This window comes from Pedococcus sp. NPDC057267 (genome assembly GCF_042668795.1).
GTDB lineage: Bacteria > Actinomycetota > Actinomycetes > Actinomycetales > Dermatophilaceae > Pedococcus.
The window spans coordinates 1-42,290 of sequence record NZ_JBHUYG010000028.1 but is presented as its reverse complement, the minus strand read 5'-3'; the positions used below and the strand labels follow the sequence as shown (position 1 = coordinate 42,290).

General features: G+C 73.2%; 34 protein-coding genes and 1 riboswitch. Of the genes, 23 read left to right on the top strand and 11 right to left on the bottom strand.

Annotation, left to right across the window (positions count from 1 at the left end; translation table 11 throughout):
- Nucleotides 1-71: 71 nt before the first annotated feature.
- Both ACFUC1_RS08455 and ACFUC1_RS08450 read right to left on the bottom strand, forming a co-directional pair.
- Entirely contained in the window at nt 72-1,625 is a 1,554-nt protein-coding gene (locus tag ACFUC1_RS08455; protein WP_379118594.1) for an MFS transporter, read from the bottom strand.
- Between the two features lie 40 nt (nt 1,626-1,665).
- A complete protein-coding gene (locus ACFUC1_RS08450; protein WP_379118592.1) occupies nt 1,666-2,292 on the bottom strand; it encodes a TetR/AcrR family transcriptional regulator in 627 nt (208 codons plus the stop codon).
- 275 nt (nt 2,293-2,567) lie between these two features.
- Here ACFUC1_RS08450 and ACFUC1_RS08445 point away from each other — a divergent pair, with 275 nt between their 5' ends.
- Complete coding sequence (locus ACFUC1_RS08445) at nt 2,568-3,497, top strand: PAC2 family protein (protein ID WP_379118590.1); 930 nt, start codon at nt 2,568-2,570, stop codon at nt 3,495-3,497.
- Between the two features lie 60 nt (nt 3,498-3,557).
- On the opposite strand, the gene ACFUC1_RS08440 is transcribed toward ACFUC1_RS08445, so the two are convergent.
- Nucleotides 3,558-4,355 (bottom strand): DUF1206 domain-containing protein, encoded by a 798-nt coding sequence (locus tag ACFUC1_RS08440; RefSeq protein ID WP_379118588.1) that lies wholly within the window; start codon nt 4,353-4,355, stop codon nt 3,558-3,560.
- A gap of 95 nt (nt 4,356-4,450) precedes the next feature.
- Nucleotides 4,451-6,151 carry a DNA polymerase gene (locus ACFUC1_RS08435; RefSeq protein WP_379118585.1) on the bottom strand — a complete coding sequence of 567 codons (1,701 nt, stop codon included), beginning with the start codon at nt 6,149-6,151 and terminating at the stop codon, nt 4,451-4,453.
- Between the two features lie 232 nt (nt 6,152-6,383).
- Here ACFUC1_RS08435 and ACFUC1_RS08430 point away from each other — a divergent pair, with 232 nt between their 5' ends.
- Nucleotides 6,384-7,904, top strand: a complete 1,521-nt coding sequence (locus ACFUC1_RS08430; RefSeq protein WP_379118583.1) for a S8 family serine peptidase — start codon at nt 6,384-6,386, stop codon at nt 7,902-7,904.
- A 134-nt stretch (nt 7,905-8,038) separates the two neighbouring features.
- Here the strand turns inward: ACFUC1_RS08430 and ACFUC1_RS08425 are convergent, their stop codons facing one another.
- Together ACFUC1_RS08425 and ACFUC1_RS08420 are read right to left on the bottom strand one after the other, a co-directional pair.
- Nucleotides 8,039-8,512 (bottom strand): SufE family protein, encoded by a 474-nt coding sequence (locus ACFUC1_RS08425; protein WP_379118581.1) that lies wholly within the window; start codon nt 8,510-8,512, stop codon nt 8,039-8,041.
- Nucleotides 8,509-9,417 (bottom strand): sulfurtransferase, encoded by a 909-nt coding sequence (locus tag ACFUC1_RS08420; protein WP_379118579.1) that lies wholly within the window; start codon nt 9,415-9,417, stop codon nt 8,509-8,511. Before ACFUC1_RS08420 ends, ACFUC1_RS08425 begins: the two co-directional genes overlap by 4 nt.
- A 113-nt stretch (nt 9,418-9,530) precedes the next feature.
- Here ACFUC1_RS08420 and ACFUC1_RS08415 point away from each other — a divergent pair, with 113 nt between their 5' ends.
- The 8 genes from ACFUC1_RS08415 (at nt 9,531) to ACFUC1_RS08380 (ending at nt 18,218) form a co-directional block, all read left to right on the top strand.
- Nucleotides 9,531-10,247 (top strand): EcsC family protein, encoded by a 717-nt coding sequence (locus ACFUC1_RS08415; RefSeq protein WP_379118576.1) that lies wholly within the window; start codon nt 9,531-9,533, stop codon nt 10,245-10,247.
- A 116-nt stretch (nt 10,248-10,363) separates the two neighbouring features.
- On the top strand, nt 10,364-10,774 hold the full coding sequence (locus ACFUC1_RS08410) for a YkvA family protein (RefSeq protein WP_379118574.1): 411 nt from the start codon (nt 10,364-10,366) through the stop codon (nt 10,772-10,774).
- Between the two features lie 134 nt (nt 10,775-10,908).
- Nucleotides 10,909-11,997, top strand: a complete 1,089-nt coding sequence (locus ACFUC1_RS08405; protein ID WP_379118572.1) for a DUF4192 domain-containing protein — start codon at nt 10,909-10,911, stop codon at nt 11,995-11,997.
- A gap of 80 nt (nt 11,998-12,077) precedes the next feature.
- Nucleotides 12,078-12,187: riboswitch (SAM riboswitch) on the top strand.
- A 15-nt stretch (nt 12,188-12,202) separates the two neighbouring features.
- Nucleotides 12,203-13,339 (top strand): homoserine O-acetyltransferase, encoded by a 1,137-nt coding sequence (locus ACFUC1_RS08400; protein ID WP_379118569.1) that lies wholly within the window; start codon nt 12,203-12,205, stop codon nt 13,337-13,339.
- Between the two features lie 66 nt (nt 13,340-13,405).
- A complete protein-coding gene (locus tag ACFUC1_RS08395; RefSeq protein ID WP_379118567.1) occupies nt 13,406-13,807 on the top strand; it encodes a universal stress protein in 402 nt (133 codons plus the stop codon).
- Between the two features lie 313 nt (nt 13,808-14,120).
- Nucleotides 14,121-15,809 (top strand): RNA polymerase sigma factor, encoded by a 1,689-nt coding sequence (locus ACFUC1_RS08390; RefSeq protein ID WP_379118565.1) that lies wholly within the window; start codon nt 14,121-14,123, stop codon nt 15,807-15,809.
- 280 nt (nt 15,810-16,089) lie between these two features.
- Nucleotides 16,090-16,269: a hypothetical protein gene (locus ACFUC1_RS08385; RefSeq protein WP_379118564.1), complete on the top strand. Its 180-nt coding sequence runs from the start codon at nt 16,090-16,092 to the stop codon at nt 16,267-16,269.
- A 332-nt stretch (nt 16,270-16,601) separates the two neighbouring features.
- Nucleotides 16,602-18,218: a glycosyltransferase 87 family protein gene (locus tag ACFUC1_RS08380; RefSeq protein WP_379118561.1), complete on the top strand. Its 1,617-nt coding sequence runs from the start codon at nt 16,602-16,604 to the stop codon at nt 18,216-18,218.
- Between the two features lie 153 nt (nt 18,219-18,371).
- Here the strand turns inward: ACFUC1_RS08380 and ACFUC1_RS08375 are convergent, their stop codons facing one another.
- The 5 genes from ACFUC1_RS08375 to ACFUC1_RS08355 all read right to left on the bottom strand — a co-directional run bounded on the left by ACFUC1_RS08375 (nt 18,372) and on the right by ACFUC1_RS08355 (nt 25,461).
- Nucleotides 18,372-20,198 (bottom strand): DUF5671 domain-containing protein, encoded by a 1,827-nt coding sequence (locus ACFUC1_RS08375; RefSeq protein WP_379118558.1) that lies wholly within the window; start codon nt 20,196-20,198, stop codon nt 18,372-18,374.
- On the bottom strand, nt 20,195-20,641 hold the full coding sequence (locus ACFUC1_RS08370) for a hypothetical protein (protein ID WP_379118555.1): 447 nt from the start codon (nt 20,639-20,641) through the stop codon (nt 20,195-20,197). The genes ACFUC1_RS08375 and ACFUC1_RS08370 overlap by 4 nt, the downstream gene beginning before the upstream one ends.
- Nucleotides 20,642-20,835: 194 nt before the next feature.
- Nucleotides 20,836-23,220 carry a transglutaminaseTgpA domain-containing protein gene (locus ACFUC1_RS08365; RefSeq protein ID WP_379118553.1) on the bottom strand — a complete coding sequence of 795 codons (2,385 nt, stop codon included), beginning with the start codon at nt 23,218-23,220 and terminating at the stop codon, nt 20,836-20,838.
- Nucleotides 23,217-24,476, bottom strand: coding sequence for a DUF58 domain-containing protein (locus tag ACFUC1_RS08360; RefSeq protein ID WP_379118551.1), 1,260 nt, complete (start codon nt 24,474-24,476; stop codon nt 23,217-23,219). Before ACFUC1_RS08360 ends, ACFUC1_RS08365 begins: the two co-directional genes overlap by 4 nt.
- 7 nt (nt 24,477-24,483) lie before the next feature.
- Nucleotides 24,484-25,461 carry an AAA family ATPase gene (locus ACFUC1_RS08355; RefSeq protein WP_379118596.1) on the bottom strand — a complete coding sequence of 326 codons (978 nt, stop codon included), beginning with the start codon at nt 25,459-25,461 and terminating at the stop codon, nt 24,484-24,486.
- Nucleotides 25,462-25,906: 445 nt separating this feature from the next.
- Here ACFUC1_RS08355 and mraZ point away from each other — a divergent pair, with 445 nt between their 5' ends.
- The 13 genes from mraZ (at nt 25,907) to ftsZ (ending at nt 42,253) form a co-directional block, all read left to right on the top strand.
- Nucleotides 25,907-26,338 carry a division/cell wall cluster transcriptional repressor MraZ gene (gene mraZ / locus ACFUC1_RS08350; RefSeq protein WP_379118549.1) on the top strand — a complete coding sequence of 144 codons (432 nt, stop codon included), beginning with the start codon at nt 25,907-25,909 and terminating at the stop codon, nt 26,336-26,338.
- Between the two features lie 221 nt (nt 26,339-26,559).
- Complete coding sequence (gene rsmH / locus ACFUC1_RS08345) at nt 26,560-27,552, top strand: 16S rRNA (cytosine(1402)-N(4))-methyltransferase RsmH (protein WP_379118547.1); 993 nt, start codon at nt 26,560-26,562, stop codon at nt 27,550-27,552.
- Nucleotides 27,549-28,214 (top strand): hypothetical protein, encoded by a 666-nt coding sequence (locus ACFUC1_RS08340; RefSeq protein WP_379118545.1) that lies wholly within the window; start codon nt 27,549-27,551, stop codon nt 28,212-28,214. The genes rsmH and ACFUC1_RS08340 overlap by 4 nt, the downstream gene beginning before the upstream one ends.
- 388 nt (nt 28,215-28,602) lie before the next feature.
- The gene (locus ACFUC1_RS08335) at nt 28,603-30,390 is read left to right on the top strand and encodes a peptidoglycan D,D-transpeptidase FtsI family protein (protein WP_379118543.1); all 1,788 of its coding nucleotides are present in this window, start codon (nt 28,603-28,605) and stop codon (nt 30,388-30,390) included.
- A gap of 17 nt (nt 30,391-30,407) precedes the next feature.
- Complete coding sequence (locus tag ACFUC1_RS08330; RefSeq protein WP_379118541.1) at nt 30,408-32,063, top strand: Mur ligase family protein; 1,656 nt, start codon at nt 30,408-30,410, stop codon at nt 32,061-32,063.
- The gene (gene murF / locus ACFUC1_RS08325) at nt 32,060-33,511 is read left to right on the top strand and encodes a UDP-N-acetylmuramoyl-tripeptide--D-alanyl-D-alanine ligase (RefSeq protein WP_379118539.1); all 1,452 of its coding nucleotides are present in this window, start codon (nt 32,060-32,062) and stop codon (nt 33,509-33,511) included. Before ACFUC1_RS08330 ends, murF begins: the two co-directional genes overlap by 4 nt.
- Entirely contained in the window at nt 33,508-34,590 is a 1,083-nt protein-coding gene (gene mraY / locus ACFUC1_RS08320; protein ID WP_379118537.1) for a phospho-N-acetylmuramoyl-pentapeptide-transferase, read from the top strand. The genes murF and mraY overlap by 4 nt, the downstream gene beginning before the upstream one ends.
- On the top strand, nt 34,587-36,086 hold the full coding sequence (gene murD, locus ACFUC1_RS08315) for a UDP-N-acetylmuramoyl-L-alanine--D-glutamate ligase (RefSeq protein WP_379118536.1): 1,500 nt from the start codon (nt 34,587-34,589) through the stop codon (nt 36,084-36,086). The genes mraY and murD overlap by 4 nt, the downstream gene beginning before the upstream one ends.
- 3 nt (nt 36,087-36,089) lie before the next feature.
- Nucleotides 36,090-37,355, top strand: coding sequence for a putative lipid II flippase FtsW (ftsW, locus tag ACFUC1_RS08310; RefSeq protein ID WP_379118534.1), 1,266 nt, complete (start codon nt 36,090-36,092; stop codon nt 37,353-37,355).
- Complete coding sequence (gene murG, locus ACFUC1_RS08305) at nt 37,355-38,482, top strand: undecaprenyldiphospho-muramoylpentapeptide beta-N-acetylglucosaminyltransferase (RefSeq protein WP_379118532.1); 1,128 nt, start codon at nt 37,355-37,357, stop codon at nt 38,480-38,482. The genes ftsW and murG overlap by 1 nt, the downstream gene beginning before the upstream one ends.
- Nucleotides 38,479-39,918 carry a UDP-N-acetylmuramate--L-alanine ligase gene (gene murC, locus ACFUC1_RS08300; protein WP_379118530.1) on the top strand — a complete coding sequence of 480 codons (1,440 nt, stop codon included), beginning with the start codon at nt 38,479-38,481 and terminating at the stop codon, nt 39,916-39,918. The genes murG and murC overlap by 4 nt, the downstream gene beginning before the upstream one ends.
- Nucleotides 39,915-40,658, top strand: a complete 744-nt coding sequence (locus tag ACFUC1_RS08295; RefSeq protein ID WP_379118528.1) for a cell division protein FtsQ/DivIB — start codon at nt 39,915-39,917, stop codon at nt 40,656-40,658. The genes murC and ACFUC1_RS08295 overlap by 4 nt, the downstream gene beginning before the upstream one ends.
- 311 nt (nt 40,659-40,969) lie before the next feature.
- Nucleotides 40,970-42,253, top strand: coding sequence for a cell division protein FtsZ (gene ftsZ / locus ACFUC1_RS08290; RefSeq protein ID WP_379118525.1), 1,284 nt, complete (start codon nt 40,970-40,972; stop codon nt 42,251-42,253).
- The last annotated feature ends 37 nt before the right edge of the window (nt 42,254-42,290 follow it).

The following is a 42,290-nucleotide window of genomic DNA, read 5'->3' as shown; positions in this document are numbered from 1 at the left end:
AACCCGAGCGCTGCGGCCCCCAATGTCGGATCGGTGGGCCCGCCGACGGAGGTCGCCGACGGGGAGGTCGGTCAGGCGAGGTGCACGTTCTCGTGGCCCTCGGACGACAGCACCTCGTGCTTGACGTTGAGGAACAGGAACGTCACCAGCGCACCGACGAGGATCATGCCGGCGCCCACGAGGTAGGCGTGGCCGGAGCCGTAGGTCTGCGCCTGCAGCGCCACGTGGTGCTGCGCGGCCTGGAGCTGCTCCGGGCTCAGCGCGCCGGACTGCGCCCTGGCCTGCAGGGCGGCACCGAGCTCGGCGCCGCGGTCCTTCGCGGCGTTGGCGAAGACGGTGCTGAGGGTCGCCAGGCCGAGCGAGCCGCCGACCTGCTGCATCGTGTTGAGGACGGCCGACGCCACGCCGGAGTCCTCCTTGGCCACGCCGGCGGTGGCGGTGAGCGTCATCGGCACGAAGGTGAGGCCCATGCCGACCGAGAGGGTGACGATCCACGGCAGGAGGCCGCCGGCATACGAGCTGTCGACGCCGAGCCGCGAGAAGCCGAACATGCCCACCGACGCCAGCAGCGCACCGAAGCCGGAGATCCAGCGCGGGTCCACGCGGGTCATCAGGGTCGAGGCGACCTGCGCCGCGACGACGATGCCGGCCGAGAAGGGCAGGAACGCGAAGCCGGACTTCAGCGGCGAGTAGCCCAGCACCTGCTGGATGTACAGGCCGAGGAAGTAGAACATCGCGAACATCGCGGCACCGACGACGAGCATGACGACGAAGGACGTGCCGCGGGTGCGGTCGGCGAGGATCCGGATCGGCATCAGGGCGTGGCTCGAGCGGGCCTCGACGGCGACGAACGCGACGAGCAGGACGACGCCGAGCGCGAGCGTGGTGATGGTCGTCGCGGACGACCACGAGTCGGATGCCGCGTGCGTGAGGCCGTAGACGAGCGAGACGAGGCCGCCGGTGCCGAGGATGGCGCCAGGGACGTCGACCCGGCCCTCGGCGCGGACCGACTCGGGCAGGAAGCGCGGCGCCAGCAGGGCGACCGCCAGGCCGATCGGGACGTTGATGAACATCGTCCAGCGCCAGTCGATCTCGGTCAGCGCGCCGCCGAGGATGAGGCCGACGGCCGCACCGGCGCCGGACATCGCGGCGTACACACCCATGGCGCGGTTGCGGGCAGGCCCGGCCGGGAAGGTCGTGGTGATGAGCGCCAGGGCGGTGGGGGAGGCCAGCGCGGCACCGACACCCTGGAGGGCGCGGGCGCCGAGCAGCATCCCCTCGGTCTGCGCCAGGCCGCCGAGCAGCGAGGCGCCGGCGAAGAGCAGCACGCCGGTCATGAAGACCGTGCGGCGCCCGAAGAGGTCACCGAGGCGCCCGCCGAGGAGCAGGAGCCCGCCGAAGGCGAGGGTGTATGCCGTGACGACCCACGACAGGTTGTCCTGGGTGAACCCCAGGTCGGTCATGATGTGCGGCATCGCGATGTTCACGATGGTGCCGTCGAGCACGACCATGAGCTGGGCGGCGCTGATGACGGTGAGGGCGATGCCGAGGTGCCGGGTGCGGCCGACCTCGGCCTCCCCGGGCCCGGAGGCCGAGACGGGCTCGACGACAGCAGGAGATGACATGGGTTGTCCTTGGTGTGGGGTGGAGCGGTGGATGGGGAGATCAGGTGCGCGGCAGCGTCGCTGCGCAGGCGGGGAGGACGACGCTGTCCACCAGGAACGTGAGGCGCTCGCGGCTCGGGTGTGAGCCGGTCAGCATCGCCTCGTGGATGCTGATCGCCGGCAGCAGCCGGGCGAGGAGGTCGAGGTCGGCCTCCGGGCCCACCTCGCCCCGTTGTTGCGCCGCCTCGAAGATGCGGCGGGTGCCGGCCAGCTTGGGCCCGATGAGCCGGGTGAGGACCGCCTCGCCGAGCTCGGGGTCGCGGTGCATGGCCGTGACCAGCTGGCTGAACACCTGGATCGGCCGGTCCTCGCCGAGCCCGCCCTTGGCGCACGCCTGGGCGACGAGGTCGCCGCGGAGCGAGCCGGTGTCGGGGAAGCGGTCGGCCTCGACGCCCATCATGAGCTGGAGGGCGTCGACGACGAGGTCGACCTTGCTGGGCCACCGGCGGTAGAGCGTGGCCTTGGAGGCCTTGGCCGCCGCCGCGACGAGGTCGAAGCTGAACCGGTCGTAACCGTGCTCGACCAGGGTCTCGAGGGCCGCCTCGAGGATCTCGCGCTCGCGCTCCCCCTCGACGCGGGGTCGCGGCCGCGACTCCTCGACGGTGGCGGTGCTGCGGGCGGGGGTCATCAGGCGTCCTCGGATCGGTCGGGCATGGATGGAACGAAACTGTTTCGTTTCATCGAAACGGTAGATGGCGCCGATCCATTCCCGCAACCGGTATTCGTCGTCCCGGGTCTGGCACGTCCGTAGCGACGCGGCCGGGGGTGGCCGGCGAGCCGCCCGGGTAGCAGGCGACGCGCCCGGGGTGGCAGGCGACGCGGCCGGGAGTGCCGCGGAATCCCTCGCCGGGTTGCGGCGTTGGCACTGTCGAACGTCCGCAGACCTCACCGTTGGAGATCGCCGTGCAGAACCCGTCCGAGCTCTACCACTTCGAGACCGACACCGACCCGCAGGACCTGCGGGCGTCCGTCCTGGTGCTCGCGCTGGGCGGCTTCATGGATGCCGGCCACACCCAGAAGCTGCTGACCGAGCACCTGCTGTCGACCGGCGAGTCGACCGTGGTGGCGTCCTTCGACGCCGACCAGCTGCTCGACTACCGCAGCCGCCGCCCCACGATGGTGTTCGACACCAACCGCTGGGTCAGCTACGAGGACCCCTGCCTCGCGCTGCACCGGCTCACCGACCGCGACGGCACCCCGTACCTGCTCCTCACCGGTCCCGAGCCGGACTTCCAGTGGGAGCGCATGGCCGAGGCCATCCGCCAGCTCGTCGTCGCCCTCGGCGTCGACCTCGTGGTGACGGCGCACGGCATCCCCATGGCGGTGCCGCACACGCGGCCGATCGGCATGACGTCGCACGCCACCGACCCGCGGCTGATCCCGTTGCAGGAGAACCCGTTCGGTCGCGTCCAGGTCCCGGGCAGCCTGGCGTCGCTCGTCGAGCTGCGGCTGGGGGAGTCGGGCCACGACGCGATCGGCTTCGCCGTCCACGTGCCGCACTACCTCGCCCAGGCCGAGTTCGCCGACGGGGCGGTGACCGCCCTCAACGCGATCCTCGCCGCGACCGGCCTCAACCTGCCCATCGACGACCTGGTCGCGCAGGCGGGCCTCAACCGGGCCGAGATCGCGCGCGAGGTCGAGGGTTCCGAGGAGGTGGCCCAGGTCATCGCGGCTCTCGAGCGTCAGTACGACACGTTCCTCGAGGGGCGCCAGAAGCCGAGCCTCCTGGCCACCGACGTCAGCGACCTGCCCTCGGCCGACGAGATCGGGGCCGAGTTCGAGCAGTTCCTGCGGGAGATCGACGACCCCGGCAGCGACGGCCCCCGGGCCTGACCCCGCGTCCACGACGAGGCCCCCGGCACCGTGCCGGGGGCCTCGTCGTGTCGGGGTGGGTCAGACCTTGGCGTGCTTGGCGCGCGCGAAGCTGTACAGCCCGAACGCGGCGAACCCCAGTGCCATGACGACGAGCAGCAGCGTGCCGAACGGCTGTCCGCGCAGGGACTTCAGCGCGCCGTCCAACCCGCTGGCCTCCGTCGCGTCGTGGTGCACGCCCGCGGCGCAGAAGAGGAGGCCGACGATCGCCAGTGCCACGCCCTTGGCGATGTAGCCCACCCGTCCCGCGCGGCTGGCCCACGTGCCGGGGTGGTCCTCGAGGTCCCTGAGGAACTTCTTCGCCCAGCCCTTGTACACGTGGTAGGCGCCGACCCCGATGACCACCAGGCCGACGACGACGACGAGGGTGCGGCCCCCGGGCTTGGACATGAGCGAGGACGTGAAGTCGACGCTCTGCTTGCGGCTGTTGCTCGCACCGCCCCGGGCGAACGTGAGGGTCGACCACGCCAGGGCCAGGTAGACGACCGCCTTGGCCACGGCCTTGGCGCGCCCGCCCCAGGCGTCCCTGTCGTCGCCGGGGTGCCCCACGACCGCGTCGGCCACCTGCCAGACGCCGAGGCCGAGGAAGCCCACGACGCCGAGCCACAGGAGCACCTCACCGAGCGTGTTGTGCGCCAGCGAGCCCAGGGCGCCGCTCTGGTCGGCGTGGGCGTTCTTGCCGAACGCGATCTGCAGCGTGATCCAGCCGATGAGCAGGTGCAGCACCCCGCTCGTGGCGTACCCCACCCGCGCGGCCCCTTCGAGCGCCGGGTGGTCGGACGCCTCGCGGGCGACCTGTTTGACGTCGTGTCCGTCCATGCCCACACCCAACCACCAACGGGGCGCACCGGCAGCGCGCAAGCGGCATTTGCCCCGACTCCTGCGGGCTCCGGGCCCCGGGCCGTGGCCCGAGCTCAGCCCTTGGCCTCGGACCAGCGGCGCACGACCGAGGTGTCGGCGACGAACCGGACCGCGCTCGGTTGTGCCCACCGTCGGGCGCTGTCGGTGAGCGCCCTCTCCACCCGGGCCACCGCCTCCGCCGCGTGCTCCTCGGGGACGTGCACGAGGAGCTCGTCGTGCAGGCACAGGACGATCCGGGCACCGAGGTCGCGCGTGGTCGCGCGGACCGTGGCCGCCCACGCCTTGAACAGCTCGGCCGCCGAGCCCTGGATGACCGCGTTGCGGGCGAACCGGCCCCGCGCCGCGTCCCAGCCCGCGGCGTCCTGCGGCGGTGCGCCGACGAGCACCTCGTCCAGGCGGAGCAGGCGCCCCCCGAACGTGCGCAGGGGCCGGCGCCGCACGCCCGCGGCATACGCCTCGTCGAGGAAGGACATGGCGACGGGGTAGGCGCGCTCGAGACCCTTGAGTGCCTCGCCGGCCGCGCCGCTGCGCTGCCCGTACATCGCGGCCAGGACGGCGACCTTGGCAACGGAGCGCTCGACGCCCAGCCGGCTCGCCACGGGCGCGTACAGGTCGTCGGCGCGGGTCGCGTCGGCGAAGGCCCGGTCGCCGGACACCACGGCCAGCACGCGCGGCTCGATCTGCCCCAGGTCGGCGCGCACGAGCACGTGGCCCGGGTGGGCGGCGACCGCGGGACGCAGCTCGGTGGGCAGGTTGTGCAGCCCGTTCTGGGCGGTCATCCGTCCGGCCGCGCCGTCGCAGGCCGTCCAGGTGCCCCTCAACCGGTCGTCGGGGCCGACGTGCGCGTCGAGCCAGCCGTAGCCGTAGGTCGTCGCGATGCGCTCCGCCTTGCGCCACTCGAGCAGGGCCTCGACGACCGCGTGCGTGCCGCGGTAGGGCTCCAGCACCCCCTTGCGCGTGTTGGGCACGTCCACGCCGACCGCGGCGAGCAGCTCCTTGACCTGCGCCGGGTTGCGCAGGTCGGTGGACTCCCGGCCGGGCACGTGGCGCAGGACCGCGGCATCCCTGCGTGCCCGGGTGCGGCGCGCCTCGTCCTCGTCCGCCGGGCGTGGTCCCGCTGCCGCCGCGATGAGCGACTCCGCGGTGGCGCGGTCGAGGGGGAGTCCGTCGCGGGCCAGCTCGACGCACAGGAGGGCGGCGGCCGACTCGGAGTGGGCGGCCCCCACGGCCCGGTCGCCGACCTCGGCCAGCCGCTCCTGCTGCAGACGGGCGCACTCCAGCGCGGCCAGCGCCCACGCCACGAGCGCCTCGTCGTCAGGTGCCCACTGGGCGGTCCCCGCCTCGGCCGCGAGGTGCCCGTCGGGACGTACCACCGAGCCCGGGGCAGGCCCGTCGTCCGCTGCGTCGAAGTCGAAGAGGTCGCCGCGCCGGGCCTCCGGCACGCCGGCGGGGTCGAGGCCGTGCGCCACCGCCCACGCCTGCTGCGGCGTCGCCTCCCAGCCGCCGCGCAGCAGGCGGTGCGCCTCCGCGACGTCCCAGCACCGTGACACCGGTATGCCGTGAGCCACCAGGAGGTGGGCGTCGGTCGCGGCGGCCCACCAGACGAACCGGACGGGCCGTTCCGCAGCGCCGCGCTCGAGCTCGGCAGCCACGGCAACGGCCTCCTCGGCCGGCGCCACCACCCGGACGCCGCCACCGACGACGGCCGCCCGTCCTCCCGGGGAGGTGACGAAGGCGACGGGCTGCACGGGCATGACGGCGTCATCCTGTCACCCCCCACCAACGGCAGGGTCCCGGCACCGTCGTCGCCGGGCACCCGTCGGGCCGCGGCCACCCACGAGGGGCCACTCCACCGGCGGCAACCGGAAGTCGTCGTCCGCGAAGCCCCACAACGGCCACGAAATCGGACAGGGTGGACGGACCGGTCGGTCCACTCGGCCGACGGTCAGGTGACCCCCGCACGGGAACCCCAACCAGGAGGAACACATGTCCCACATCCGCAGACGTGGCCTGGCGCTCGCCGCATCGAGTGCCCTGCTCGCCGGTTCACTGCTCACCGCAGGGGCGGCGAGCGCGTCGACCGAGTCGGCCACGGCCGACTCCACGCCGGTCCCCACGGCGTTCGTCGACGGCTACCTCATGAGCTACGTGCTCAACACCAGGGTGGCCAACCCGGGCCAGACCCGGCTCGTCGAACAGGCCGTCCGCGACGCCGGCGGCGTCGTCGTCCAGTCATGGCCGCAGATCGGCGTCGTCGTCGCGCACTCCGACCGCGCGGCGTTCCGTACCGACGTCAGGCGGCTCGGCGGCAACGCGCTGGAGTCGGTCGGCGCGAGCCGCACCGCCGAGGTGAGCGAGGGCACCCCGACCGACCTGTCCGCCTCGTGGGGCCGTGGTGCGTCGGCATATAAGCAGGCCCACGCCAAGCCGGCGAACGGTGACCTCTCCGACGCCATGACGACCCCCGCAGCGCCCGTCGCCGACCCGCGCGAGGCCGAGCAGTGGGACATGGTGCAGATCAAGGCCGACCAGGCCCACACAATCACCGACGGCGACCGCAACGTCCTCGTCGGCGTGCTCGACAGCGGCATCGACCCCGACCACCCCGACCTGGCGCCGAACATCGACGTCGCCGACTCGGTGAGCTGCGTCGGCGCCGGACGCCCGAGCCAGGCCCCCGGCTCGTGGTACCCGACGACCTCCGACCACGGCACCCACGTGGCCGGCACCATCGGCGCCGCCCGCAACGGCACCGGCATCGTGGGCGTCGCCCCGAACGTGCGGATGGCCGCGGTGAAGGTCGTCAACGACGACGGGTTCATCTACCCCGAGTACGCGATCTGCGGCTTCGTCTGGGCGGGCATGCACAAGATGGACGTCACCAACAACAGCTACTACGTCGACCCGATGGAGTTCTGGTGCGGTGACCAGCCCGACCAGGCGGCCGTCCTCGAGGCCGTCGGCCGCGCCGTCCGCTGGTCGACCGAGCAGGGCGTCGTCCACGCGGCAGCTGCCGGCAACTCGGCCAAGGACCTCGCCAACAAGACCGAGGACACGGCCAGCCCGAACGACACCACGCCGATGACCCGCGTGATCAACAACGGCTGCAAGGACATCCCGACCGAGCTGCCCGGTGTCGTCACCGTCTCGGCGACCAACCGGGCCGAGCAGCTGGCGTCGTTCAGCAACCGCGGGCTCGGCGTCATCGACGTCGCCGCGCCGGGACGGACGATCCTGTCCACGGTCGTGAAGGACAACGGCTACGGCACCAAGAGCGGCACCTCGATGGCCTCACCGCACGTCGCCGGTGTGCTCGCGCTCATGAAGTCGGCGCACCCGACGTGGACGCCGGAGCAGATGGTCGCCAAGCTGCGCGCCCAGGCCGACGACCGGCCGTGCTCCGCCCCCGAGACCAGTGTCACGCCGACCCCGGCGTGCGTCGGGGGCACTGCGGACAACAGCTACTACGGGGAGGGCATCGTCGACGCCCTCGACGCGGTGCAGTGACCCGCTGAGCCACGGACGGCGCTCATCCCGGGCCTGACGACCGGGGCCGCGGCCCCCACCGGGGACCGCGGCCTCGTGTCGTCCGGGCTCGACAGCCGCCACGTCACCCCTGGGACTTCACGGCTGCTGGGACTTCAGGGCTGCTGGGACTTCAGGGCTGCCTGGCGCTTGATCCGGCTGAGCATCCCGACCATGCCGCGCAGCCGCAGCGGCGAGACGGCCTCACCGAGGTGGAACCGGTACGGCGCGTCCTCGGGCACGGCGAGCACCTCCTGCACGCTCAGCCCGTCGAGGCCCTCGTGCAGGATGCCGGCGAAGCCGCGGGTCGTCGGCGCCTCGGGCGGCGCGGAGAAGAAGAGGTGCACCGGCTGCTCCGCCGCGGGCCGCGGGTCGTCGTCCCCGTCGCCCACCTCGACGACGAGGAACAGCGGCGACTGGCACTCGTGCACCTGCTCCATCTCACCCAGCCGCCCGGCATACCGCTCGGGCAGGTCGGGCAGGCCCTCGCTGAACTCCAGCAGGAGCTCGAGGCGTTGCGGCGCAGCGAGGTCCGCGAAGTCGTCGGCGATCTCCTGCAGCGCCGCGGGGAGAGCAGCGGTGTCGGTCACTTGGGGGCGCCCTGCTCGACGGGGACGCGGACGCTGTTGCCCCACTCGGTCCACGAGCCGTCGTAGTTGCGCACGTCGTCGAACCCGAGCAGGTGGGTCAGGACGAACCAGGTGTGCGACGAGCGCTCGCCGATGCGGCAGTAGGCGACCGTCGGCTCGTGCGGGTCCAGGCCCTGCTCCTGCAGGTAGATCGCCTCGAGCTCCTCGCGCGACCTGAACGTGCCGTCCTCGTTGGCGGCCCGCGCCCACGGCACCGACTTCGCCCCGGGGATGTGGCCCCCGCGCATGGCGCCCTCCTGCGGGTAGTCGGGCATGTGCAGCAGCTCGCCGGAGTACTCGCCGGGGGAGCGGACGTCGACCAGCGGCTTGCCCAGGTGGGCCAGGACGTCGTCCTTGAAGGCGCGGATGGGTGCGTCGTCGCGCTCCACCACCGGGTATGCCGCGTCGCCCGTGCGCGGTGCGACCTCCGGGACCTCCCGGGTCAGCTCGCGGCCCTCGGCCACCCACTTCGCGCGACCGCCGTCGAGCAGGCGGACGTCCTCGTGGCCGAACAGGCTCATGACCCACAGGGCGTAGGCGGCCCACCAGTTGTTCTTGTCGCCGTAGATGACGACGGTGGTGTCGCGGCCGATGCCCCGCTCGGACATGACGCGCGCGAACTGCTCCGCATCGACGTAGTCGCGGACCACGGGGTCGTTGAGGTCCTGGTGCCAGTCCAGCTTGAGGGCGCCGGGGATGTGGCCGGTGTCGTAGAGCAGGACGTCCTCGTCGGACTCGAGCAGCGCCACGGCGCCCGGCGCCCCGGTGCCGACCCGGCCCGCCGCGACCTGCTCGGCGAGCCACTCGGTGCTGACGAGGCGCTCGGGGTGGGCGTACTGCTCGTGGGAGGGGGAGGTCGCGGTCATGCTCCAAGGCTAGACCGGGGGCGGTCGGGCGGACCGGTGAGGTCGCCGCTGCCGTGGCAGGATGAACCGGAGACGGACGACACCGGTGGAACTCGACCCGAAGGGGTGCTGACGTGGCTTTTCTCGGACGTGGCAGGGACGACGAGGAGGCGCGACCGCAGTCGGCGCTGGAGCTCGCGGCCCACCCGGAGGCCGACCCGGGACGGCTCGCCTCCACCGTCACCGGCCTGGTCGAGAACCTCCTGGACACCGGGATCGACGGCAAGGGCCGGTTCGACTCGGCGCAGAAGGTGGCCGACGTGAAGCGGGCGGAGCAGGCGACGGCCGAGGGAGCAGTGGACGCCGTCGTCCGCCAGCACCTCAAGCTCGGGGCCGCGGGCGGCTTCGTGACCGGCCTCGGCGGGTTCATCACGATGCCGGTGGCGCTGCCGGTGAACGTGCTCGAGTTCTACCTCGTGGCCACCCGCATGGTGGCGGCCGTGGCGTCCCTGCGCGGGTACGACATCAAGCAGCCGCAGATCCGCTCCGCCGTCCTGCTCACCCTCGTGGGCGCGGATGCCGACGACCTGCTCAGGAAGGCCGGCGTGCTCAGCACCGGGCGGCTGTCCAACCTGGCGGCGCAGCGCCTGCCCGGCCCGGCCCTCATGGTCGTCAACAAGGCGGTCGGCTTCCGGCTGCTGACGATGGCGGGCAAGAAGTCCCTCACGAAGCTCGGCAAGGGTGTGCCGATGGTCGGTGGAGTCCTGGGCGCCGGCCTCGACACCTACCTGCTGAACCGGATCGCCGCCCAGGCAAGGCACGAGTTCCCGCCGCGCAACACCTCGCACTGAGGCGGCGGGAGGGCCCGCGCAGTGCCGCGCGGGGAACCGCGGACCGGAATCCTGCGTCCGAGCCAGTCGTTGCACCCGAGACCGGGCCGCCCGGGCCCGGGACCAAGGAGGAGCCCATGGCCACCACCGCACGAGCGACCCGGCTGAACGCCGTCCGGTCGATCTTCAGCGCCATCCGCATCGCCAGCCGTCCCGGGTCGGCGGGCATGGGAGAGCGGCTGGCCAGCCTGCCGCGCCTGGTGCGCGCGACCTTCCGCGGCGAGTACACGGGCAGCTCCCGTGGCCGGCTGCTCGCCATGCTCGGCGCGGTCCTGTACGTCGTGTCGCCGGTGGACCTCGTCCCCGAGGCGTTCCTGTCGGTGCTGGGTCTCGCCGACGACGCGGTCGTGCTGTCCTGGGTCGCCGCGGCCGTCGTGACCGAGACCGAGTCCTTCCTCGCCTGGGAGCGGATGCAGCCGGGGCGCGCCCGGGCCGCCGGCCCCTCGGCGGCCGCCCGCGAGACCGTGGACGGGCACGTGGTGCGCTGACGGCACCGTGGTGCGCCGACGCGCACGTGGTGCGCCGACGCCCTCGCGTCCACAGCCCCGGCCCCGGCCGCCCTCCGTCCACAGGAGGACGACCGGGGCTGTCCGCGTCCCGGGGAAACGGTGAGGGTCGGGGCATGGAACCGATCCGGCTCACGAGCCCTTCCGACGTCCTGGCCCTGCTGCCCTACCAGCTCGGCTACCACCCGCACGACGCCGTCGTCGTGGTGACCGTGCACGGCCGCACCGTGGGGCTGGTCGAGCGCATCGACATCCCGCCCCCTCAGCACATGGTCGAGGCGGCCGACGCGATGGTCGGACCCCTGCTGTCGGACCTCCCCGACGCTGCCGTCCTCGTGGGCTACGAGTCCACCCCCGGCGCGAGCCTGCCGCTGCTCGACCAGCTCCGCAGCGGTTGCCGCCTCGCCGGGATCGAGGTGCTCGACCGGGTCGTCGTGCGCGACGGGAGGTGGTACTCGCCCGACTGCCGGGACGGGTGCTGCCCCGGGGATGGGCGGCCGGTGGAGGAGCCCGCGGCCCACCCCGGTGTGGCCGAGCTGGTCGCCATGGGGGTGTCGCCGCTTCCGTCCCGCGCGGCGCTCGCCGGCGTCGTCACCGCCGACCCGGTCATCGCCCCCGTGGTGGCTCGCGCGCTCTCGCGGAGGCGCGCGGCCGGCCTGCGGCCGGCAACGGGTCCACACGGCTCGGTGGACGACCGGCGGGCGTGGCTGGTGCAGTGGGGTGAGGCGGTCGACGTGGCCGAGGAGGCCCCCGAGGTGCAGGACACGTCGCCGGCGACCGTGGCCGAGCTCGTGCTGAGCCTGCAGGACGTCGAGCTGCGTGACGGGCTGATCGCACGGTGGTGTCCCGACACGCTCCCGCTGGAGGCCCTGGGCGCACCGCTGGCCCACCAGCTGCGCACCCTGCTGCCCGACCCGGCCTGGGCCGTGGGGGAGGAGGCGCCGGCGGCCGGGCGCCGCGTGCTCGCCCGACTGCAGTGGCTGGCACGAGCGGTGCCGGACGAGGACGCGGCCCCCGTCCTCACCGTCCTGGCCAGCCTCGCGTGGTGGCTCGGTGACGGCGCCGTCGCTCGCGAGGCGCTCGACCGGGCGCTCGACGCCCGTCCCGACTACCGGTTGGCCCGGCTGCTCGAGCGGATGGTCGACCTGGGTGTCCGGTCGCGCTCCGACCGGCCACCGGGGAGGGGGCTGGCGACCCCCGCCTGAGTGGTTCGGGGCCGCCATCGGTGTCCCACGTCCCGGACGGCATGTGCCGAGGCGGCCCTGCTTCGTATCATGGGGTCCAAGGTCATGAGTTCCAGCGCGAAGCCCCGGCTCGCTGGACGGCAACCCTCCTCGCGGTGGGGTGCCCCGGGTGATGACCGGGCCCACCTCACCGGCTGGGCAAGCGCGAGCACCGCAGGAGCCCTCCATGACCACCACGTCCCGACGTCCGAGCACCTCCGCGGCCTGGCGGGTGGGTGACCACCCGGGCCGCCGCCGGTTCGTGCGCCTCGGTGCGGTCGAGCTCGAGCGCGGCGGCGTCCTGCCCGACGTGACCCTCGCCTACGAGACCTGGGGCGAGCTCAACGCCGCCAGTGACAACGCCGTGCTGGTCGAGCACGCCCTGACCGGGGACAGCCACGTCGTCGGCCCGGCCGGGCCCGGCCACCCGACGGCCGGGTGGTGGGACGGGCTCATCGGTCCCGGTCGCCCCATCGACACCGACCGCTGGTTCGTCGTCGCGGCCAACGTGCTGGGCGGCTGCCAGGGCAGCACCGGCCCGGCCAGCGAGGCCCCGGACGGCCGGCCGTGGGGGAGCCGCTTCCCGTTCGTCACCGTGCGCGACCAGGTGCGCACCGAGGCCCTCCTCGCCGACGAGCTCGGTGTCGACGCCTGGCGGCTCGTGCTCGGCGGCTCCATGGGCGGCATGCGGGTGCTCGAGTGGGCGGTGACCTACCCGCAGCGCGTCCGGTCGGCCGTGGTCCTGGCCAGCACGGCGCACGCGACGGCCGAGCAGATCGCGTGGTGCCAGCCCCAGCTGCTCGCCATCCGCTCCGACCCGGCCTTCCGCGGCGGTGACTACTACGACCAGGACACCGGGCCCGACACCGGCCTGGGGATCGCCCGTCGGATCGCGCACGTGACCTACCGCAGCGAGATCGAGCTGCACGACCGGTTCGGCCGGGCACCGCAGGGTGGGGAGGACCCCCTCGGGGGGCGCGGCCGCTACGCGGTCGAGTCCTACCTGGACCACCACGCGGGCAAGCTGGCCGGCCGGTTCGACGCGAACTCCTACCTGGTGCTCACGGAGGCGATGAGCTCGCACGACGTGGGCCGTGGGCGCGGAGGGGTCGCCGCGGCCCTGTCGGCGGTCACCGCCGACCTCACCGTCGTCGCGGTCGACAGCGACCGCCTGTACCCGCCGCGGTTGTCGCGCGAGATCGCCGAGGCCGTGCCCGGCGCACGGCTGGTGACGGTGCACTCCGACTACGGACACGACGGTTTCCTCATCGAGGTGGACCAGGTCGGCGCCATCCTGTCGGGCGTGCTCGCAGTCCCTGCCTGACCGGTCGATATCCGGTACGGTCGGCACGGCGGCCGAGGCCGCTCGTCGACGAACGAGGAGGTTCCTGTGGCCATCGTGGTGGGTTACGTCCCGACCAAGGAAGGGCGCGCGGCCCTGCGCCGCGCAGCGGACGAGTCGCTGCTGCGCAAGTCCAAGCTCATCGTCATCAACTCCCAGCGGGGTGGCCGCGACTACGACTCCGACGAGGCCCAGCGGTTCGAGAACGAGCTGTCGCGCATCCAGGGCGAGCTCGACCGCGAGGGCCTCGAGCACGAGGTGCGCCAGCTGGTGCGCGGCAACGAGCCCGCCGAGGACCTCATCGCCGTCGCCGAGGAGGAGCAGGCGGACTTCATCGTCATCGGCCTGCGCCGGCGCACGCCGGTGGGCAAGCTGATCCTCGGCTCCAACGCCCAGCGGATCCTGCTCGACGCGTCCTGCCCCGTGCTGGCGGTGAAGGCCGAGGGCTGACCCCTCGGCTGCGGCACGCCCGCGACTGCGCGGGCACAACCTTGGCACGGTGCCAGAGCCGGAGATTCGCACGCGAGCTGGCGTCCCGGTGCGGACGACCGCTCCCTCGAACGCCTCGCGACGGGGAGAATTTGCGCACGGATGCAGGTTTGCGGGGCATCTCGTTTTACAATGTCACCATCGAGGTCGGCCAGAGCCCAGCTCCCGGCAGCCCCGGCAATACTTCCGCCCCCGCAGTTGTTGTCACAGGCATCCCCCCGGTGTGCCCGTGATGGCGCGCGCCGTGCCGCGAGTCCGCGACGAAAGGTAGTCCGTGTCGCCTGTGTCCAAGAAGGCTGCGAGCCCCGCACCCGCTCTTCCCCCGGAGTTCTCCCTGCCGTCGCTGCAGAAGCTGCTCCAGCAGGGACGCACCCACGGGTCGGTCGACTCCGCGCAGCTGCGTGAGGCGCTCGAGGGGGCCGAGATCGAGCCCAAGCGGATGAAGGTCGTGCTGCGCTCGCTCGACGAGCAGGGCATCCACGTCACGCTCGACGCGGCGACTGCCTCGCGTGCCGTCGCGGCGACGAACACCCGGACCCGCACCACGGCGTCGGCCAAGAAGACCGCCGCGAAGAAGACCGCCGCCAAGGACGCCCCCGCCAAGAAGGCTGCCGCCAAGACCACTGCCACCACGAAGTCGGCCGCCAAGGCTGCGCCGGCCTCCGGTGGCACGGCAGCCGCGGGCACCGCCGCCAAGGCGCCGCCCCGGACGGCGAAGGCCACCACCACGAAGAAGGCAGCCGCTGCCGCAGCCGGAACGGCTGCTGCCCCGGCCAAGGGCCCGGCCACCAAGGCCACGGCCAAGAAGGCCGCCGCCTCCAAGGCCGCCGCGGGCGAGGCCCCCGACGGTCCCGACGCCGAGGACCTGCCCGAGGAGGAGCTCGAGGACGACGAGCCCGAGCCCACCGACGTGGTCGAGTCCGAGCTCGAGGAGGTCGACGTCGAGGAGACGGAGGCCGAGGAGGAGAAGGCCGAGGAGGACGAGAAGACCGGCTTCGTCCTGCGCGACGACGACGAGGAGGACGCCCCCGTCCAGCAGGTCGTCACCGCCGGCGCCACCGCCGACCCGGTCAAGGACTACCTCAAGCAGATCGGCAAGGTCGCCCTCCTCAACGCCGAGCAGGAGGTCGAGCTCGCCAAGCGGATCGAGGCCGGCCTGTTCGCCGAGGAGCGCCTGAACTCCGGCGACAAGCTGGACATGAAGCTCAAGCGCGAGCTGTGGTGGATCGCCCAGGACGGCAAGAAGGCCAAGAACCACCTGCTCGAGGCCAACCTGCGCCTCGTGGTCTCCCTCGCCAAGCGCTACACCGGCCGCGGCATGCTCTTCCTCGACCTGATCCAGGAGGGCAACCTTGGCCTGATCCGTGCGGTCGAGAAGTTCGACTACACCAAGGGCTACAAGTTCTCCACGTACGCGACGTGGTGGATCCGCCAGGCCATCACCCGTGCCATGGCCGACCAGGCCCGCACCATCCGCATCCCGGTGCACATGGTCGAGGTCATCAACAAGCTGGCCCGCGTGCAGCGCCAGATGCTCCAGGACCTCGGGCGCGAGCCCACCCCGGAGGAGCTCGCCAAGGAGCTCGACATGACCCCCGAGAAGGTCGTCGAGGTCCAGAAGTACGGTCGCGAGCCCATCTCGCTGCACACCCCGCTCGGCGAGGACGGCGACTCCGAGTTCGGTGACCTCATCGAGGACTCCGAGGCGGTCGTGCCGGCGGACGCCGTGAGCTTCACGCTCCTGCAGGAGCAGCTGCACTCGGTGCTCGACACCCTCTCCGAGCGCGAGGCAGGCGTCGTCTCGATGCGGTTCGGCCTCACCGACGGCCAGCCCAAGACCCTCGACGAGATCGGCAAGGTCTACGGCGTGACCCGCGAGCGGATCCGACAGATCGAGTCCAAGACGATGTCCAAGCTGCGCCACCCGAGCCGCAGCCAGGTCCTGCGCGACTACCTGGACTGACCGGTCGGGCCGAGATCCCGCGTTTCGAACAGGTCAGGTGCCCTCCGGGGCACCTGACCTGTCTCGTTCCGAGGCTGCACCTCGTCACGGTGCGGCCCGCGGGTTCTCGACGCGGGACCGACGGTCGCAGCACTCCCGCACAAGCATCGCGGTGGACCCGTACCCCGTGGAGACTGCGCGGTTCGTGTGAGGCTGCCTACGTTTGATGTGGGATGACCCATTCATGCAGGGAGGTCCAAGGTGGGCTGATGAGCGCATCGATGCCTGAGAGGACACGACCATGCAGCCAGCCAGCCCCCACGCCCGCGTCCGCACCGTCAGGATGGCGCTCCACGCCGCCGCTGCCACCGCCGTCCTCGTCCCCGCCGGCGAGGCCGGCGCCCGGGGCGGCGGCTGGCGCCTGACCTCGCTCGGTCCTGATGACCTGATCGGCGGCTGCAGGCACGCCCGGTGCACCTGACGTCCATGGACGACCGTGAGTACGAGCGTGACACCGCCGGCGGCCCATCGATCTCACCCAGCGCGCCGACGGGTCCATGCCATCGCCCGCGCTTCCTCGTCACGTGATCGACGTCTCTGTTCTCGTCGGTCCCAGCTGAGCCCGGAGCGCTGGCACTCGCTGCACCAGGACGTGCCGGCACCGGTGGGCAGGCTGGCCGCGGGCCACGCCTTCACGGGTGGGGATCGACTCCACCTGACTGGCACCTGGGTGCTCTGCGCGGCAGGTGCGCCTTGTCCGTCCAAGCACGACGCGAGGAGATGCAGGGCTGAGCGAAGAGGAGTTGTCTGTCGATGTACCAACGTGCCCAACTCAAGCAGCGGATCAACAGGATCGGCAACGACGCGAAGACAACCGCCCATCGCCTGCGCCGGTTCGGGGAGGATCTCCCACAGTCCGTCAGCACCGCTTCGCGGCCGGGGCGGTCCCTGATCCTCGCCGTCTTCTCGCTCGCGATCCTGGTCCGGCTGGCCCCGCTCCTCTGGACCTCCGCCCTGACCGGCGAGAGCGACATGTATGACGACGGCGTCTACTTCGCGGCGGCGCAGCATCTCGTGGCCGGCCAGCTCCCATACCGGGACTTCGTCATGGTCCACCCGCCCGGGATAGCGGTGGCGATGGCTCCGTTCGCCGCCCTGGGCCACGTCATCGGTGACGGCAATGCCTTCGCGGCTGCCCGGCTCCTCCTCATGGCTGTCGGAGCCGTGAACGCGGTTCTTGTGACCTGGATCGCCGGGCGGCAAGGAGTCGTTGCGGGTGCGGTCGGCGGACTGCTGTATGCCGTCTGGTGGCCGGCGGCCAGTGCCGAGACCACGGTGTTCCTCGAGCCGATCCTGAACCTGCTGCTTCTCCTGGCGGTCGGGCTTCTGACGGGAAGGGCTCCCTCGCCAAGACGGACCGCCGCTGCCGGGTTGCTGATGGGTGCCTCGGTGAGCGTCAAGCTGTGGCCAGCGCCTGTGCTGGTGGTACTCGTCGTCTGGCTGTTCCGGACCCGCGGGCTCCGGGAGGCGCGCCGGTTTGCAGTCGGCTGTGCTGTCTCCCTCGTGGCGGTGCTCGGCCCCTTCTTCATGTTCGCGCCTCGCCAGATGTGGAGCATGGTCGTCCTGGACCAGGTGTCCAGGACCAACGTCCCGTCCGCCGAACAGTCGATCGCCGATCGGTTGCTCCCGTTCGCCGGCGCGTCGTCCCACTTGGACACCGTGGTGCCGGCAGGAGTGGTCTACCTCGTCAGCGCGGCCGCTCTCGTGGGCATCGTCCTGCTCGTGCGGGCCGTGCCGGGGGGTCTGCTGTGGTTCTGCATCCTGTGTACCCAGCTGGTCGAGCTGCTCCTGTCCTCCAACTACTACGGCACGCACTATCCGGCCTTCGCGGCCGCAAGCCTCGCGGTCCTCTGCGGACTCGCCGCGGGCCGTGGGCTGCAGCTGCTCCGCCATGGTGTGCGGCTGCGCCTGACGGGCGCCCTGACCATGACGGTCCTCCTCGTCTTCCTCGCCTCAAGCACTGCCATCGGCGTGCGCAGAGGCCAGGAGGGCGCCGTGGACAACTCCGCACTCCGCTCGTTCGCCCACGGGCACCGATGCGTGTTCACGTCATCGACCGTCGCCATCATCGCGGACCAGGAGAGTCGGAACATCGACCACCGCTGCGGCTACCAGGTCGACTTGTTCGGACTCTTCCTCGAGGAGAATCGCTCGGGCGGAACAGGGGGGAAGACGGTCTCGAAGCTGAGCGTCCCTGCATGGCAGCAGCACGTCCAGGAGGAGATCGTTCGGAGTGACGCGGTGATCCTGAACCTGAAGTACGAGGACTGGGAGACATGGACTCCCGCGACCCGCAGCGCGTTCCTGAGCCGGTTCAAGAACGCCGGTCGCATCGGCTTGCTGCAGCTGTGGGAGGTGGACAGGTCATGAGGGTCCACCGGCTCCACGTGGTTCCGCCTGCGGATCCCGCTGGGGTGCTTCCAGCGCGCTCCCACCTCGGCTGAGCTGTCGGTCGACGAGCGAAGGCCCCCCGGGGAGCACTCCTGGGGGGCCTTCGTGGTCGTCGGGAGGGGACAAGGTCGCTCACTCAGGGTGGACCGGGATGGCGCGCAGCCGTCCGGCGTCGCAGAGGACCACCAGCTCCTCCGCCGTCGTCTCGCCGAGTGCCGCCAGCACCGCCTCCGCGGACACGGGCTCGCGGGACGGCGCGAGCGCTCCGGGCTGTTTGGGTGCTGGGGGCGCCGCTGACGCCGCGGGAGCCGCGGGAGCCGCGGGAGTTGGGGGAGTTGCGGGAGTTGCGGGAGTTGCGGGCGCCGCGGCGGCATACCCGTCGTCCGTGCGGCTCCACGCCTGGACCCGACCGCCGGTGCTGCGCGCGAGGGTCCGGGCCAGGTCGGGGTCGTGGGGACCGAGGACCAGGACGTAGCGCGGGCCGCGCCGGTGGGTCGGTGCGGCGGCGCGGTCGGCCCGGTACACGGTCCAGTGGTATGCCGCCACGGCGGCCGCGGCGAGCAGGATACCGAGCGCGAACCGCGCGCTGCGCAGCGTGGCCGCACCCAGGGTGTCCCTGAACGCGGCGTCGAAGAACTGGTAGACCGCGACGATGAGGGTCACGACGGCCGCGATGCTGCTGGCGCCCAGCAGGACGAACAGGTAGGCGCGCCGCGTGGGCGACTCGAGCTCGGTCCGCGGCTCGGCGTGGACGGCGCGCTGCGCCAGGCGCCAGTAGAACGCCCACACAGGAGCCCCGACGGCCAGCAGGGTCACGGCGGCGAGCACGGTGTTGACGGGGCTCGCGCCGGTCAGGACCGTGCTGCTCGTGGCGCCCTCGAGCGCGGCGACGACCAGCGTCGCGACGCCGGCGGCCGCGGCGACGAGGGCAGCGCCGGCCAGGAGGTACTCGTAGACGCGGCGAGCCTCCGTCCGCGCGAGGTGCTCAGCCTGCTCGAGCACGGCGCGGTGGTACCACCACACGAGGGCGCCCGCCACGACGAGCCCGGCCGCCTCCGGGGAGCCGGCGAAGTGGCCCGCGGCAGACGACGCGGTGGGCCGCCCGGCGAGCCACACGAGGGCGTCGTAGAGCACGGTGCTCGCGGCCACCAGCCCCACGACGAACCCGGCGCCCACGCCCGCCAGCAGCGTGTACGCGACCCACCAGCCGGTCCTCGGCTCGCGGTGGGCGGTGCGCACCCAGTACTGCACCCAGACCACCGCACCCACGGCCAGCGTCACGCCGGCGTGCAGGGCGGGGTGGCCGCCGGTCGTGAGCAGGTCCGTCGGCATCGAGAACAGGGCGCGGACCCCGACCGCCACGAGGGTGCCGAGCCCGGCGGCGGCCGTCCACAGCCCCATGCCCGAACCGGCGAGGTGGTGCAGGACCCGGTGGCCCTGCGGCACGGACCGTCCCTCGACCCACCAGAGGCCGCCCCAGGTGGCGCCCCACACGACGGTCGAGGCGAGGGCCCCGCTGTCGTACGCCCGCACCCCCACTGCCCAGTCGAGGACCACCTGCACGGCCGACACGGTGACGGCGAGGGCGGTGAGCGACGCGACCGTGACGAAGGCCGCCCACGCCGTCGAGCGACCCTCCTCGGCCTGTTGCTGGAGCTGCCGGCGCGTGGAGATCGCCAGCGCCAGCAGCAGGGGCAGGCCCACGAGGGTGAAGGTGAGGTTGCGCGCCAGGTCGGTCTCGTCGGCCCGCGCGAGCGTGCCGCCCTCGAGGGCCCGGCCCAGCAGGCCGGAGACGCCGATCGCCGTGACGACCAGCAGGCCGAGGAGCAGGAGGTACTGGAAGAAGTGCCGCACCACGTGGACGTCCACGGGTCCGGCTGCGGTCCGGCCCGCGAACCGCCGGGAGGCCAGGACGACCCCGACGACGAGGAGCACCAGCAGGAGCAGGGCAGAGATCATTTCGAGCCTCCTGTGCAGTCGTAGAGCGGCCACGGGGTGCCCTCGAGCAGCCAGCGGCCGCTCGTGCGGGTCAGGTGGTAGACGTGCTCCTCGGACTTGCCCACGGCGAACGGGCCGCCGGAGCCCGAGCGGTCCACGACCACCTGCACCTGTGCGGTGTCCGTCCCGGTGGTGGTGTGGACGAGGTCGACCCGCGTGCTGTCCGCGACCGCGACAGAGGCGAGGTCCTGCTGGTCGCAGCTGCCGGAGGGGGACAGGTACCCGGCGGCCTGTTCGGTGTCACCCCGCAGGACCGCGACGAGGTACGCCTGGACCGTGGCCTCGGGGGAGCCGGCCGCGTAGTGGGTGGTCCCGCGGGTGGACGACAGCACGGCTGCGGCGGCCGCGAGGACGACGAGTGCGCCCACCACGACCGCCAGGACGCGGGTGGGGCTCCTGCTCATGCCCTCATGCTCGAGGGCCGGGACGGGCCCCGGCAGGGGCTTGGGTCCCGGGTTCCGTGGCCCTCCGGCCCCGCTGCGCCGCGGTCCCGGGACCCACCGGCGTCACCGCGTCCGGGGGTCTGGGTCCCAGCCGCGTCACCGGGTGCCTGGACGTGCACCGGGCACGTGACGTCGGCAGGGCACCCGCGGACCGCTCAGTCGCGGCGTGCGGCGCGCCAGTCCTGGAACCGGTCCCACGGACGGCGCACGAAGCCGGCCAGCGCGTCGCCGCGCTCGCGCCACTCCACGACACCCTCCGTGGGCCACCACACCGCCCGCAGGCGGTCGCGCCGGCGACGGACCCCCGAGACCGCCTTGACCACCGCGGCGCTCTCGTCCCGGATGTCGGTGAGGGCGGTCGAGCCGGGGCGGGCGTACCGAGCCCGTTCCACCCCGTCGACGACCCGGCGCAGGGCAGTGGACTGCTCGCCCTCGAGGTACGCCTCACGCTGGTAGAACGCCCCCACCTGCCGGGGCGTGCTGCCGCGCGGCGGGATGACGCCGAGGTCGCCGATGCGCTCGACCATCGAGCGCCACTCCACCTCGACCCGGGCGGCCTCGTCCGCGGCGTGCCGCAGCTGTCGGCGCCGTCGGGCGCGGGCCGCGAGCGGCACCGCGAGCGACCCCAGCACCCCGGCCAGGACACCCAGCAGGACCCACAGCGCGATCGTCGCGCCGCGGCCGCCGAACCAGCCGGCGATCCCGGACGTGGTGGAGGTGGTGCGGGTCGGGTCGTTCGCGCCCGGGTCGTTGCGCCCGTCGGGCCGGGTGCTCGTCACGGTGGGCACGCTCGTGGCCGTGCTGGCCCCGGTCGGCGCTGCGGTGTCCGGCGTCGTGGACTGCAGCGAGTAGGGCGGCGCGACGGTGCTCTGCGTGCCGGACGGGGTCGGCTCGAAGCGCAGCCAGCCGATGCCCTCGAAGAACAGCTCGGGCCAGGCGTGGGCCTCGGCGCCGGTGACGACGTAGCTGCCACGGCTGGCGGCGCCCGGCAGGTAGCCGATGGCCATCCGGGCGGGGATGCCCGCCTCGCGCGCCATCATCACCATGGCGGTCGCGAACTGCACGCAGTAGCCGACCTTGGCGCGCAGGAACAGCGTGATCGCGTCCGGGCGCTCGAGCTGGCCGAACTGGTTCCGCACGGTGTCCGGGACCTGCAGGGAGTAGCGGAAGCCGCCGTCGGTGCGCAGGTACTTCTGGATCGCCCGGGCCGCCTCGATCCGGGTCGCACCCTTCGGCACCACCTCGCGGACGGCCGCCTCGATCGCCGGCTTGGCCGCCGGGTCGACCTGCAGGTCGGGCGGGACGAGGCCACCGTCCAGCCGCTGCACGGGTTGGGCGAGCGACTCCGGCGTGGGGTTGAGGGCGAGGTAGGTGAAGCTGTAGGACCGGGCGGCCCGCTCCACCGACACCACCGAGGTGTTCGCGTCCAGGCCCCAGGGGATGCGGCCGAGGTCGCCGGAGACGACCGGTGTCGGGGCCGCGATCTGCGGTGCCTCGATGCGCGAGTCGTCGACCGTCACGCGGTAGGTCTCGCGCGGGACGCTGGGGCCCAGGTCCTGCGGCAGGTCGACCTGGGAGCGGCGGGCGTACTGCACGTCCGGGGTGTCGGGCCGCCAGGTGTCGTCCCGGTAGGTCTCGAGCACCCCGATGCGCAGCGGGCTGAGCAGGCGCGCGTTCGTCGTGTAGGTGAACACCGGTGCCTTGGACGGGTTCTGCAGGCTCCGGGTGAGGTCCAGCGTGGAGCGCAGGCCGACCTGGCCGTCGCTGAACCCGGTCGCCTGCTGCGAGCGGCCGAGCCCGTCGATGAGGTAGCGGGTCGGGAGGTGCGGGATGGCCACGGGCAGCAGCACGGCCACGGCGAGCCCCGCCACGGCCAGCGAGCGGCCCGCGGCGGCGTAGCCGAACGACCCGTCGCGGTCGTCGTCGTGCCGGCGGCCCGACGCGCTCAGCGGCACGGTCGTGCTCCACCGCCGCAGCGAGGCGATGCCCTGGCGGCCGAGCAGCACGAGCCAGACGCCACCGGCGGCGACGAAGTACATGGGGTTGAGGGCGTCCCCGGAGTTCGAGGCCGAGATGAGGAAGGTGGTGAGCAGGGGCAGCCCCGCCAGCGCGGGGGAGCGGCGCATCACCGCGAGGTGGTCGACCAGGATCGCGGCGGCGCCGATGGCCAGCCCGATGGCGAGGGTGATGCCGCGGTTCGTGGGCGCGGGTGCCGCGTAGTTCTGGATGGTCTCGCGGGCGTCGACCAGCAACCGGTTGAACGTGAGCACCATGTCGGGCGTGGGCAGGCCGTGCCACAGGTGTCCGCGCCCGTAGATCCACCCGGCGGCCACGACCACGCCGACGAGCTGGGTGAGGACGACGGCGACCCACGAGCTCGTGAGGCTGCGCGCCAGGATGCCGGCGACGACGACCACGACGACCATCCCCAGGGTGGGGCGGATCCAGGTGCTCGGGGTGAACAGCGTCGTCAGCGGCCAGGCGACCACGGCCGAGGCGAGCCCGGCGAGGACGGAGTCGGCGACGCGCCCGCGGTTCACGCGACCACCCTCGAGCCGGCGCCGGACAGGGCCGTCCAGACGGTGGCCAGGTCGTCGCCGGAGCCCACCACCGCGACGCCCCACCCGGCGCCCTGCAGGATCGGCACGCACGGCAGCTCTGCCGTGCCGTGCGCGTGCCGGCGACGGGTCGCGCCGAACCCGTCGGGGTCCAGCACGACGGCCAGGGCGGTGCCGCCGGGCTGGCGCAGCGAGGCGACCTGGCGGGCGAGCTCCTCGTCCAGGTCGGTCACGACGGCGAGCACGAGGCCACCGGACGCCGTCACGGGGTGCGCGGCCTGGAGCACGTCGGCGAACAGGTCGTCGCGTCCCGTCTGGGCGACGGCGAGGACGTCGAGCAGCGGGTCGACCTCCAGGGCGGTCGCGGCCCGACCGTCCTCGGCCGTCTCGTCGCAGACGAGGTGCACGGCATACGCCTGGGCGAGGAGGTGGACGGCGACGGAGGCGCACGCGGTCACGGCCCACTCGAACGAGCTCGAGGTGCCGCTCCCGTGGTGGCCACGGGCCCGCGAGTCGAGCACGACGACGGCCCGGCGGCGGGCCGGCCGGTCCTCCTGCCGCACCATGAGGTCACCGGTCTTGGCGGTCGCGGGCCAGTGGATGCGGCGCAGGTCGTCGCCGTCGCGGTAGGCGCGGATCGACACGTCGTCCTCGCCGTGCAGGGCGACCATGTGCGGGATCGCGCCCTCGGCGCCGACGCCGCTCCCGGCGGGACGCCCGCCGCCGAGCGGCAGGATCCGGGGCAGGACGAGCACGTCGCTCGACCCCGAGATCGCGGCGACGCGGGTGCTCAGCCCGAACGGGTCGCGCAGACGCACGCCGAGCGGGCCGAGCCGGTGCCGGCCGCGCACGTGCGAGCGCACCGTGTAGTGGACCTCCTGCCGGTCGCCGCGCCGCATCCGCGGGACGACGAACCGCGGTCGGTCACCCAGGGCGTAGTCGAGCTGCTCCTCGGCCATGAGCAGGGGGCTGGTCGCGGCACCGGCGTTCTCGATGGCGAGGGTCACCAGGGCCTTCTCGTCGACCTGCACCCGACCGGGCACGGCCGTGCGCTCGAGCGAGAACCGCAGGTCGTGCCGGCGCATCAGCATGCCGCTGAGCAGGGGGAGGGCGACGAGCAGGACGCCGATGCGGGTGAGGTCGGTGAAGCCGAGCCCGACGCCGCACAGCACGAGGGTGGCACCCGCTGCGACGAACGCCCGCCCTCGCGTGGTGAGGAGGTCGCGAAGCCTGCGCACGGGCGCCTCAGCGGCCGGCCGCGGGGACGGGGACGCGCCGCATGAGGTCCTGCAGGACCTCGCCGGTGCTGCGCCGGGCGAGCTGGGTCTCGCCGGTGGGGATGAGGCGGTGGGCCAGGACGGGCAGCACGACGGCCTGCACGTCGTCGGGCAGCACGTGGTCGCGACCCTCGAGCGCGGCGTGCGCGCGTGCCGCGCGCAGCATGTGCAGGGTCGCCCGCGGCGAGGCGCCGAGGCGCAGCGCGGTGCTCGAGCGGGTGGCCGCGGACAGGTCGACGACGTACTGCTTGATCGCGTCGCTGGTGAAGACCGAGCGGACTGCCTTGACCATCGCCGACACCGTGGCCGCGTCGGTGACGGGGGTGAGGGTCTCCAGCGGGGAGACCTGGCCGTGGGTGTCGAGCATCGCCACCTCGGCGCGGGCCGAGGGGTAGCCGAGGGAGATGCGCGCCATGAAGCGGTCGCGCTGGGCCTCGGGGAGGGGGTAGGTGCCCTCCATCTCGATCGGGTTCTGGGTGGCCATGACGATGAACGGCCGAGGCAGGTCGTAGGTCTGGCCGTCGACGGTGACCTGGCCCTCCTCCATCGACTCCAGCAGGGCCGACTGGGTCTTGGGCGAGGCCCGGTTGATCTCGTCGCCGACCACGACGTTGGCGAAGATCGCACCGGGGCGGAACTCGAAGTCGCGCACGTCCTGGTTGAAGACGCTGACGCCGGTGATGTCGCTGGGCAGCAGGTCCGGGGTGAACTGGACCCGCCGGACCGAGCAGTCGATGGACCGGGCGAGGGTCTTGGCGAGCATCGTCTTGCCGACGCCGGGGACGTCCTCGAGCAGCAGGTGCCCCTCGGCCAGCAGCACCGTGATGGCGGTGTGGACGACGTCGGGCTTGCCCTCGATGACCGAGTTCATGGCGCGGGCCAGGCGCGAGGCCACCTCGCTGACCTGGCTGAGGGAGGCGGGCGAGCCTGCGGGCAGGGACAGGATCTCGGTCCTCGGGGCCGCGCTGCTGCCTCGGTCCACGCTGGTCTGCTCCTCGCCGCTCGCTGGCACGGGGGCCCCCTTCGCTCGTCCCGGCGGTCGCCACGGTGCGCCTGCCGGGTGGTGGCTCGATCTTCCCCCACAACCCTCCACCAAGGACAGCACGTATGCCGTCCTGTGACCTCCACCGCGCGGCTCGCGGCCGCCGCTGCGCACGGGGCGCAGGGAGCGCGTCGCGGCGGGCGCACCCGGACGGACCGCAGGTGCCCTTGACCGGAAGCGGCTGGCGACAATCTCCCCACTTCACTCCACCGCCCGTGACCTGCGGAAATGGCCGAACGGATGAGGCAAACCCGGGGAAGAAGCAGACGTGGGGGAGCAGTGTGGAGTAAAGTGGGGGACGTGAGAGGGCCGTGGGGTCCTCCTCGGGTCGAGATGGGGTGGTGGCGCCGTGTTCCTCGGTACCCACACGCCCCGCCTCGACGACAAGGGCCGGCTCTTCCTGCCCGCCAAGTTCCGCGACCGGATGGCCGACGGGCTGGTGGTGACCCGGGGGCAGGAGCGCTGCCTCTACGTCTTCCCGATGGAGGAGTTCCTGCGGGTCACGCAGCAGATGCAGGCCGCCCCCACCACCAGCAAGGCGGTCCGCGACTTCACCCGTGTCTTCCTGTCCGGTGCGAGCGACGAGGTCCCGGACAAGCAGGGGCGGGTGACCATCCCGGCCACCCTGCGCGCGTATGCCGGGCTCACCCGCGAGTGCACCGTCATCGGCGCCGGCAGCCGCGTGGAGGTCTGGGACACCGACGCCTGGAACGCCTACCTGCAGAGCACCGAGCAGGGCTTCGCCGACCAGTCCGAGGAGGTGATCCCCGGACTGCTCTGACCGACCGGGCCACGCGCCCTGGAGCCAGGTCTCCAGCCGCTCCGCCTCCCGGGACGACTTCCCCCGTCCCGGGCCGCACCCCCTGGAGCGGATGGGGACCTGACCTCAGGGACCTGCCACCACCGACCCGGCACCACCCGTCACACGGCACGGCACCACCGGACCCACCCAGCACCACCCCGCACGGCACCACCACGAAGCACCACCAGCAGGAGAAGCGCATGAACGCACGAGGAGCGGCCGCCGACCGGCACGTTCCCGTGCTCCGCGACCGCATCGTCGAGCTGCTCGCCCCCGCACTGCAGGAGCCCGGCGCCGTCTACGTCGACGGCACGCTCGGGATGGGCGGGCACGCCGAGGCCATCCTCGAGCGGTGCCCGCAGGCCCGCCTCGTCGGCGTCGACCGCGACACCGAGGCCCTCGAGCTGGCGGCCGAGCGGCTCGCGCCGTACGCGGACCGCACCAGCTTCGTGCACGCCGTCTACGACGAGGTCGACACCGCGCTGCGCGACCTCGGCATCCACCGGGCCGAGGCGATGCTCTTCGACCTCGGCGTCTCCTCGCTGCAGCTCGACGAGGCCGACCGCGGCTTCGCCTACGCGCAGGACGCGCCCCTGGACATGCGGATGGACCAGACCACGGGGATCACCGCGGCCGACGTCCTCAACACCTACGACGCCGTGGACCTCGAGCGGGTCCTGCGCGAGTACGGCGAGGAGCGGTTCGCGCGCAAGATCGCCGCCGCCGTGGTGCGCGAGCGCGAGGCCGAGCCGTTCGACCGCTCCGGCCGGCTCGTCGAGCTGCTCAAGAAGGTCGTGCCGGCCGCGTCGCAGAAGAGCGGCGGCCACCCCGGCAAGCGGACCTTCCAGGCCCTGCGCATCGAGGTCAACGCTGAGCTGTCCGTCTGGGCCGGCGCGCTGCCGCGCGCGATCGACGCGCTCGCTGTCGGCGGCCGGATCGCCGTCCTGTCCTACCACTCGCTCGAGGACCGCATCACCAAGCGCGTCCTCGCCGAGGGCGCGCGCAGCAGCGCCCCCGCCGGCCTGCCGGTCGAGCTCCCCGAGCACGCGGCATACCTGCGGCTGCTCACCCGCGGCGCCGAGGAGGCGTCCCCCGAGGAGCAGGCCGCCAACCCCCGATCCGCCTCCGTCCGCCTGCGCGCGGCCGAGCGCACCCGACCCACCCCGGCACCGACGAAGGGAACCCACCGATGAGCCAGCAGACTGCGACGGCGAGAGTCGCATCTCGGGCACCTGCGCGGCGGACGGCGACCCCGCAGCCGCTGCGCCTGGTCCCGGCCGCGGTGGGCCACCCCGGCAACGGCCTCTTCGCGGCCCTGTGCATGCTGCTGCTCGTCGGCGGCCTCGTCGCGCTGCTCATGCTCAACACCGCGATGGCCGAGGGCTCGTTCACGCTGCACCGCCTCCAGCAGACCTCCGGTGAGCTCACCGACACCCAGCAGGCGCTGACCCAGGCCATCGACGCCGAGCGCAACCCGGCCAACCTCGCGACGCGCGCGGGCAAGCTCGGGATGGTGCCCTCGGACGCGGCGGCCTTCCTCCGGCTGTCCGACGGCGCGGTGCTCGGCGTGGCGAAGGCCGCAGGCAAGGACGGCGGATTTACCGTGGTGACCGCACCGCAGACCTCGACGACCACGCCGGGCTCGTCGCAGGCCGCGGCGCAGAAGACACCCAGGACGACGGTGAGTGCCAAGGGGGACGTGACCACGACCACGACGGTGGTGACCAAGGGCGACGGCTCGGTCGTCACGACCGTCACCAGCGTCAACGCCAGGACGCGGACGACGACGAGCTCCACGACCACGACACCGCCGAGGAAGAAGCCGTCCCCCGCGGCGGCAACGCCCTCCCACTGACCGGGCCGGAACGCCGCACGACCGCTGCCGGGCTCAACACCCCAGCCCCCGGGCCACCCCGCCCGCCGCACCCGAACCGCCGCAGCACCGCACCACCGAACCACCGAACCGCCCACCCGAGGACACGAGGTAGCCAGTGACGCAGTCCCGAGGCACGCGCCCCGGTACCCCGCGCCAGCGACCCGTGACGTCGCCGACGGCGCGCCCGGAGCCGCAGCACCCGAAGGCGTCCGCCGCCCGTCCCCGGGGGACGCAGGCCCGCGGCCAGCAGCCGGCCCGGCCGCCCCACCCTGGCCGCCCCGGCCCGGGTCGGGGGAGCGGCGGTCCTCCTCCCCGGCGGCCCGGCGCCAAGCCGGTCCGGCTGGGGGGCGGCAACCCCCGCCGCCGCATGCGCACCATGACCGTGGCCGTGCTCTTCGTCTTCAGCATCTTCGGCGCCCAGCTGTTGCGGCTGCAGGGATTCGACGCCGCAGGGGTCTCCCAGACCGCCGCGTCCGAGCGGATGGGGACGATCGTCTACCCCGCGATGCGCGGCTCGATCCTCGACCGCAACGGCACCGTCCTGGCCTCGAGCATCGAGCGGCGCACCGTGACCGTCGACCAGACGGCGGTGCCGCAGTACACCAAGACGGTCGGTCGCGTGCGGACCAAGGTCGGCGTGGAGGGAGCGGCGCAGGACCTCTCGCCGCTGCTGGGCATCCCGGTCCCCGAGCTGACCAGGATGCTCACCGGTGACGCGCGGTACCGCGTCCTGCAGAAGAACGTCACGCCGCTCAACTGGCGCAAGATCTCCGAGCTCGGCGTCAACGGCATCTACTCCGAGCCCACCAGCGAGCGGAACTACCCGACCTCGACCGCCGCGGCCTCGCTCGTCGGCTTCGTCCGTGCCGACGGCACCGCCGGCGGCGGGCTCGAGGTGCTCATGGACAAGGAGCTCAGGGGCAAGGCCGGGAAGACGATCTTCGAGCAGAGCCAGGACGGCCGCCCGATCCCCAACGGCCGCCAGGAGACCATCCCGGCCGTGCCCGGCAAGGACGTGCGGCTGACCATCGACTCCGACCTGCAGTGGTACGCGCAGAACGCGGTGGCGCAGAAGGTCCTGCAGACCCAGGCGCTGTCGGGCACGGTCGTGGTCGAGAACGCCAAGACCGGTGAGCTGCTGGCGGTCGCGTCCTACCCGACGTTCGACCCCAACCAGCCGGGCCAGGCCAGCGACAACTGGACCAACAAGGCGTGGAGCGACGTCTACGAGCCCGGGTCAACCGGCAAGGTGATCACCGCCTCCGCTGCGATCCAGGAGGGCGTGGTCAAGCCCTCGACCGTCGTCGAGGTGCCGAACCGCCTGCACCGGGCCGACACGCAGTTCAAGGACGCCGAGGACCACCCCACCGAGTACCTCACCTTCGCGGGCGTGCTGGCCCAGTCGAGCAACATCGGCACGATCCTCGCGGGGGAGCAGGTCAGCCCGGCGACGACGTACTCCTACTTCCGCAAGTTCGGCCTCGGGGCGACGTCGGGCATGCACTTCCCCGGCGAGAGCCCCGGCCTGCTGACGAACTACAAGGACTGGAGCGGCTCGCAGCGCTACACCATGCTGTTCGGGCAGGGCCTGGCGGTCAACGCGCTCCAGGCCGCAGGGGTGTTCCAGACCATCGCCAACAACGGCGTCCGGATCCCACCGCACATCGTCGCCGGTGTGGGCGACGGGCACGGCGGCTTCACCCCCGCGGCGAGCCCGACGCCCGTCACCGTCGTCTCCCCGCAGACGGCCAAGCAGGTGCGCGACATGCTCGAGGGCGTCGTCGGCAAGGACGGCACCGCGCCGGAGGCCAAGGTCGACGGCTACCGGGTCGCGGGCAAGACCGGCACCGCCGACCGGTACGACTCGCGCACCGGCGGCTACGCGGGCAAGACGGCGAGCTTCATCGGTTTCGCCCCGGCCGACGACCCGCAGATCGTCGTGGCGGTCACGCTCCAGCGCCCCATCAAGGGCTACTTCGGCGGGGCCGTCGCCGGACCGGTCTTCCACGACGTCATGACGTACGCGCTGCAGGAGCTGAAGATCCCCCCGACCGGCACCCAGTCGCCGGTCGCCGTCATCCGTCCCGCGCAGATCCCGTCGCCGAGCGACCCCACCGTCATCCGCGACCACGGCTCCTCGGGCTCCGGCCCCTGACGGTAGGCTCGCTCTCCGTGTCTTTCCCCCGCCCGGCGTCCCCGCACGCGACACCGCTGTCGACGCTGGCGACCCTCGTCGGCGGCACCCTCGTGGGCGCCGACACGCCCGTCACGGGGGTGACCCTCGACTCGCGTGACGTGTGCGAGGGCGACCTCTACGCAGCCCTCCCGGGGGCGACGGCCCACGGTGCGTCGTATGCCGCGGGCGCGGCCGCGCAGGGCGCCGTCGCCGTCCTGACGGACCGCGCGGGCGGGGAGGTCCTCGACGACACCGGCGTGGCGCTGCCCCGGGTGGTCGTGGAGCAACCGCGCTCGGTCGTCGGCGCCGCCGCCTCGCGGGTCTTCGGCACCACCGACCTGGCCCTGAGGATGTACGGCATCACGGGGACCAACGGCAAGACCACCACGGCATACCTGCTCAGCTCGGCGCTGCACGCCCTCGGCAGGCGCACCGGGCTCATCGGCACCGTCGAGACGCGGATCGGCGACGAGCGCATCCGCTCGGTGCGCACCACCCCCGAGGCGCCGGTCCTGCACGCCCTCCTGGCGGTCATGGCCGAGCGCGAGCTCGACGACTGCGTCATGGAGGTCTCGAGCCACGCGCTGGTCCAGCACCGCGTCGACGGGGTCGTCTACGACCTCGCCCTCTTCACGAACCTGTCGCAGGACCACCTCGACTTCCACCCGACGATGCGCGACTACTTCCTCGCCAAGGCCTCGCTCTTCACGCCGGAGCGGTCGCGCCGCGGGCTGGTCTGCGTCGACGACGAGTGGGGCCGGGAGCTCGCCGCGACCGCAGGGGTGCCCGTGACGACCCTGACCTCGCTGCCCGGCGTCGACGCCGACTGGCGGCTCACCGTCCAGCCCGGGGACGCCGCGCGGTTCGAGCTGGGTGACGGCAGCACCACCCTGCGGCTGCGCTCCGCGCTGCCGGGCGACTTCAACCGGGTCAACACCGCGATGGCCGCCCTGGCCCTGGTCCTCGGTGGCACGCCCGGCGCGCAGGTCGAGGCCGCCATGGGGCAGGACCCGCACGTGCCGGGCCGCATGGAGCCGGTCAGGCCGACCGGCGCCGGTGCGACCGGCTCCGGCGCGGCCGGCGCGGGGGCGCCCGGAGCCCAGCCGCCCGGAGCGCAGCCGCCCGGAGCGCAGCCGCCCGGAGCGCAGCCGCCCGCCGCGGCCACGACGGGTGCCGACCTGCCGCTCGTGGTGGTCGACTACGCACACACCCCCGACGCGGTCGCGGCCGCCCTGTCGGCGCTGCGCGCGTCGACCCGGGGCGCGCTGGTGGTCGTCCTCGGCGCCGGCGGGGACCGCGACCGGGGCAAGCGCCAGGCGATGGGCCGGGCCGCCGCGGAGGGCGCGGACATCGTCCTGGTCACCGACGACAACCCCCGCTCGGAGGACCCGGCCGAGATCCGCCGCGCGGTGCTCGAGGGCGCCCGCGCAGCAGGGACCACGGCCGAGCTGCACGACGTGGCCGGCCGGGCCGAGGCCATCCGGCGGGCTGTGCGCGCGGGCCGCGACGCGGGGCCGGGCAGCGTGGTGGCGGTGGTCGGCAAGGGACACGAGACGGGACAGGAGGTCGCTGGGACGGTGCACCCCTTCGACGACAGGGACGTGGCGCGTGCCGCGCTCGACGAGCTGGCCGGTGCAGGGGGGCCCGCGTGATCCCCATGACGCTCGCCGAGGTGGCCGAGGTCACCGGGGGCCGGCTCCACGGCATCGACGACGCCGCGGCGGCTGCCCTCGTGGTCGACGGACCCGTCGTCACCGACTCGCGGGAGGCGGGCCCGGGAGGGCTCTACGTCGCCCGGGTGGGGGAGCACGCCGACGGCCACGCCTTCGTCGCCCCGGCCAGGGAGCAGGGTGCCGTCGCGGCCATGACCACCCGCCCGGTCGAGGACCTGCCCTGCGTCGTCGTGGACGACATCCAGGACGGGCTCGCGACGCTGGCACGGGCCGTCGTCGACCGGCACCCGGACCTGACCGTCATCGGCATCACCGGCTCGTCCGGCAAGACCTCCACCAAGGACCTGCTGGCCCACGTCCTGTCGCAGGCCGCGCCGACCGTCGCGCCGGTGGGCTCGCTGAACTCCGAGGTCGGCGTGCCCCTCACCGTCTTCCGAGTCACGCCCGACACGCGCTACCTCGTCGCGGAGATGGGCGCGCGCGGCACCGGCCACATCCGCTACCTCACGACGATCGCGCCACCCCGCATCGGCCTCGAGCTCAACGTCGGGTCCGCCCACGTGGGGGAGTTCGGCTCCCGCGAGGCGATCGCGGTCGCCAAGGCGGAGCTGGTCGAGGCCCTGCCCGCCGACGGGGTCGCCGTCCTCAACGCCGACGACACCGCGGTGCGCGGCATGGCGGCGAAGACGCAGGCCCGGGTGGTGCTCGTGGGCACCGCCCCGGACGCCGAGGTGCGTGCCGACGACGTCTCCCTCGACCCGCTCGGTCGCCCGTCCTTCCGGCTCACGACCCCGGACGGGTCGGCCGACGTCACGCTGCGGCTGCACGGCGAGCACCACGTCGCCAACGCGCTCTCGGTGGTCGCCGCGGCCCGCGCCTGCGGCCTCGACGTCGAGGCGACGGTGAGGGCCCTGGCCACCGCCACGCCCGCCTCGCGGTGGCGCATGGAGGTCACCGAGCGTCCCGACGGCGTCACCGTCGTCAACGACGCCTACAACGCCAATCCGGAGTCCATGCGCGCCGCGCTCAAGGCCCTCGTGGCGATGGGCCGCGCCGACGACGGCACCCCCCGGCGCACCTGGGCCGTCCTGGGCTCGATGCTCGAGCTGGGCGAGGAGTCGACCGCCGAGCACGACGCCATCGGCCGGCTCGCGGTGCGCCTCAACATCAGCCGTCTCGTCGTCGTCGGCGAGACCGCCCGGCCCATGGCCACCGGTGCCCAGCACGAGGGCTCGTGGGGCCAGGAGGCCGTGTGGGTCCCCGACGCCGACGCCGCCTACGATCTGCTTGCCGAGACACTCGCCCCGGGAGACGTCGTGTTGTTCAAGTCCAGCCGCGACGCCGGGCTACGGTGGCTCGGGGACAAGGTGGCCGGCGACGCCGGACCCACGGGTGGAGCCGGCGGCACCGAGGAGGACGCGACGTGAAGGCGGTGCTGGCGGCGGCCGTCATCTCCCTCGTGGGTGCCCTCCTCGGAACCCCCATGTTCATCAAGTTCCTGGTCCGCCAGGGCTACGGGCAGTTCATCCGCGACGACGGCCCGACCTCGCACCACACCAAGCGCGGCACGCCCACCATGGGTGGCGCCGTCATCATCGGCTCGAGCCTCGCGGCATACGGCCTCGCGCACCTCATCACCTTCACGCCGCTCACCTGGAGTGCCGTCCTCGTGCTCTTCCTCATGGCTGGGCTGGGGCTGGTCGGCTTCCTCGACGACTACATCAAGATCTCCAAGCAGCGCAGCCTCGGGCTGCGCTCGGGGGAGAAGCTCGCGGGCCAGACCCTCGTCGCCGTCGTCTTCGCCGTGCTGGCGCTGCAGTTCCCCAACAGCCACTGGCGCACCCCTGCCTCGACGCAGATCTCGTTCGTGCGCGACACGCCCGTCGACCTGGCCTTCGCCGGGCCCCTCATCGGCCTGATCCTGTTCGTCATCTGGGCCAACCTCATGATCGCCGGCACGTCCAACGGCGTGAACCTCACCGACGGCCTCGACGGCCTCGCGACCGGTGCCTCGGTGATGGTGTTCGCCGCCTACGTCCTCATCGGCATCTGGCAGGGCAACCAGAACTGCCAGCTCACCCCGGGCCTGAAGTGCTACGAGGTGCGGGACTCGCGTGACCTGGCGGTGGTGGCGGCCGCCTGCATGGGGGCCTGCTTCGGCTTCCTGTGGTGGAACGCCTCACCGGCCAAGATCTTCATGGGCGACACCGGTTCGCTGGCCCTCGGCGGTGCACTGGCCGGCCTGGCCATCACCACCCGCACCGAGCTGCTCATCATCATCCTCGGCGGCCTGTTCGTCGCGATCACGCTGTCGGTGATCATCCAGGTCGGCTCGTTCAAGCTCACCGGCAAACGGGTCTTCCGGATGGCGCCGCTGCAGCACCACTTCGAGCTGCTGGGCTGGAACGAGGTCACCATCGTCATCCGGTTCTGGATCGTCGCGGGGCTCTTCGTGGCGCTCGGACTCGGGCTGTTCTACGCCGAGTGGGTCGTGGGGGCGCAGTGAGCGGCGCACCGGTCGGGGGGCGCCTCGACGGCCTCACCGACGCCTCCGCCGACTGGAGCGGCCTGCGCGTCCTCGTCGCCGGGCTCGGCGTGAGCGGCTTCGCCGCGGCCGACGCCCTGCACGAGCGCGGCGCGGTCGTCATCGCCGTCGACGGCGGGGACCCCGCGGTGAACGCGGCGCTGGGGGAGCGGGCGCGGATCCTCGACATCCTCGGCGTCGACGTGCGCCTGGGTCCCGAGCACGTGGCCGGTATGCCGCAGGCCTGGGACGCCGACCTCGTCGTCACCTCCCCGGGGTGGCGGCCGGACCAGCCCCTGCTCGCCGCGGCGGCCGCCCGCGGCATCCCCGTCTGGGGCGAGGTCGAGCTCGCCTGGCGCATGCGGCAGGCCGTCGGCCCCGCCCCGTGGCTCACCGTCACGGGTACCAACGGCAAGACGACGACGGTCGAGATGCTGGCCTCGATGCTGCGCGCTGCCGGCCTGCGGGCCACCGCCGCCGGCAACGTGGGCACCCCCATCCTCGAGGCGGTCCTGCACCCCGAGCCGTACGACGTCATCGCCGTCGAGCTGTCGAGCTTCCAGCTGCACTGGTCGGACTCGCTGGCGCCGCACGCCTCCGCCTGCCTCAACCTCGCGCCCGACCACCTCGACTGGCACGGCTCGATGGACGCCTACCGGCAGGCCAAGGGCAAGGTCTACGCCAACACCAAGGTCGCCTGCGTCTACAACGTCCAGGACCCCGTGACCGAGCAGCTCGTCATGGACGCCGAGGTGCAGGAGGGCTGCCGGGCGATCGGCTTCACCCTCGGCACGCCCGGGCTGTCGATGGTGGGCCTGGTCGACGACGTCCTCGCCGACCGCGCCTTCGTCGAGGAGCGCCGCACGTCCGCGGCCGAGCTCGCGACGCTGGCCGACGTGCAGGGGTCCTCGGCCGTCCTGGCCCCGCACAACGTCGCGAACGCCCTCGCCGCAGCCGCGCTCGCCCGCGCGTACGGCGTGCCGCCGGTCGCGGTGCGCGACGGCCTGCGCGCCTTCACGCCCGAGCCGCACCGCATCGCGCAAGTGGGGGAGGTCGGCGGCGTCCGCTTCGTCGACGACTCCAAGGCCACCAACCCGCACGCCGCGGCCGCGTCCCTGCACTCGTTCGAGAAGGTCGTCTGGGTGGCCGGTGGCCTGCTCAAGGGCGCCGACGTGGACGACCTCGTCAAGGACGCCGCGAGCCGGCTGCGGGGTGTGGTGCTCATCGGACGGGACCGCGAGCAGATCGCCCAGGCGCTCGCCCGACACGCGCCCGATGTCCCGGTCGTGGACGTGCCGACCACGGACACTGGGGTCATGGACGTCGTCGTGGAGCGTGCCTCCGAGCTCGCCGAGGAGGGTGACGTGGTGCTGCTGGCCCCCGCCGCGGCGTCGATGGACATGTTCCCCAACTACGGTGCCCGGGGCGATGCCTTCGCGGCGGCCGTCGCCCGCCGTGCCGGCAGCGCAGGGGAGTAGGCAGTGAGCAGTACCACCGCCGCGCCCCCCGGGACGGGGAAGGTGTCGCGCGCCGACGACCTCGGCCCGACGGGCTGGCTGGCCCGCTTCGACTCACCCGTCACCAGCTACTACGTGCTGCTGTCGGTCTCGGTGGTGCTCGTCGTCATCGGCCTGATCATGGTGCTCTCCGCGTCTTCGGTCATGTCCCTGGTGGCCACGCACAACAGCACGCCGTACCTCTTCTTCCGCAAGCAGCTGATGTTCGCGGTCCTCGGCGGGCTGGTCATGCTCGGCGCCAGCCGGATCCCGGTCCGCGGCTGGAAGGCGCTGTCGTTGCCCATCCTGGGTGGCTCGGTGCTCGCGATGCTGCTCGTCTTCACCCCGTTGGGTGTCACGGTCAACGGCAACCGCAACTGGATCGGGGCGGGCAGCTTCACGATCCAGCCCGCGGAGTTCGCCAAGATCGGCCTGGTCCTGGTCGGGGCGCTCGTGCTCTCGGCCCGCGGGCGCAGCCTCGAGCGGCTCAAGAACGTGATCCTCCCGTACCTGTTCCCGTGCGTCCTCGTCACGGTCGGGCTCGACCTCGGCGGCGGCGACCTCGGCACGGCCATCGTCATGGGCGGCATCGTCGGAGCAGTCCTGTTCACCGCGGGCGTCCCCCGCAAGCTGTTCGCGTGGGGCCTGGCCGGCATGGCCGCCGCGGCGATCACCCTCATCGTGACGAGCCCCAACCGGCTCGGGCGGTTCGACGTCTGGCTGGGCAAGGACACCAACCCGTACGGCGCGGCGCGCCAGCCGCTGCACGGCCGCTACGCGCTGGCCGACGGCGGGTGGTGGGGCGTCGGGCTCGGGGCCAGCCGCGAGAAGTGGCAGTGGCTGCCGGAGGCGCACAACGACTTCATCTTCGCGATCATCGGCGAGGAGCTCGGCCTGCCGGGCACCCTCGTCCTGCTCGGGCTGTTCTGCGCCTTCGCCCTCGTCTGCTACCGCATCGTCCTGCGCACCGACGACCTGTTCATCAAGATCGCGACCGGTGGCACCATGGCGTGGATCGTGGTACAGGCGTTCGTCAACATCGGTGCCGTGATCGGGCTGCTCCCGGTCATCGGCCTCCCGCTGCCGCTCGTGTCCTACGGCGGGTCGTCGCTCATGACGACGATGGCGGCGCTGGGCATCCTGCTCTCGTTCGCACGCAACGAACCCGGGTGCACGGAGGCCCTGTCGGCCCGCCCCTCGGTCGTGCGCCGCACCATCGCGGTCCTGCCCGGACGGCGGGGGAGGGACTGATGTCCACCACGAACCCGACGTCCGTCCTGCTGGCCGGCGGCGGGACGGCCGGCCACGTCTCCCCGCTGCTCGCGCTGGCCGACTGCCTGCGCCGGCGCCACCCCGGGATCACGATCACGGCACTGGGCACCGAGACCGGTCTGGAGTCCCGCCTCGTGCCCGACCGCGGCTACCCGCTGCTGACCGTGCCCAAGGTGCCGCTGCCGCGCAAGCCCTCCGGCGACCTGCTGCGGCTGCCCACCAACCTGCGCGGGGCGGTCCGCGCGGCCGAGCGGGCCATCCAGCAGACCGGCGCCCAGGTCGTGGTCGGCTTCGGCGGCTACGTCTCCACGCCGGCATACCTCGCCGCGCGGCGCTGCCACGTCCCGGTCGTCGTGCACGAGCAGAACGCCCGCCCCGGCCTGGCCAACCGTGTCGGCGCCCGGATGACCACCCACGTCGCCACGACGTTCCCGAGCACGCGGCTGGCCCACGCGACCGCGATCGGCATGCCGCTGCGGTCCGAGATCGCCCACCTCGACCGCGCCGCGACGCGCGCCGAGGGACTGGCGCACTTCGGGCTCGAGGACCACCACCCCACCCTCCTGGTGACGGGCGGCTCGCTCGGCGCCCAGCGGCTCAACGCGACGTTCGAGGCGAGCGCCGCGCAGCTCCGCGCGGGTGGGGTCCAGGTCCTGCACCTCACCGGGGCCGGCAAGGAGTTCACCCCGTCGACCGACGGCGACGGGCCGCCGTACGTCGTCGCGCCGTACACCGACCGGATGGACCTCGCCTACGCCGCGGCCGACCTCGTCGTGGCCCGGGCGGGCGCCAACACGGTCTGCGAGCTCACGGCCGTCGGCCTCCCCGCCGTCTACGTGCCCCTGCCGATCGGCAACGGCGAGCAGCAGTTCAACGCCGCCGACGTCGTCGAGGCCGGGGGCGGGATCATCGTGGACGACCCCCAGGCCACGCCCGAGTGGGTGGGCTCGACGCTGGTTCCGCTCCTGACCGACCCGGCACGCATCGACGCGATGGCCGCGGCCGCCGCGGCGGTGGGGGAGCGCGGCGCCGACGAGCTGCTGGCCGACATGGTGGAGGCGGCCCTCGCCGAGTCGCAGGCCGCCCCGGGAGAGGTCCGCCCGTGAACGGCCAGAACCCGCGCTTCGACTTCACCGAGCCGGTGCCCCCGCTCGAGCAGCTCGGTGCCGTGCACTTCATCGCGATCGGCGGCTCGGGCATGTCCGGCGTGGCCCGGGTCATGCTCGCCCGCGGCACGCGCGTCAGCGGCTCCGACGCCAAGGAGTCCCCGGTGCTCGCGGCCCTGGCGGCGGAGGGGGCGCAGGTGCACGTCGGCCACGACCCCGCCCACCTCGACGGCGTCGCCACCGTCGTCATCTCCTCGGCCATCCGCGAGGGCAACGTCGAGCTGGCCGCCGCGCGCGAACGCGGCCTGCGCGTCCTGCACCGCTCGCAGGCCCTCGCCTCGACGATGGCCGGCTCCCGCCGGGTCGCGGTGGCGGGTGCCAACGGCAAGACGACCACGACCTCGATGCTCACGGTCGCGCTGCAGCACTGCGGCATCGACCCCTCGTTCGCGGCCGGGGGAGAGCTGGCCAAGCACGGCACCAACGCCCACTGGGGCACCGGCGACGTCTTCGTCGCCGAGGCCGACGAGAGCGACGGCTCGTTCCTCGTCTACCGCCCCGAGGTCGCCGTCGTCACCAACGTGCAGCCGGACCACCTCGACTTCTACGGCACGTTCGAGCGCGTCCGTGACGCCTACGCCGAGTTCGCGGCGTCGGTGCTGCCCGGGGGGCTGCTCGTGGCGTGCGAGGACGACGAGGGCTCGCGCAGCCTCGCCCGGAAGGCCCGCACCGCCGGCACCCGCGTCCTCACCTACGGCTGGTCGCCCGAGGCCGACGTCGTCCTGGGGCAGGAGACCTTCCGGGGCCTCATGGCCCGGGCGACCCTCACCGGCCCCGACGGCCAGTCGCGGGTGCTGCGGGTCAACATCCCCGGCCGGCACAACCTGCTCAACGCCGCGGCGGCATACACGGTGGCCGTCGAGGGGCTCGGGCAGGACCCGACCCGGGTGCTCGACGGGCTGTTCGGCTTCACCGGCACGCGCCGTCGGTTCGAGCCCAAGGGGTCGGCAGCCGGCGTGACGGTCGTCGACGACTACGCGCACAACCCGGGCAAGGTCGCCGCGGTCGTCTCGACCGGTCGTGACCTGGTCGCCGGGCAGGGCCGCCTCGTCGTCGTCTTCCAGCCGCACCTGTTCTCCCGCACCCGGGACTTCGCCCGCGAGTTCGCGGCCGCCCTCCGCCCGGCCGACGTCGTCGTCCTCATGGACGTGTATGCCGCGCGCGAGGACCCGGTCCCCGGCGTCTCGTCCCAGCTCGTGGCCGACGCGCTGCTCGAGCTCGAGCCGGGGGCGGACGTCCGGGTGGTCTCCTCGTGGACCGCCGTGCCCCAGGTGGTGGCCGGGCTGGCGGCCGACGGCGACCTCGTCCTCACCGTGGGCGCCGGTGACGTGACCATGATCGGCCCCGAGGTCCTGCGGGTCCTCGCGCAGGGATGAGCGGGCGCAGCGCCCCGCGCGGCCTGGCGTCGTCGCGCGACCGGTTCCAGCAGCGCGCCACCTTCGCGCGGCGCCGCCCGCTGCGCCTGTGGGGGTATGCCGCCGGAGCCGTCGCCCTCGTCGCCCTGCTGGTGTGGCTGGTCGCCTGGAGCCCGGTGCTGGCCGTGCGCAGCGTCGAGGTCGTGGGGGTGCCCGCGGCCGAGGTCGCGCCCATCACCGAGCTCGCCAAGGTCCCGATGGGGGAGCCGCTGGCGCGGGTCGACACCCGCGGCGTGGCAGCCCGGGTTGCCGAGCGGGCGACGCTGGCCGACGTCTCCATCGAGCGTTCCTGGCCCAGCACGCTGGTCATCCACGCCAGCCCCCGCGTGCCCTTCCTGGTCGTGAAGAACCCTCAAGGTCAACTGAAGGTTGTGGACGAGACGGGAGTCGCCTACGCCGTGGTGACGACCGCACCCAAGGGGGTGCCGGTCGTCAGCGCCGCCTCCGACGCGGCACTGTCCCAGGACGCCCTCGCCGCCGCCGTCAGCGTCCTCAAGGTGCTGCCCGACTCCCTCCAGCGGAGGGTCTCCGCGGTGACGGTCAGCAGTGCCAACCTCGTCACGATGAGGGTGGGTCCCACGACGGTCGTGTGGGGCGGTGTGGCCGAGCCGGAGCGCAAGCTGGCCATCGTCCAGGCCCTGCTCAGGACCCCGCACGCGGTCATCGACGTCAGCGCGCCGAACACCCCCGTCACCCGCTGAGCCGCGCCGGGTCCGCCCCCGCGCCAGGGCTGGGGAGCGGGCCCGAGCGGTGGGCCGGGGCCCGGGCGCGCAGTGTGGGGCACGGGGCCCGTGGGGCGCTTGTGACGGGTGTGACACACTTCCCCGGGCGCGGCCAGCAAAACCCCGCCGCGCAGGCAATCCGTGCTGCGACACGCGGACCGCCTCGTTGCCTGCCACTGTCCCCACGCATAGCGTCGGCGGCACCGGAAACCGTTGGGAACCCAGGCATAACTCTCAACTTCACGTCTAGACACCAGCACCCAGCAGCACCCCAGGAGAGGCCCACCGCCGTGGCAGCACCGCAGAACTACTTGGCCGTCATCAAGGTCGTCGGCATCGGCGGTGGTGGCGTCAACGCCATCAACCGCATGATCGAGGTCGGCCTCAAGGGCGTGGAGTTCATCGCCATCAACACCGACGCGCAGGCGCTGCTGATGAGTGACGCCGACGTCAAGCTCGACGTGGGCCGTGAGCTCACCCGTGGGCTCGGCGCCGGCGCGGACCCCGAGGTCGGGCGCAAGGCGGCCGAGGACCACGCCGAGGAGATCGAGGAGGTGCTCAAGGGCGCCGACATGGTCTTCGTGACCGCGGGCGAGGGCGGTGGCACGGGCACCGGTGGCGCCCCTGTCGTCGCCAAGATCGCCAAGGGCCTCGGTGCCCTGACGATCGGCGTCGTCACCCGGCCGTTCACCTTCGAGGGCCGCCGTCGCGCCAACCAGGCCGAGTCCGGCATCGGCAACCTGCGCGAGGAGGTCGACACCCTCATCGTCATCCCTAACGACCGGCTGCTGTCGATCAGCGACCGCGCGGTCTCGATGCTCGACGCCTTCCGGTCCGCCGACCAGGTGCTGCTCTCCGGTGTCCAGGGCATCACCGACCTCATCACCACGCCGGGCCTGATCAACCTCGACTTCGCCGACGTCAAGTCGGTCATGCAGGGTGCCGGCTCGGCGCTCATGGGCATCGGCTCCTCGCGCGGCGACGACCGCGCGGTGCAGGCGGCCGAGCTGGCGATCTCCAGCCCGCTGCTCGAGGCGAGCATCGACGGCGCGCACGGCGTCCTGCTGTCGATCCAGGGCGGCAGCGACCTCGGCCTGTTCGAGATCAACGAGGCGGCGCGCCTCGTCCAGGAGGCCGCACACCCCGAGGCGAACATCATCTTCGGAGCCGTCATCGACGACGCCCTCGGCGACGAGGTCAGGGTGACCGTCATCGCCGCGGGCTTCGACGGCGGCGCCCCGCTCAAGCGCGAGAACGAGCGGGCGATCGGCCAGATCCAAGGTGCCACCCGTCCGGCCCAGACCGCGCCGCAGCAGGCCGCCCCCTCGGCTCCCGCCCCGGCAGCGCCCGCGCCGCAGGCGGCCCCGCAGCCGGCATACCGCCCCACCCCCGAGCAGTCCGCGCCGGCGCAGCCGCAGCCGGCCCCGGTGCGCACCCACGAGGGGGAGGGCGTCAGCACCTCCCAGCCGCACCAGACCCAGCCCGCCGCCCCCCGCGAGCCGGTCGGCCGCCCGCCGCGCACCGTCACGTTCGACGAGGGCGACGACCTGGACGTGCCCGACTTCCTCAAGTGAGCTCCTGACCACACGCCGACAGGGGGCGCCGGACGAC

Excerpts from the sequence above, each read along its gene's own strand:
- ACFUC1_RS08335 (WP_379118543.1), top strand. The coding sequence starts at position 28,603 with ATGCGCACCATGACCGTGGCCGTGCTCTTCGTCTTCAGCATCTTCGGC.
- ACFUC1_RS08410 (WP_379118574.1), top strand. The coding sequence starts at position 10,364 with ATGGCCACCACCGCACGAGCGACCCGGCTGAACGCCGTCCGGTCGATC.
- ACFUC1_RS08370 (WP_379118555.1), bottom strand. The coding sequence starts at position 20,641 with ATGAGCAGGAGCCCCACCCGCGTCCTGGCGGTCGTGGTGGGCGCACTC.
- ACFUC1_RS08440 (WP_379118588.1), bottom strand. The coding sequence starts at position 4,355 with ATGGACGGACACGACGTCAAACAGGTCGCCCGCGAGGCGTCCGACCAC.
- ACFUC1_RS08385 (WP_379118564.1), top strand. The coding sequence starts at position 16,090 with ATGCAGCCAGCCAGCCCCCACGCCCGCGTCCGCACCGTCAGGATGGCG.
- ACFUC1_RS08295 (WP_379118528.1), top strand. The coding sequence starts at position 39,915 with ATGAGCGGGCGCAGCGCCCCGCGCGGCCTGGCGTCGTCGCGCGACCGG.
- ACFUC1_RS08400 (WP_379118569.1), top strand. The coding sequence starts at position 12,203 with ATGACCACCACGTCCCGACGTCCGAGCACCTCCGCGGCCTGGCGGGTG.
- ACFUC1_RS08375 (WP_379118558.1), bottom strand. The coding sequence starts at position 20,198 with ATGATCTCTGCCCTGCTCCTGCTGGTGCTCCTCGTCGTCGGGGTCGTC.
- ACFUC1_RS08450 (WP_379118592.1), bottom strand. The coding sequence starts at position 2,292 with ATGACCCCCGCCCGCAGCACCGCCACCGTCGAGGAGTCGCGGCCGCGA.
- ACFUC1_RS08420 (WP_379118579.1), bottom strand. The coding sequence starts at position 9,417 with ATGACCGCGACCTCCCCCTCCCACGAGCAGTACGCCCACCCCGAGCGC.
- ACFUC1_RS08430 (WP_379118583.1), top strand. The coding sequence starts at position 6,384 with ATGTCCCACATCCGCAGACGTGGCCTGGCGCTCGCCGCATCGAGTGCC.
- ACFUC1_RS08380 (WP_379118561.1), top strand. The coding sequence starts at position 16,602 with ATGTACCAACGTGCCCAACTCAAGCAGCGGATCAACAGGATCGGCAAC.
- ACFUC1_RS08340 (WP_379118545.1), top strand. The coding sequence starts at position 27,549 with ATGAGCCAGCAGACTGCGACGGCGAGAGTCGCATCTCGGGCACCTGCG.
- ACFUC1_RS08435 (WP_379118585.1), bottom strand. The coding sequence starts at position 6,151 with ATGCCCGTGCAGCCCGTCGCCTTCGTCACCTCCCCGGGAGGACGGGCG.
- murG (WP_379118532.1), top strand. The coding sequence starts at position 37,355 with ATGTCCACCACGAACCCGACGTCCGTCCTGCTGGCCGGCGGCGGGACG.
- ACFUC1_RS08455 (WP_379118594.1), bottom strand. The coding sequence starts at position 1,625 with ATGTCATCTCCTGCTGTCGTCGAGCCCGTCTCGGCCTCCGGGCCCGGG.
- rsmH (WP_379118547.1), top strand. The coding sequence starts at position 26,560 with ATGAACGCACGAGGAGCGGCCGCCGACCGGCACGTTCCCGTGCTCCGC.
- ACFUC1_RS08405 (WP_379118572.1), top strand. The coding sequence starts at position 10,909 with ATGGAACCGATCCGGCTCACGAGCCCTTCCGACGTCCTGGCCCTGCTG.